Raw genomic sequence first — 57671 nt, 5'->3', positions numbered from 1 at the left:
AAGAAGAATGCCAGAATTATTATTTTTTGGTGATGATACTTTAGATTATATCGAAGAAATTGATAAGTCTTTAAAAGGAGAAGATGAAAATCCTATTCAAAATCCAGACGTTTTACCAAGACGTCAAAAAAAATAATACAAGCTACACTATTTGAGCTTTCCTTATTACATAGCTAAAAGATATTTATTTTCTAAAACAAGCAATAATGCAATTAATATAATTACCATTATTGCTTCTTTTGGTGTTATAGTAGGTGCGTTGGCTTTGTTTATAATCTTATCTGGTTTTTCTGGACTTAAAACTTTTAGTTATAGTTTACTCGATGTATCAGACCCGGATATTAAAATAACTTCGGTTAAAGGAAAATCATTTCTTATTGATGATACGATTCAAAACAAAATAAATTCTAATCTAGAAATCTCTGAATATACCAAGGTAATCGAAGAAAGAGTTTTTTTAGAGTATAATGAAAAAACAGAAATAGCTTATATAAAAGGTGTTGAAGAAAACTACACAAATATTTCTAACATAGATTCTTCTTTAAGTGTTGGTAGTTGGTTGTATAAAGAATTTGAAAATACAGCCGTTATTGGTAGAGGAATCTCAAATAAACTTTCTTTAGGAATATTAAATTACGGCGCTCCTTTAAAAATAATGGTGCCCAAGCCAGGTAAAGGATTTATAAACCCTAGAAATCCATTCTATAAGATTGAAACACAAATTGTAGGTGTTTACATGGGTACAGAAGACTTCGAAAATAAATTTGTTTTTACTTCTATAGACCAAGCGAGAGCTTTATTAAAATTTAAAGAAAATCAAATATCTGCAATAGAAATAAAATTAAACGATTCTAATACAGCAGCTAATGTTGCTGAAAGTTTAAGTGATGCTCTTGGTGATGCTTTTAAGGTGCAAACTAAAGCACAGCTAAACGAAGTTTTTTACAAAGTAATTAATACAGAAAATTTTGTTTCTTACTTAATATTTACGCTAATCGTTATTATTGCTTTATTTAACGTAATCGGAGCAATAATTATGATGATTATTGATAAAAAGCAAAATTTAAAAACACTCTTTAGTTTAGGAGCAACTATTAAAGAAATAAAAAAAATATTTATTCTTCAAGGATTTTTGCTAACGTTCTTCGGAATGTGTATTGGCTTATTTTTAGGGATAATTTTAGTGTTTGTTCAAAAGAAATTTGAACTATTTATGATTGTGCCCAATTTAGCCTATCCTGTAGAATTTAGGTTTCTAAATTTACTAATCGTTTTTTGCACTATTACCGTTTTAGGATATATAGCAGCTAAAATTGCAAGTAGTAGAATCTCAAAAGAGTTTATAGAAAAGTGATGTTATTATGAAAAAACTAATAATAATTTTATTAATTTTTATAGGATGTAAATCTAAAGAAAATTTTAATAAAGAAACTTATTATAAGGAAGTTAGTGAGAAAGAAGTGCAAAAGCATTATAAATCTTATACTATAACAATTCCGGATAATTGGTTTTCTTACAAAACAGATCCTGGTCTAATGGCGCATTCGCCAAATGAGTTCAAAAGCATTATAAAACCTAATAAAAATCAAACTCGGTTTATAATTAGAAATAGTTTTCAAAGCTCAAAAAAGATTCAAAAAAATTTAAATCAATTTATTTCAAACAAAAAAAAACATTACACGAATTTTGAATACAAGTTGCATGAGAGGAATCATAAGACTTATGGTAAATTCTATGTAGTACAATATGCCTCAAATGAAAATAACGAAAGAGTTATAAATATTGTTTGTATATTAAAGGCAAAAAATAAAATTTACAATATTTATTTCTCTGGGACACCAAAAAAATATGATAGATATCTTGATGATGCTATAGAAATGATAAATTCATTTAAATTGGCAAGTTAAAGAGTTTTAATTGTCTGTTTACAAATAAAGATTATTCTATTTATGTTTATTTAGTGGTGTTAATTTTAAATATTTAAAATTATGAATATAAAAGAATTCTCTAGCGATGGTTCAATTTTAAAAAATATTAACAAAAATGCTTGAATTAAAGTAACTTCTATTTAATTTCAGGAATAATTGCATTCCCAAATTTAGCTTCAACTTCATCAAAAGCAGCAAATACATCTTTTGCATCATCCGAAGTTACCATTTTCATTCTGTATTCTTTAAAATGTGGAATTCCTTTAAAGTAATTTGTGTAATGTCTTCTAGTTTCAAAAACACCAAGAACAGGCCCTTTCCAATCAATAGACATTTGTAAATGTCTTCTTGCCATTTCTACACGTTGGGCAATTGTTGGTTTTTCTAAGTAAGTACCAGTTTTAAAATAATGTTTTACTTCATTAAAAAACCAAGGATATCCGATAGCAGCTCTACCAATCATACAACCATCTAAACCATAAGAATCTCTCATTTCCATCGCTTTTTCTGGCGAAGTTACATCTCCGTTTCCAAAAACAGGAATATGCATTCTTTGGTTGTTCTTTACTTCGGCAATTGGTTTCCAATCGGCTTCACCTTTATACATTTGTGCGCGGGTTCTACCATGAATCGCGATTGCGGCACAACCAACATCTTGCAAACGTTCTGCAACTTCTACAATTCTTATAGAGTCATGATCCCAACCTAAACGAGTTTTTACTGTAACTGGTAAATTTGTGTGTTTTACCATTGCTTCTGTTAAAGAAACCATTAAGTCGATATCTTTTAAAATACCAGCACCTGCACCTTTAGAAACTACTTTTTTAACAGGGCAACCAAAATTAATATCTATAATATCTGGATTCGATTTTTCTACAATTTCCACCGTTTTTAGCATAGAATCTAGATTTGCACCAAATATCTGAATACCAACAGGGCGTTCTTTCTCGTAAATATCTAATTTCATTACGCTTTTTGCTGCATCACGAATTAAACCTTCCGAAGAAATAAATTCTGTATATACAACATCTGCTCCGTTTTCTTTACAAAGTGCTCTAAACGGAGGATCTGAAACATCTTCCATTGGAGCTAATAAAAGTGGAAATTCTGGTAATTCTATGTTGCCTATTTTAACCAAAGTATATTATTTTTTTGCAAAATTAGTGTTTTTATTTGTCAGAACCCAAATTCCGTAAAAACCTAATAAAAGTTCTGCAATTGTACCAAATTGATAACCAAAAGTTGGTGCACCATCAAAAATAAAACTAAGCAATCTACCAAAGCCTAAACCTAGCATAAAGATAACATTAGTTATCAATGCAGTTTTTAAATACTTATTTTTAAAAACACCTAAAATCCATAGTAGAGAAAAACCCAAATACAAACCCATAACTGCTTTAAAAAAGTTGTGTTCGTCTATTGTTTGAAGTTGAATGTCGAATTGCAAACCAGGATTAAATCCGTAGATAAAAGAAACCGGTACAACAATTAATACAGATATTATTAAATGTATTTTTGTAAAATAATCTTGCTTTGTTTTAAACATTAAAACTGAATTTCTTTTTCGATTTTTTCTTGATTACGTTTAACAACTACAATACTTTTATCACCTTTTTTAAATACCGATAAAGCACGCATGTAACTCATCATATTAACAATAAGGCTATCTCCTAACTTTAAAACAATATCACCTTTTTGCAAACCAGCTTTTTGTGCAGGTTTTTCTTCGGATATTCCATCGATACGCATTCCTTTGCCATCAAACATATAATCTGGTATTACTCCCAAACCAACTTTAAATCTTGGTGTATTCTTACCTTCGTTTTTCGTTTTGGTAAAGACAAGTTTTTCGTTGTCATTTAAATCAGAAATAATATTAAAAATATAATTACTGATGGTTTCCATTCCGTCATAATTCAACTTTTCTGCATCATCGCCAGGTTTGTGATAATCTTCATGTTGCCCAGTAAAGAAATGTAAAACGGGTAGATCTGCTAAATAAAAACTTGTATGATCGCTTGGCCCAACACCAGATTCTTGCTCGATTAATTTAAAATTATTGTTGTTTGATTTTAAAGTTTGTTTAAAAATAGGCGAAGTTCCGGTACCATAAACAGCTAAAGCCGAATCTTGTTTTAGTCTACCAACCATATCCATATTAATCATGTAAGAAACTTTTTTAGTATTTATTGTTGGATTTTTCACAAAATAATTAGAACCTAAAAGGCCCATTTCTTCTCCGGAAAAAGCCATAAACAAGTAATTGTTATTTGTGTTTTTTTGTTTTAATCTGGCTGCTAAATGCAATAAAATTGCAATGCCAGATGCATTGTCATCTGCGCCATTATGTACTGCTTTAATAGAATCTCTGTATAAAGAACCCTCGCCGCCAAATCCTAAATGATCATAATGTGCACCAATAATTATTGTATTTTCTACGTTATTGTCTAAATAACCAATAACATTATTTCCGGTAATTGTTCCGTCTCCGTTTACATCAAATTTTACTTCTTCATGCGGATTCGTTTTTGGTTTAAAAGTAAAAGATTGTAAAAACCCGTTGGTACCTTTAGGTAATAATTTTAACTCTTTAAAGCGCTTTTCTATATATGCAGCAGCAGCTTTTTCTCCTTTGGTTCCTGTTTGTCTTCCCTCCAATTCATCCGAAGCTAAAAAAGAAACATCTTTTTTAAAATTATTTTGAATAATTGTATTCGGTTTACAGCAAATTATTAGGCATAAAGCTAAAAGTAAAAGAATGTTTTTCATAGTGTTAAGTTTGGTTATACAAACTTAGAGAATTAATATTGATTTTATAAAAAGGATGTGATTTGCTATACGACACTTAAATTTTAATTGTTAAAATCTATTTTTATTAGTATCTTATAAAATTATAAACCTAAAACTTAAAGCTATTGGGAACAAAAGAGAATATTTTAAGAAAAATTAGAATTTTAATAACAAATCAATTTGACTCACCAGAAGAAGCATTTGCGTTTTTTGATGCAGATGGTGATAAAGAGTTAAGAAAATCTGAAATAAAAAAGCTATTAAAAGCTGCGGAAGTTAGTGGTTTTTTAAGAGGAGTTGTAGCAAACGAATTGCTAAAAGGCTACGATAAATCTAGTGATGATACTATAAGTTGGGACGAGTTTAAAGTAGCAATTGCAGAATTAGAAACCGATTTATAATTCTCATCAAAAAAAATAAAAAAGTACAATCAATTTCATTGTACTTTTTTTATTTGACAAGCTTTTTAAATAGCATATATTTGTAGGTTGAAAGCAGTTAGAAAACGAAGTATGAAGAATATTAGAAACTTTTGCATTATCGCACATATAGATCATGGTAAAAGTACATTAGCAGATAGGTTATTAGATTATACTGGCTCTGTAACTGAGCGTGAAAAGCAAAATCAGTTATTAGATAATATGGATTTAGAGAGAGAACGTGGTATTACCATTAAATCTCATGCAATTCAAATGGATTATATTCATAAAGGAGAACAGTTTGTTTTAAATCTTATTGATACACCAGGTCACGTAGATTTTTCTTACGAAGTTTCTAGATCTATTGCTGCTTGTGAAGGTGCTTTGTTGATTGTAGATGCTGCTCAAAGTATTCAAGCGCAAACAATTTCTAATTTATATTTAGCTTTAGAGAACGATTTAGAGATTATTCCGGTTTTAAATAAGGTAGATTTGCCTTCTGCAAATCCAGAAGAAGTTACAGATGATATTGTTGATTTATTAGGTTGCGATCCAGAAGAAGTAATACATGCAAGTGGTAAAACAGGTTTTGGAGTAGATAATATTTTAGAAGCTATTATTGATAGAATTCCTGCGCCAAAAGGAGACCCAGAAGCGCCGTTACAAGCACTTATTTTCGATTCTGTTTACAATTCTTACAGAGGTATAGAAACTTACTTTCGTGTTTTGAACGGAGAAATTAAAAAAGGCCAAGAAATAAAATTCATGGCAACAGGTAAAAATTATTTTGCAGATGAAGTTGGTACTTTAAAATTAGAGCAAGTAGTAAAAAAATCTGTAAAAACAGGTGATGTAGGTTATTTAATTACAGGAATTAAAACTGCTAAAGAAGTAAAAGTAGGAGATACAATTACAGATGCTCACAAGCCAACAACAGAAACTATTGATGGTTTTGAAGATGTAAAACCAATGGTTTTTGCAGGTATTTATCCTGTAGATACAGAAGATTACGAAGAGTTGCGTTACTCTATGGAGAAATTGCAATTAAACGATGCGTCTTTGGTTTTTCAACCAGAAAGTTCTGCAGCTTTAGGTTTTGGTTTTCGATGTGGATTCTTAGGAATGCTGCACATGGAAATTATTCAAGAACGTTTAGAGCGTGAGTTTAACATGACTGTTATTACAACGGTACCAAACGTTTCTTACCACGCATACACAAAGAAAAATCCTGATGAGATTATTGTCTTAAATAACCCAACAGATTTACCAGATCCGTCTCGATTAGATAGAGTAGAAGAACCATTTATTAAAGCTTCTATTATTACAAAGTCTGATTTTGTTGGTCAAGTAATGAGTTTGTGTATCGAGAAAAGAGGACAAATTATAAATCAAACATATTTAACTACACAACGTGTAGAGTTAATTTTTGAAATGCCTTTGGCAGAAATTGTATTCGATTTTTATGATCGATTAAAAACAGTTTCTAAAGGTTATGCTTCTTTTGATTATCATCCTATAGGTATGAAAGAATCGAAATTAGTAAGAGTAGATATATTATTAAATGCACAACCTGTAGATGCGCTTTCTGCATTATTACATGCAGACAACGCTTATACAATTGGTAAGAAAATTGTAGAAAAATTAAAGACTTTAATTCCTAGACAGCAGTTTGATATTCCTATTCAAGCAGCAATTGGAGCAAAAATTATTGCTCGTGAAACTACAAAAGCATTGCGTAAAGATGTTACCGCAAAATGTTATGGTGGTGATATTTCTAGAAAGCGTAAACTTTTAGAAAAGCAGAAAAAAGGTAAAAAGAGAATGCGTCAAGTTGGTAATGTAGAAATTCCGCAAGAAGCATTTATGGCAGTTTTAAAGTTGAATGATTAATTCATTTTAAAATAAAAATATTAAGAATAAAAAAAACCTTTTAGAGAAATCTAGAAGGTTTTTTTATGTGTTGCTTTTTCTTGCTAATTTAACTTTGGAATATGTTTTTTTATCAAAAACAAACCATAAATTAAACATGGTAATGTTAATAAACTAGATATAATTGCACTTTCTAAATCCATAGGGTTATATACCGTAGACTTTATTGGCAACCCTATTGAATCTAATTTTGCTACAAAATCAACAATAGCATGTATTATAATTAAAGGATAAACTCTTTTAGTAACAACGAGTAAAGCACCAAACATAACCCCTATAAAAGTGGCGAAAAATAGTTGAGAAACTTCTCCGTAAATTCCTTTATCAAACTTAATAAGATGTAATAATCCAAAGATTAAAGATGAAATTAAGATTGCTTTAATTTTTGCTTTTCTTGAGTTGTTAAAAAAACGAGATAATAGAGGTAATAAGACACATCTAAGGCTTAATTCTTCGGAAAAACCAATACTTATACAGTAAATTGTAAGTAGAAAAAGATTTGTTAATGAAAAGCTAGGAATGTTATCTAAAAAAATACCATTTAATAATGTTAAAAATATTATTGGAAAAATTAGTAAAGTTAGTTTTTGTGGTTTTACATTTGATAATCCTCCTAAATTAATTAGATTTAATTTTTTAGCTACTACAAAAGAAACAGAGGCTAAAATGATATTTAAAAATATCTTTAAAACTAAATGATAATTGTAACTATTAATATCATTATTTAATAAATAATTACTAAATAGGTTTCTTGATAAAAGAAAAAATAAAAGGAAAAAAGTAAATAAAAGAATATGTTTTAATGTAGTTTTCATTTTGCTAATTTATTAGTTATCATCTCTAATTCTGTTCTCTTCATCATTGTTAGTTTTTCTTCCAGATTTTTTCTTACCGAATTTAGAGCCAAAACTATAGACCAACCTTAATTGTACATTTTGTCTAGAACCATTACTTTCTACATCAGCAATACCATTACCATAATCGATGTTACCTACAAAACCTCGATTTAGCATTTTATTAAAACCAAGATTTACTTTTAGTTTATTGTCTAGAAACTTTTTTCCGAAAGAGAAATCTAACTCTGCTAACCAATCTACTTCTATTTGACCTTCTAACGCGCCGGTTCCGTAGTTTCCACTTAATTCAAAATTCACATCCCATGGTAATTGATAACTTGCTTGCACAAACCAAATTAAATTCCATTTATTTAAATCAACTCCATAAGTAGATGATTTAAAATCTGTATTTGTTACAATTATACCCGTGTAACCTTCTAGACCTTTTGTTAAGTTTAATGGCGCAAATAATCTAAAATTCCAATTAGCATTATTTTCTACATTAACATCTTGTTGTCTTATTTGTGCAGTTGCATTGTCTTGGCTAATTAATTGAAAGATTACATCATCTGTTTTGCTATAACCAACAGTAAAAAATGGTTGCCCATCAAAGGTTAAATTAAATTGATAATTGTTTGTATAAGCAGGTGTTAAATTAGGGTTTCCTTCTCCTGCAGAATAAGGATCTAAAAAAGTAGCAAAAGAATTTAAGCTACCATAAGAAGGTCTTTGAATTCTGTAGCTGTAAGATACGCTTGCACCAAGAACATCAGTAATTTTTCTACTAATAGAAGCGCTAGGAAAAAGTTTTTTTATTGGTCTTTTTTGTACTTCGGATGTTAAGTTACCTTCTTTTAAGAAAGTTGAAGTTCCGTCTGTATTACTATCTTCGTATCTTAATCCTCCAGAAAAAGACCATTTACCTAAAGTAGCATTTACTTTAGAATACAAGGCAAAAATAGTTTCATCTATCACAAATCTGCTACTTGCTTCTTCATTTTTTTCGAAATTGCCATTTTTTTCTTCAAAAGTTTGCAAGTCATTGTCTGTTTTAACATCAGCAAATCTAGAACCCGCACTAATTTTAAGGTTGTCAGAAATTGTTTTAGAATAGTCTAATCTGTATGTTTTTATATTATATGTACCATCTTGAATGTATTTTCTATCATCAAAAGTAATAGTGCTACCCGCAATATCATACAGTGTATTTGTGTTATCGTTTGTAAAATCTACGTAATTAAAATCTATTACTAATTTGTCTGTATCTGTTTTGTATTCGTAATAAGGATTAATGTTATAATTGGTTCGTTGTCTGTCGAAGTAATTTTCAGAAAATAAGGTGTTTCTATTATTTTCATCAGAAATTATAGTTTTACTACTTGCGGTTCTTGTTGAGTTTCTGTTATTAAACCTTCCGCCAAGACCTATTGAATGGTGCTCGCTTAAATAATAGTCTAAGCTACCGCTAATTGCAAAATTATCTGGATCGTAAGGTTCTTTGGTTATTTGATCATACGTTTCAGAATTTACGGTTCTCACTAAAAATAAGTCGTCTCGCCAAGTCGGTTGAGAATAATTTACACTAGTTTGCCAATTTAATTTGTTCTTATAACTCGCCACAGAAAAACCAGTTCCCCATTCGATACCTTCATCTTCGCCAATCCAAGAATTTACACTACCATGAGTTCCTAATTTTACATTTTTTTTAAGAATGATGTTTACAATTGCACCAGAACCAGAGGCTTCATATTCTGCACCAGGCTGTTCTATAACTTCTACTTTGGCAATATTATCTGCAGGAAAATCACGTAAAAGAGTTTCAACATCCATATATTCTGTTGTTTTACCGTTGATTAAAATTCTAACACCACCATTACCAGCAATTGAAATTCCGTTATTGGTAACTAAAACTCCCGGAATTTTACGCATAACGTCTTGTAAATTGGTATTTGTCATTTCAGATTTTTCTAAATCGACTATTAGTTTCTCTGCAGTTTGTTTAATTACTGGGCGTTTACTTTTTATAACAACTTCATTTAAACTTGTACTTTTTTCTTTTAGAGAGGCATTAAAAACTTTATTTCCTTTTAATTCGAAAGCTTTTATTTTTTTTGTCTCAAAGCCTAAAGTTGATATTTCAATTCTATAATTACCAGATTTTAATTTTGTAAAGTTGTAATTTCCATCAGAATCAGAAACTGTTCCTTTTGGCATTTCTTTAGTTTCTAAATTGTACAGTATTATATTCGTAAAGGGCAATGGTTGGTTTTGGCTGTCAGTAATTTTTCCAGAAATTCTATGTTGAGAAAAAGTTGAGAAAATTCCGAAGAAAAAAATAAAAAAGTAAGTTGTTGGTTTCATGGGTTTTTTTTAAGATAGACTCTCTAAAGGTTTATTTGTTACATTAACAAGACGTTATCTTTTGTAAAAAGGTTTCCTCAAACAAAAAAAAACCTTGATTTCTCAAGGTTTTTATATGGATAATTATTTTAAAAAAATTAATCTCTACTTCCTAAAATTCTCATTCCCCAATAAAGTAACATTGCTAAAGAACCTAAAGCAGCAACTAAATAAGTTCTTGCAGCCCATTTAAGTGCGTCTTCAGAACCTGCATATTCTTCTTGCGAAACCATATTTTTATTTTTTAACCAAGCTAAAGCTCTATTACTTGCATCGTACTCTACAGGTAAAGTAACAAAACTAAATATTGTTGCCAAAGCCATAAAAATTAAACCTGCAATTGCGATGTATAAACCAATACCTGGCGCACCAGAAGCGGCTCCCATAACTAATCCTCCAATTACTAACCATTGCGAGAATTTTGATGTTACACTAACAATTGGTACTAATTGAGATCTCATTTTTAAATAGCTGTAAGCAGTTGCGTGTTGTACTGCGTGTCCGCATTCGTGTGCAGCAACGGCAGCAGCAGCAGCATTTCTTTGGTTATAAACACCTTCACTTAAATTTACAGTTTTGTTTTGCGGGTTGTAATGATCTGTTAACATACCAGGTGTAGAAATTACTTTTACATCAAAAATACCGTTATCTGCTAACATTTTTTCGGCAATTTCTGCTCCACTTAAACCATTTCTAAGTTGAACTTTAGAGTATTTTTTGAATTTACTTTTTAAGGTATTACTAACTAGCCAACTCACTAAAGAGATTACACCAATTAAAATATAAAATCCCATCATAATTTATAAAGTTTTAAAATTGTATATCATTTTTGTTTGATAAATTTACAACATAAAGTATTCCAATTTATATTTTGGAACTTAAAAATGACAAAATGGCAAATAAACCTAAGATTCTAATTGTTTATACAGGTGGTACTATTGGTATGATAAAAGATTATAAAACAAATGCTTTAAAGGCTTTTGATTTTAGTCAAATAATAAATAAGATACCAGAACTACAACAATTGAATTGTGAAATAGAAAGTATTTCGTTTAAAGAACCAATAGATTCTTCTAATATGAATACGCACTATTATGTAGATATTTTAAATATTATAGAATCTAATTACAATTTATACGATGGTTTTGTTGTTTTAACAGGTTCGGATACCATGTCTTATACATCATCTGCAATTAGTTTTATGATAGAGAATTTACAAAAACCAGTAATATTTACGGGTTCGCAATTACCTATCGGAGATTTAAGAACAGATGCGAAAGAAAATTTAATAACTACCATAGAAATTGCTGCTGCAAGAAAAGATGATAAACCTGTTATAAGTGAAGTTTGTTTGTATTTTGAATATAAACTATATAGAGCAAATAGAACAACAAAAATTAGTGCAGAACAATTTGAGGCTTTTGCTTCTATGAATTATCCGGCTTTAGCAGAAAGTGGAGTTCATTTAAATTTTAATGAGCATTTATTACCCGAAGTTTCTAATACGGATTCCAATTTAGTTATTCGAAAAAAATTAGTCACAGATGTAGTTATATTAAAACTTTTTCCTGGAATAACAGAGAGTGTAGTAAAGTCTATATTAACTATTAAAAACTTAAAAGGAGTTGTTTTAGAGTCTTATGGTGCTGGAAATGCGCCTAATAAACCATGGTTTTTAAATTTAATTGCTTCAGCAATAGAAAGTGGTATAAAAATTGTGAATGTAACACAGTGCTCTGGAGGTAGCGTTATTTTAGGACATTATGATACAAGTATTGGTTTAAAAGAATTAGGTGTAATTGGTGGATTAGACATCACAACTGAATCTGCAATTGCAAAGTTAATGTACTTATTAAGTGAAGATTTAACAGAAATCGAATTTAAAAAGTATTTTCAAAAATCTTTAAGAGGAGAAATTAGTTCGAAGTAATTTTAATGTTAAAAAAACCAATCTCTCGAAAAAAAGATTATTTTTACATAAAATAGATTGATTTTTTTTTGAGGGACAACAATTTTTTTGTTACTTGCCACTCAATTAAAAAATAAATTAGTTGTTAAATTCTTTCTCAAAAAAATTAAAAGGAAATAACAATTGTTTATTTGAAGTGAAAATTTATATATTTAACCCGTTAACTATTAAAAATTAATTATAACAGAGATGAAAAAAGTAGTAAATGTCCTATCTGTAACAGGATTCATGTTTTTTGGAGCTATTCAATCAACTTTTGCACAGGAAGCAGCAACAGAGTCAAAAACTTTTCACCAAATTCTAAAGGAAAACTTTATTGATGGTGGTCCAGGATTTATGGGAATTGTATTAGTTGCCTTAATCTTAGGTTTAGCTATCGCAATTGAAAGAATTATTTATTTAAACTTAGCAACTACAAATACTAAAAAATTAGTAGCAAATGTAGATGATGCTTTAAGTTCTGGTGGTGTAGAAGCTGCAAAAGAGGTTTGTAGAAATACAAAAGGACCTGTTGCATCTATCTTTTACCAAGGTTTAGATAGAGTAGATGAAGGTGTAGATGCAGCTGAAAAAGCAGTTGTTTCTTACGGTGGAGTTCAAATGGGACTTTTAGAGAAAAACGTTTCTTGGATTTCTTTATTTATCGCATTAGCACCAATGTTAGGTTTCATGGGTACTGTAATTGGTATGATTGGAGCATTTAACGATATTGCTGTAGCAAATGATATTTCTCCAGCGGTAGTAGCAGGTGGTATTAAAGTAGCATTATTAACTACAGTATTTGGTTTAATTGTTGCTATTATATTACAAATCTTTTATAATTACATCGTATCTAAAATTGATGGAATTGTAAACAACATGGAAGATGCATCTATTCAATTAGTAGATTTATTAGTAAAATATAAAAAATAAAAACTAGTACAATGAAAAGCAATAAAATATTAAATATTATTATAGCTGTAGTTGCATTAGTAGGTGCTTTCCTTTTCATAAAAATATTTATGGAAGATAGTGAGGCAATTGAAACTGATGTTGATTTACAAAATAGTGTGGTAAGTCCTATTATTTATTATTCGACTTTCTTACTTATTGCAGCAGTAGTAATCGCAGTAGCACTTTCTCTATGGAGTTTAATTAGAAACCCAGAGAATTTAAAGAAAACATTAATGGGACTTGCAGTTCTAGGTGTTTTATTAGTAATTTCTTATTTCTTATCTGATTCTGAAGCAGTAATAAACGCAGCAGGAGGAATTAGTGAAGGAGGAGAAGCAGGTTCTGCAACCAATAAATGGGTAGGAGCTGGTATATGGTACAGTATAATATTAGGAGGTATAGCTTCTTTATTTTTCGTGTACGATTTAGTTAAAGGATTAATAAAATCATAAAATTATGGCAAGAAGAGAGAATCCAGAAATTAATGCAGGTTCTATGGCAGATATTGCCTTCTTGTTATTAATCTTCTTTTTAGTAACAACAACCATGAATGTAGATTCTGGTGTTTCTAAAAAGTTATCTGAAAAACCACCAGAGGATTACGTTCCGCCAGTTATTAAAGAAAAGAATATTTTCGAGGTTAACATTAATAGAGATAATGATCTTCTTGTAGAAGGAGACAGAATGGAAATTAAAGACCTTAAAGAAGCTGCAATGGCTTTTATTGATAACGGTGGTGGTGAAGGAAAAATCGACGAAGGAGTTAAAACAGGGCCTTGTACTTATTGTCAAGGAGAAAAAAGTGAATCTTCTTCAGATCATCCAAACAAAGCAATTATCTCGGTTCAGAGTGACAGAGGTACAGAATACGGTACTTATTTAAGAGTTCAAAACGAATTAATTAAGGCGTATTCAGAGTTGCGTAACAGATTATCAAAAGAACGTTACGGGATACCTTTTCCAGAGTTAGAAGAGGCTTACAAAGATGACAGAAGTAATACAGAGTTGAAGAAAAAAGTTGAGGATATCAAAAAGAGTTATCCTGAAATTATTTCTGATGCTGAACCTACTTCAAATTAATTTTTAAAATACAACAATATGTCTAAATTCGGAAAAAAGAAAAAAGGAATGCCAGCAGTAAACACTGCAGCTTTACCAGACATCGTTTTTATGTTGTTGTTTTTCTTCATGGTAACTACTACAATGAGAGAAACTGATTTAAAAATAGAGAACCCAAGATTACCTAATGCGACAGAAGTAAAAAAACTAGAGCATAAGAGTCTTGTAAGTACAATTTATGTTGGTAAATCTAAGGATGCAGCTAGACATGGTACTGGTTTTAATAGAATTCAATTAAATGATAAAATTGCAACTGCAGATGATGTACCTGCTTTTATCATTAACGAGAGATCTAAAGTTTCTGAAGCAGAAGTGCCATTTATGACTACTTCTATTAAAGCAGATAAAGAATCTAGCGTAGGTACTATTATTGATATTAGATTAAAATTAAGAGATGTAAATGCTCTTAAAATTAGTTATTCAGCATCTCCAGGTGATGGGAACTAAATTTAATATATAAATTTTAAAAAAGGGTAATTCTTAGAATTACCCTTTTTTTGTTTTATATTTAATTAAATGTTTCAAAATAATATTAATTTGCACACGTTAATTATTTTATGAAATTTCGTTTTTTACACATTATAATATTTCTAATTTCTTTGTCTATTTATAGTCAAAAGGATTCTTTAAATATTGGTGATTATTATGCTGATGACCAATTGTACTTATCTGTTCATTACAGCCAATTAAGTGAGCAACCATCTGCTGTATCTAAAAGTAATTTTTCTTATTCTTTATCTACTGGTTTTATTAAAGATATTATATTAAATAAAGAAGGTACTTTTTCTTTTGCGGCTGGTATTGGTTATGGATATGACTATTTTAGTCATGAATTAAAAGTAGATGAATTTAATATTGAAACTAGCTTTTCTACTGCATCAGACATAACTAATAATAAATTTAAAGTACATAATTTAGAGTTTCCATTAGAGGTAAGATGGAGAACGTCTACAGCTAAAAAATATAGTTTTTGGCGTATTTATACTGGCGTAAAATTTTTATACAATCTATCTAATAAGTTTGATTATACCGCTTCTAATGCAAGTGAAATATCATACAAGAATGTAAGTAGTTTTAATAATCTACAATATGGCTTGACTTTTTCAGCAGGTTATGATGAATTCAATATAAACGTATTTTATGGCTTAACTCCGATTTTTAAAAATGCATCAATTAGTGGAGAAGCTATAAACACCAAAGTACTTAAATTTGGTTTGATTTTTTACTTATTATAATATATTATAAGTTATAAAAGTAGATATAAAGCCCATAAAGAACCCAATATAAACTTCTGAGGGTTTGTGTGCTTTTAAATATAATCTTGCATTAGCAACAATGCCAGCAATTATTATGTTAAGAATTATTACCAATGGAAAATTACTTGAATTATTAATATCTATAATTAAAAAAAATGCAGTAGATATTCCTAAAGAAAGTAAATGGATACTTGTTTTAATTTTAAATATAAAAAAGACATACAACAGCATTAATGCACCACTTGTTGCATAAAATAATAAACTAATATCTCTCATCGCTCCAATATTTGCAATGGTATTTCCAAGTAAATAGAATAATACAATCATCATTGCTACTGGTAATTTTCTCTCTTTAATAGTGTGCGCATTGAAGGATTCTATCAGTTTTAATTTTTTAAATAAGATTAAAATTAATAGAGGCACTAAATAAGTCATTACAAAAATTAAACTTAGAAGTGTTAGCTTTAAATTACTTGGGTAACTACTTGGTATAAGTATAAAATATAATAGAACACCAGTGGTTGGTACCACGATAGGATGAAATATTACAGATATTATTTTGTAAAATTTTTCCACTAAATTTCTTTTCTCAATCGTGCTACAGGTAAATCTAATTGTTCTCTGTATTTTGCAACTGTTCTTCTTGCAATTGGATATCCTTTTTCTTTAAGAATTCCGGCAAGTTTTTCATCAGTCAGTGGTTTCTTTTTGTTTTCTTCAGCAATAACAGTTTCAAGAATTTTTTTAATTTCTTTTGTAGAAACGTCTTCACCTTGATCGTTTTTCATTGATTCAGAAAAGAATTCTTTGATTAATTTTGTTCCGTAAGGTGTAGAAACATATTTACTATTTGCTACTCTAGAAACCGTAGAAACATCCATATCAATCTTATCAGCAATATCTTTTAAAATCATTGGTTTTAATTTACGCTCATCTCCTGTTAAGAAATATTCGTATTGATAATGCATAATTGTATTCATGGTTACCAACAACGTTTGTTGTCTTTGTCTAATAGCGTCTATAAACCATTTTGCAGCATCTAATTTTTGTTTAATAAAGTAGACAGCATCTTTTTGTGATTTAGATTTTACGGTAGATTCTTGATAACCTTTTAACATGTTGTTATACTCTCTAGAAACATGCAGTTCTGGTGCGTTTCTTGAGTTTAAAGTCAAATCCAACTCTCCGTCTATTAGCTTAATAGAAAAATCTGGTACTATTTGTTCTGCTATTTTATTATTACCAGCATAAGAACTACCAGGTTTAGGGTTTAATTTAGAAATCTCTTTATTAACTTCTTTTAATTCTTCTTCTGAAATATTAAATTTTTCTTGAAGTTTCTTGTAATGTTTTTTTACAAAATGATCAAAAGCATTTTCTAGTATTTCAATAGATAGACTTCTGTATTTTGTTTTATCTTTTGCTTTAAGTTGTATAATAAGACATTCTTTTAGGTCTCTTGCACCAACACCTAATGGATCTAATTTATGAACTACTTTTTTTAAAACTTTAATTACTTTTTCTTCTGTAGTAAAAACGTTTGCGGTAAAAGCTAAATCATCTACAAGATCTATGATTTCTCTTCTGATATAACCGCTATCATCTATACTGCCAACTAAAAACTCTGCTATAGCGCGTTCTTCATCATCAAGACTAAAAGTATTCAGTTGATTTTTTAAAGATTGATGAAAGCTTGTACCAGCAGCATAAGGTACATTCTTATCTTCATCATCTGCAGAATAATTATTAGCTTGTGTTTTATAGTTTGGTATTTCGTCGTCGCTTAAATATTCGTCTATATTAATATCTTCTGCTTCAATTTTTTCTGTACCAGCATCATCATATTCATTAGATAAATCATCATCTAAACTATCTGAATTCTCTTTACCTGTATCTAATGCAGGATTCTCTTCAATTTCTTGTTTTAAGCGTTCTTCAAATGCTTGCGTAGGCAATTGAATTAACTTCATCAACTGAATTTGCTGAGGAGATAATTTTTGTAATAATTTATAATTTAGACTTTGTTTTAGCATTATTCTTCTTTTAATTTACCTGAAGAGTAGAAATAATTTTTGTTATTATGTTTTATTTTGTTGGTAGCAGAATTTATAGTAATTCTATCTTTAGAATCTTTTATTAGAGTTTTACCAGTTTTATGATCTAGTAAACTATAACTAGAATTTTTAACTAAGATAATCAATTTTACATTTCTATAATAGGTAACGATATCGTATTTAACATCAGCAATTAAATTTCCATCATAAATTAACCCTGCTTTTCCTTTTTTAGTGATTTTGTAAAGTTTTGTAGTAAGGTTTTTACTGTTATTAAAATCTTTTACAGTTATTTTACCATTACTACTGAAGGCTGTATACTTTTTATTCTGCTCGTTATAACCAGAGATAAAATTGTTGTAAACACGAACTCTATCATATTTTGTTGGTACAATTAATTTACCTGTATTAATATTGATTAGACCATATTTATTGTCTTGTTTTGTCTTTAAATAAGTAGCATTACTTAAATAATAATCATTAAAATTGTATTTACTAACATCTGTATTTGTCTTAAACTTTATATTTCTGATGATTTTCTTATCCGAAGATGTTAAAAGATATTGTATTTTAGATAATTGATGAATTTCTTTGTAAACAGGTTTAATAAGATATTTATCAAAATAAGAATCATAAACACCCCATAAATTATTTTCTTTAACTGTAAATAAGTGGTAATTACTTTTGGTACTTACTTCATCAAATTTTATGGGTATAATAGCTTGTTCATCAAGGTTTATAACTCCTTTTTTGTTGTTTTTAACTACTAAATATTCGTAATTTCTGTAACTACCAAACTTCTTTACTTCTTCATAATTATTTCTAAATAAATTTTTACCATCATTTTTTAGAATTGAAGGAACTCCGTTTTTTGTAACACTAAAATGTTTATTGCTAGAGCTGTAGTCTATTTTGTCGTATACAATTGGTAATAATATCTCTCCATTATCTTTATAAATTCCGTAGGCATCGTTTCTTTTAACCTTAATATTATCATCATAAACAGTTATCCTTTCAAAGTTTCCGTATAAAACAGGTTTACCATTGTAGTCTACAATTTCATAGTTACTATAGCTTCTACCTAGTATAAAAAACTGTTTGTCTTTCTGAGAAGTTATGCTAGAAAATTCAAAAGGAATAATAATTTCTCCTTTTCTATCGATAACTCCATTTTTAGAATAATCTAAACTAGCAACTATTCTGTTTTTAGAAGAACTATATTTATTAATGCTTTTAAACATTGGTCTTACTAAAAGATTACCTTCATAATCTTGTAAACCATACAATTTGGTGCTATTGTTTTTTATAATATAGATTTCATTATCTATGTTACCTGTTAAAAAATGCTCTCCTTTTTTGTAAATATTTTTTACATTTCGTCTACTTCTACTATAATTATTATCAGCTTCTGTAGACTCTATTACTGTTTCTTCAACTTCTACGACTTCTTGCGAAAAAGAGATGTTAGAAAAAAGTATACAAGTAATAAAGCTTAAAATAGATAAGTTCTTCATATTTAATCTTTAAAATTCAGCGTTTTGTGGTGTTCTAGGAAACGGAATAACGTCTCTAATATTTCCCATTCCGGTTGTAAATTGAACCAGTCTCTCGAAACCTAATCCAAAACCAGAGTGAACAGCTGTACCAAACTTTCTTAAATCTAAATACCACCAAAGTTCTTTTTCATCAATGTTCATGGCTTTCATTTTTTCTACTAAAACATCATAACGTTCTTCACGCTGTGCACCACCAACCATTTCACCAATTCCAGGGAAAAGTACATCCATAGCTCTAACTGTTTTTCCGTCTTCATTTAAACGCATATAAAATGCTTTAATATTTGCAGGATAATCAAACAAAATCACAGGACATTTAAAGTGTTTTTCAACTAGATAACGTTCGTGTTCAGATTGTAAATCTGCGCCCCATTCATTAATTGGAAACTGAAATTTTTTCTTTTTATTAGGCTTAGAGTTTCTTAAAATATCAATTGCCTCTGTGTAAGATACACGTTTAAAATTGTTATCGGCAACAAATTTTAATTTTTCTAACAAACTCATATCGCTTCTTTGCAATTGAGGTTTTGTTTTTTCTTCTTGTGTAAAACGTTGATCTAAAAAGGCTAAATCTTCTTTACAGTGCTCTAAAACATACGATAAAACAGATTTAATAAAATCTTCTGCAAGATCCATATTGCCATCTAAATCCATAAAAGCAACTTCTGGTTCTATCATCCAAAATTCTGCCAAATGTCTTGTTGTGTTAGAGTTTTCTGCTCTAAAAGTTGGGCCAAACGTATATACCTTTCCTAAGGCCATTGCGTAGGATTCTGCTTCTAATTGACCAGAAACTGTTAGGTTGGTTTCTTTACCAAAAAAGTCTTTAGAATAATCGATCTTACCATCTTCTGTAACGGGTGCTTTGTTATCTTCAAAAGAAGTAACTCTAAACATTTCACCAGCACCTTCTGCATCAGAACCTGTAACAATTGGTGTGTTTACGTAATTAAAACCGTTGTCTTGAAAATATTTATGAACAGCAAAAGACAGTTTAGATCGAACTCTCATTACTGCACTAAACGTATTTGTTCTAACACGTAAATGTGCATTTTCTCTTAAAAATTCGAAACTATGTTTTTTAGGCTGAATAGGATATTCATCTGGATTTGAGTCTCCAAGTATTTTAATTTCAGAAACCTGAATCTCTACTGATTGCCCTTTACCTTGGCTTTCTGCAATTACTCCTTTTATAGATACTGCTGCACCAGTTGTAATTCTTTTTAGTGTTTCTTCGGATGTGTTTTCAAAATCTATTACACACTGAATATTATTAATTGTTGAACCGTCATTTAAAGCAATAAAACGATTACTTCTAAAAGTTCTTACCCAACCTTTTATTGTTACCTCTTGTAAAACTTTACCAGATTCTAATAATTCTGCTACGTTATTATTCGTCATCATCTTAATATATATTGTATTCGAAAATTGTCTTTTACTAATAAAGCAAATATACTTTTTTTTGAAGGATTAAGTACAATTATTAGTGTTGAGTTAATCTGATGATTGATTAAAAACTAAAGTTTTTTTCGACGAAAAACAAAAAACCAGACATTTAGAAATGTCTGGTTTTTATTATTTGATAAATAAATTTTTTATTCTTCGACCTTATCTTCCTTCGGAGGGAAAATTCTCATTTTAGGTTCTTTAAATACCTTCTTGTTTGCAATTTTCTTTTCAAAAGTAAGTAACAAAGATGGTAGTAAAAGTAGGTTAGAAACCATGGCTAAAAGTAAGGTTACAGAAACCAAACCACCCAAAGCAATTGTACCACCAAAACTAGAAAGTGTAAATACTAAAAAGCCAAAAAATAAAACTATAGAAGTGTAAAACATACTTACACCAGTTTCTTTTAATGCTGAATATACGGAAGGTTTAATTTTCCATCTATTAGCGATTAATTCTTGTCTATATTTTGCTAAAAAATGAATGGTGTCATCAACAGAAATACCAAAAGCAATACTAAATACTAAAATTGTAGATGGTTTTATAGGGATGTCTAAGAAACCCATTAAACCTGCAGTAATTAATAAAGGAAGCATGTTTGGTATCAAAGAAATTAAGATCATTTGTGGTGATCTAAACATCCAAGCCATAAATATTGCAATTAATAAAATAGCTAATGACAAAGAGATTACTAAATTGTTAATTAAGTAATTAGTCCCTTTTATAAAAACCAAAGCCTTACCAGTTAAAGAAACTGTATACTTATCTTCTGGAAATTCTTTTGCGATTACTGCTTTTAGTCGTTCTTGAATGATATCCATTTTATCGGTACCAATATCTTTCATAAAAGTTGTAATTCTCGCATATCTACCTGTAGAATCTACAAAGGTTTTAAGCATGCCAGCATCACTGTTAGAGTTTTTTGTGTAAGAAAAAATATAACTTTGTTCTTGATTTGTTGGTAACTGATAATATCTTGGATTTCCCTTATAATAAGCCTGTTTAGAATATTTAACTAGGTTTACGACAGAAATTGGTTTCGATAATTCTGGAAAAGTTTCAATAGTTTCATTTAATTCTTCCATCTTTTTTAAAGTTGAAAGTTTCATGACCCCTTTATCTTTTTTTGTATCAATCAAAATCTCTAAAGGCATGATGCCACCAAACTCTTTTTCAAAAAAACGAATGTCTTTATAGAAATCCATTTTCTTAGGCATGTCTTCTATTAAGCTACCAGAAACTCGAATTTTATAAACTCCAATTATACCTAAAACGATAACGATAACGGTTGCAAAATAAATTGTAATTCTTTGATTTTTCACCATTTTCTCCATCCAATTCACAACATTCTCAATCCATTTTCTTTCTAAATGGTTCAAGTGTTTTTTCTTAGGAAGTGGCATAAAACTATAGATAATAGGTATTATCAACAGAGCCAAAATAAAGATACTAATTATGTTTACAGAGGCTAGAATACCAAACTCTCTAAGTAAGTTACTTTTTACAAAGACAAATGTTGCAAAACCAGAAGCAGTGGTAATGTTTGTCATTAAAGTAGCGTTACCAATTTTAGAAATTACACGCTGTAAAGCTTTTGCTTGCTGGCCGTGTTTTTTTATTTCTTGTTGATATTTGTTGATAAGAAAAACCGCATTTGGTACACCAATAACGATAATTAATGGCGGAATTAAAGCTGATAAAACAGTAATTTCATATCGAAACAATCCTATAAAACCAAAAGCCCAAATAACACCAATTAGAACTACAAGAAGTGTTATAAATGTTGCTCTAAAAGATCTAAAGAAAAAGAAAAATATTAATGCAGTAATACCTAATGCACCTACTACAAAAAGTAAAATTTCATCTTGAATATTTTGGGCATTTAAGGTTCTAATATATGGCATCCCAGAAACCCTAACATCTAGATTGTTTTCTTTTTCAAATTTTTCTATGGCAGGAATTAAAACATCAAAAATAAAATCTCTTCTTTGAGGTGTGTTTATAATTTCCTTTTTAATATAAATTGCGGTTTGTAAAGTACCTGTTTCTTTGTTGTAAAGTAGGTTGTCGTAAAAAGGAAGCTTTTCAAAAAGTTGTGTTTTTATTGCGTTAACCTCTTCTTTAGTAGTTGGATTTTTTTCGTATAGCGGTTCTAAGATAAACTTTCTCTTTTTTCTATCTGCTTTTAATTTTTGTACATCGGCAATAGATACTGTAAAATCTATTTCTTCTCTAGCATCAAATTGCTCTACTAATTTATTCCAAGCATTAAATTTTTCTGGTGTAAAAACGGTTGAATCTTTAACGCCTAAGATTACTAAATTACCTTCTTCACCAAAAATTTCTAAGAATTTATTGTACTCTAGATTTGCAGCATGATCTTCTGGTAAAAGATTTGCTTCTGTATATGAGAATTTCATATACTTCATTTGAGATGCTAAAAAAGCTGTTATTAGTGCAATTATTAATAAAACCAAGTATCGGTTTCTTAATATTAAACCAGCTGCTTTTGTCCAGAAATTCATTTAAAAAATTTTCTGCAAAGGTAACTAATTTGAAGTTGGGTTTTAACCAAAAAAAAGGTGTTTTTATTAAAAACACCTTTTGAATTAACAGTTCTTAAACTGTCATAATTTCTTTTTCTTTGATTGCTAATTTTTCTTCTGTTATTTTAACATAAGAATCTGTTAGCTTTTGTATATCTGCTTCAGATGCCTTTTTTAAATCATCTGAAATATCTGTTTTTTTGATATCGTTGTTTGCATCTTTTCTTGCATTTCTAATACCAATCTTAGCATTTTCTGCTTCTGCTTTTGCTTGTTTTGCTAAGTTTATTCTTCTTTCTTCTGTTAATGGTGGTACGTTAATCATTATTATGTCACCATTATTCATCGGGTTAAAACCTAAATTAGCAATCATAATTGCTTTTTCTATAGGTTGTAACATGTTTTTTTCCCAAGGTTGTATTGCAATAGTTCTAGGGTCTGGTGTACTTACGTTTGCAACTTGCCCTAACGGAGTTTGAGAACCATAATAATCTACCATTACATTACCTAACATTGCAGGTGTAGCTTTACCTGCTCTAATAGTTCTTAATTCTTTTTCTAAATGAGCAATTGCATTATTCATTGCTTCTTTAGTTGTGTCTAATATAAATTCAATTTCTTCGTTCATCTTTCTAAATTTAAAGATTTTTCTTATTGATTATCAACAATAGTACCAATTTTTTCACCTGAAACTAGTTTTAATAAGTTTCCGTTGGTATTCATGTCAAATACAATTATTGGTAATTTATTTTCTTCACTTAACGTAAATGCTGTCATATCCATAACTTTTAAACCTTTCTCAATAACTTCTTTAAAAGTTATGGTGTCAAATTTAATAGCGTCTTTATTCTTTTCTGGATCTTCATTATAAACACCGTCTACACGAGTTCCTTTTAAAATTGCATCTGCATCAATTTCGATTGCTCTTAAAACAGCTGCTGTATCTGTAGTAAAATATGGGTTACCTGTTCCTGCTCCAAAAATTACAACTCTACCTTTTTCTAAATGTCTAATTGCTCTTCTTTTAATATAAGGTTCTGCAATTTCTTTAATTTCTAGAGCTGTTTGTAGTCTTGTATAAACGCCTTCGTCTTCTAAAGCACTTTGTAAAGCTAAACCATTAATACAAGTTGCTAACATACCCATATGGTCTCCTTGAACACGATCCATGCCATTTGCAGCACCAGCAACACCTCTAAAAATATTACCACCTCCAATAACAATTGCTACTTCGATACCTTTTGCTATAACTTCTTTAATTTCTTTAGCATATTCAGAAAGACGTTTTGGATCGATACCATATTGTCTTTCTCCCATTAATGCTTCGCCACTTAATTTTAAGAGTATTCTTTTATATTGCATAGTTTATTTTAAGAGTTGCGCAAAATTACGTTTTTTTTTTGATTTTCTTTTTTTGAAAATAAAAAAACCTCGTTATCAAATATTTGATAACGAGGTTAGAAAAAATATGTTTTTTAGAATAGTAATTATCCTAAAGTAACTCTTTTAAAAGTAGATACTTCTACATCACCAAACGTTTTAACGTATTGTGCAACAGTCTTCTTTTCATCTTTAATAAAAGATTGGTCTAAAAGACATTGTTCTGTATCTAAAGTAGTGTTGTCAGAAATAAATCTTTCCATTTTACCTGGTAAAATTCTATCCCAGATTTGTTCTGGTTTTCCTTCTGCTTTTAATTCTGCTTTTGCATCTTCTTCAGCTTTAGCTAAAACTTCATCAGATAATTGAGACATAGAAATAAATTGAGGAACATTTTTTAAAGTTTTTCCTAATCTACCTAACTCGATATTATCTTTTTCGATTACAGCAATTCTAGCTTCAGTTTCTGCAGCTACATAAGCAGGGTCTAAATCTTTGTAAGATAAAGTTGTTGCTCCCATAGATGCAATTTGCATTGCAAGATCTTTAGATAAAGTTTCTGCGTTATCTACAACAGCAGATAAACCAACTAAAGCAGCAATTTTACCAATGTGAGTATAAGCACCAACATAAGCTGCTTCTACTTTTTCGAAAGCAGTTATTTCTAACTTCTCTCCAATAACACCAGTTTGCTCAACTAATTTATCAGCAACAGTCATTCCACCAAAATCAGCAGCTAAGAAAGATTCTTTGTCTGCGTAATTTAAAGCGATGTCTGCAAATTGACCACCTAAAGCTACAAAAGATTCGTTTTTACCAACAAAATCAGTTTCACAAGCTAATACGATTGCTACACCTTCTGTTTTAGAGTCATTAATTCTAGTTACTGCAACTCCTTCTGTAGATTCTCTATCAGCTCTTTTTGCAGCAATTTTTTGACCTTTTTTACGTAAAATGTTTATTGCTTCGTCAAAGTTTCCTTCTGCTTCTACTAATGCCTTTTTACAGTCCATCATACCAGCTCCAGTTGCTTCTCTTAATTTTTTAACGTCAGCAGCACTTACTTTTACCATGTCACTTTTTTTTTATTTAGAAACTTAAGGTTTCTAATTAGTTATTAAATTATTTTTTTTCTTCTGTAGCAGCTTCTGCTTTTTTAGGAGCTTCTGCTTTTGCTTCTTTTACTTTTTCTTTATCTGCTTTTCTATCAGATAAACCTTCTGCAACTGCATCAGTAACAAAAGATAATACTTTGTCTATAGACTTAGAAGCATCATCGTTTGCAGGAATTACGTAGTCTACTTGTCTTGGATCAGAGTTTGTATCTACCATTGCAAAAATTGGAATGTTTAATTTTTGAGCTTCTGCTACAGCAATGTGCTCTTTTTTGATGTCTACTACAAATAATGCACCAGGTAAACGAGTCATATCAGAGATAGAACCTAAATTCTTTTCTAATTTTTCTCTTTGACGATTAATTTGTAATTTTTCTCTTTTAGATAATGCATCAAAAGAACCATCTGTCTTCATTCTATCAATCTGAGCCATTTTCTTAACTGCTTTTCTAATAGTAACAAAGTTAGTTAACATTCCCCCAGGCCATCTTTCTGTAATATATGGCATGCTTACAGATTTTGCTTTTTCAGCAACAATATCTTTAGCTTGCTTTTTTGTAGCAACAAATAAAATTTTACGTCCAGAGTTAGCGATCTTTTTTAAAGCTTCTGAAGTTTCTTCTATTTTAGCTGCTGTTTTATACAAATCGATGATGTGAACACCATTTCTTTCTGTATAAATATAAGGAGCCATGTTTGGGTTCCATTTTCTAGTAAGGTGTCCGAAGTGTACACCACTATCTAATAATTCTTGAATGTTTACGTTTGCCATTTTATAAATGTGTTTACTTTCTGTTTTGAAATCAATATATAAGTAGTCTTACGAGTCTTATATATTTAGATACTAAACTGTTTAATATTAATTGTTTGTAATAATAACAGTTCTCGATAAAATATAGTGCAAAATAAATTTTGCAAATATATTAACGTTTCGAGAATTGGAATTTTTTACGTGCTTTCTTCTGACCAAATTTCTTACGTTCAACCATTCTTGGGTCACGCGTTAATAATCCTTCTGGTTTTAAGACAGCTCTATGGTCTGCATCAATAGAAACTAAAGCTCTAGTGATTGCTAAACGAATAGCTTCTGCTTGTCCTGTAATACCACCACCATATACGTTAACCTTAATATCGTAAGATTCTAAGTTTTCTGTTAACATTAAAGGTTGTTGTACTTTGTACTGTAAAGTACCAGTAGTAAAATAACTTTTATAGTCTTTCTTGTTTACAGTAATGTTACCTTTACCTTCTGTAAGATAAATACGAGCAACAGCTGTTTTTCTTCTACCTATTTTGTGAACTGTATCCATTATTTAAGATCGTTTAGGTTAATAGCTTTAGGTTCTTGACCTGCTTGTTTGTGCTCTGTACCTGCATATACATACAAGTTTCTGTATAAAGCGCTTCCCAAAGTATTTTTTGGTAACATCCCTTTAACTGCTTTTTCGATTAATCTTGTAGGATCTTTCTCAAACATTTCTGTTGCAGTTAACGATCTTTGTCCTCCTGGGTAACCTGTGTGACGAATGTAAGATTTGTCTCTCCACTTGTTTCCAGTAAGGTTAATTTTTTCTGCGTTGATAATAACCACGTTGTCTCCACAATCTACGTGAGGAGTAAAGTTTGGCTTGTATTTACCTCTAATTAGCTTAGCTACTTTAGAAGCTAGACGACCCAACGTTTGCCCGTCCGCATCAACTAAAACCCACTCCTTGTTTACGGTAGCGCTGTTTGCTGATACTGTTTTGTAACTTAATGTGTTCATAATTACACTATTAGTTTTTGTCAATTATTAATAATATTCATTTTCCTTAAAAAAGGAGTGCAAATGTAATGCTATTTATTTAATTGACAAATAGAGTTTTAGATTATTTTTTTTGAGACTAATTTACTGTTTTAAAGTTTTTAAAATTAACAGAACCTTAAGAAAACTTTACCATATTAGTAAGGTACTTTTGCAAAATCAAAAAAACAGTCTTTTTTGATAAAAAATCAACCCAAAATTACATGAAGTTTTTAATTACATTATTAACTGTTTTTTCTGCATTTTGCCTTTATGCACAAGAAGCTTCTCAAACTAAATTACCTAAGAGAATTTATACTACAAAAAAACTAAAAAAAGTACCTATTATTGATGGTGATGTTTCTGATGATGCATGGAATGTAGTAGAATGGTCTTCTGATTTTGTAGAAAAATCTCCAGATGAAGGTACACCGCCTGCGCACCAAACAATGTTTAAAGTTATGTACGATGCAAAGTATTTGTACATCGCATTAAGAGCTTTAGATGCAAATCCAGAATTAATTCAACAAAGATTAAGTAGAAGAGATGGTTTTGCAGGAGACAGAATAAATGTAATTATAGATAGTTATCACGATAAAAGAACCGCTTTTGTTTTTACTACAACTGCTGCAGGAGTAAAAGGTGAAGAGATTGCTACAGGTAACGGTGATGATTTTGATGAAAGTTGGAATCCTATTTGGTATACAGATGCACAAGTAGATGATAAAGGATGGACCGCAGAAATGAAGATTCCATTTAGTCAATTACGTTTTGGTAATGCTAAAGAACAAATTTGGGGTTTTAATGTTAATAGAACCATTTTTAGGTTACAAGAAAGATCTTTATGGCAAAGAATACCTAACGATCAAGCTGGTTTTATTAGTGAGGCCGGAGAGTTACATGGTTTAATCGATTTGGTGTCTCAAAAACAACTAGAGGTGCAGCCGTTTACTGTTTTGCAATACGATAATTATCCTGCAGAACCAAATAACCCTTACAGAGATGGAAGTGATTTTAAATTAAATGCAGGTTTAGATGCTAAAATCGGAATTACAAACGATTTAACTTTAGATCTTACTATTAATCCTGATTTTGGACAAGTAGAAGCAGATCCCGGAGCTATTGCATTAGACGGATTTCAAATATTTTTTAGAGAACAAAGACCCTTTTTTGTAGAGAATAAAAATATTTTTGATTTTAGGTTCGCAAATGGTAGAGACAATCTTTTTTACAGCAGAAGAATTGGTAGAAATCCACACAGAGGTGCTAGTTTACAGGCGGGAGAATTTGCAGATGTTCCGCAAAATTCAACAATTTTAGGAGCAGCTAAGTTTTCTGGTAAAACACAAAATGGATGGTCTATTGGTGTTTTAGAGAGTGTTACTGCTAATGAATTTGCAGAAATAAGACAAGTAGATGGTAGTACTAGAGAAGAAATAGTAGAGCCTTTAACAAATTACTTCGTTACAAGAGTTCAGAAAGATTTTAATGAAAGAAATTCTTACATCGGTGGTATTGCAACGGCTACAAATAGAAATTTAGATGGTAATTTTAATGAGTTGCATAAATCTGCCTATACGGCAGGTGTAGATTTTAGACACACTTGGCAAGATCGAGAGTTCTATGTAGAAGGAAATAGTATTTTAAGTCGTGTTAACGGTAGTAAAGAAGCAATTTCTAATACACAACAATCGATTGCTAGATTATTTCAAAGAGTAGATGCAGATTATGTTAATTTAGATGAAAATAGAACTTCTTTAACAGGTACAGGTGGTAGAGTAGAGGCAGGTAAGCAAGGTGGTGGTAATTGGCGTTATAATGCTGGTTTTGTATGGCGTTCTCCGGAATTAGAATTAAATGATGTTGGCTTTTTAAGACAAACCGATGAGATGATTCAATTTACAGAAGCAAGATATTTGTGGCAAGTTCCGACAGATATTTATAGAAATATGAATTTACGTTTAGAGCAATCTACAAGTTACGATTTTGGAGGTAATTTAAATCGATTTAGATATGAGTTACAAGGAGACATCAGTTGGATAAACAATTGGTCTACAAGCGGTGGATTTGGTTCTAGTAGTAACATCCATAGAAATGCTTTTTTAAGAGGTGGTCCGCGTTGGCGTGCTGCAGATGATATTTTTTATTATGCTTCAATAAATTCTGATAGAAGTAAGAAATTTAGTTTTAGAGTTAGTTACCTTAAAGTTAAAAGTGAAGAAGATGTTTTTAATAGAAATAGGTATACATTTAGAATTAATTATCAACCTTTTGATTCTTTTAGCATGTCTTTAGATAATTCTTTAAGTAAAACACAAGATAGAACACAATATGTTACTACTGCCGATTTTGGTAATTTAAAACGATACATTTTAGGTATCATTAAAAATGATACTTGGTCTTCTACTTTGCGATTAAATTATAGTTTAAATCCTAATTTTTCTGTTCAATTTTATGGGCAACCTTATATTTCTAGAGGTAGATATTCTAACTTTAATTATGTAAATAATTCTGTAGCAAATTCTATTAACGATCGTGTTAATTTTTATACTGAGAATCAAATATCTAAAACCACAACAAATTCTGGTAGCAGCATTTATACTATTGATGAAAACTTAGATAATGACACGTATTCGTTTTCGAATCCAGATTTTTCGTTTGTACAATTACAAACAAACTTAGTGGTAAGATGGGAGTATATACCTGGTTCGGAACTATTTTTAGTTTGGGCTAGAGGTTCTACTGGTTCTCAAAATATAAACGACTCTTTAACTGATAGTGTAAGCAATCAAATTTTTGATGTTCCTGCAAATGATACTTTTCTATTAAAAGCAACGTATAGGTTCGTAAGATAAATTATTCAAATGTAGCGCGTTGTAATCTATCATTTATAGATTTTCCTAAGCCATTATTAGGAAAACGCTCTGCAATTATAATATCTAAATTTTGGCTATCTAAAGTGTGCATGGCGTTGTATAGGTTAGTAGCAGCTTCTTGCATAGAGTTGTTTTTAGAAAGAATAATTTCTGTTACCTCATTATTATTTACAGAGGAATTAAATACTAAAACTCCGATTTTTTTATCGTTATGTTTTTGTATTTCAGAAGCAACATCATCAACTAAATATGTTGTAGTTTTTGGTGCGTAATGTCTTGCCAACATTCCAGGAGCATCAGGTTTAACTTCTTTCTTATTTAAAATTGTAATTTTACCAACAACAGCTTCTATTTCTTCTAAAGCCAAAGCGCCTAATCGATAAATAATTGGCTCGTTGTTGTTAAAACCAATAATAGTAGATTCTATTCCGTTAGCACAAGATCCGCCATCTAAAACCTGAGAAATTTCATTGTTAAAATAACTTTCTACATGTTCTGGTTTAGTAGGGCTAATACTACCAAAAGGATTTGCACTTGGCGCTGCCAAAGGAAAATCGATACTATTTAAAAGTTCTAATGTTACCGGATGATTTGGTATACGAACAGCAACAGTGTCTTTACCGGCTGTAATTAAATCAGGAATATTTTTATTCTTTTTTAAAACTAAAGTCATAGAACCTGGCCAAAAAGCATCTGCTAATAATTTTGCTTTCTCTGGAATATCAACAACAATATCTTTTAGCGCTTCCTTAGAAGGGATGTGTACAATCAACGGATTAAAAAAAGGTCTTTTTTTAGTAGAAAAGATACTTTTAATAGCTTTCTCACTAAAAATATTTCCTGCCAATCCATAAACTGTTTCTGTTGGTATTGCTACTAACTTCTCATCAGTTAATAATTGCGCTGCTTTTTGTATGTCTTTAGATATTATGCTCATAATTGGTTGCAAAATTACATATAAAATTCATTTATTGAAATAAGGGAAATTAACTTTTAATTGATTGGTGTAAAACGGAATAGTTATTGATGACTTAAATCTCAAAAAAAATAGCCAAATGAAAAGAACACTACTTACAGTTTTAGCACTTACAGTATTTCAAATAACCTTCTCTCAAGAAAAATTAGGACGACCTTTTTTTACTTCAGATTTAAACTTTACACTAGGCATAAATGAAGACTATGAAATAGGGAATGATGATGATAACGGACCACTTATTGTGCCTTCTGCTTTCTTTTTTAGAGTTGGTTTTGGTTACGAGTTTAAAAAAAGACTAGCTGTCGCTTTAAATGGTGGTTACGATTTTCATTTTAATTATGCTGTAGATGCTTTTCCAGCGTATGGTAGTTTACGGTATAATATTACAGAAAAAGAAAATAACAATCATTTTGTAGAAGTTAGATATGGTAAAATGTGGACACCTTCCTCTAAGTATTCAGATGGTAATTATTATGGTTTAGGTGTCGGAGTTCAAGTTGCCGGAGAAAAAAGATGGAACACTGTTTTTAGAATAGATTTTCATAGAAAAGGTATTTACGGGTTTAAAAATAACCGATTGGATAGTGTTTCTTTTGGTTTCGGATTTTCGTTTTTTTAGAAAACATATCAAGCTAAATATGAGTCTTCTAAATGTTAGTTATTTCGTTTTTTATTAGTTGTTACTTTTGTTAAAAACCTATCAAATTTTTAAGTAGCAGAAGGACAAAAAAGCAAATCTGTTGGTGTGTCTACATCATATAAATATTGATGAGCTCTTGTATCTTTTTTGCAAAAAGGTTCTATTAAAGATATCATTTTAATAAAACTTTCTAAAGTTAAAATACAGAAAAAAGTTTCATTGTCTTTCGTTAAAATTCCTTCATCAGATTTAAACAAACCAAAAATTAAATTGCAATTTCTTGGTTCAATAAAATCTATTTCAGCTAAATTTAATTTCTGTTTTTTATTGATGACAATTTCCTCCAATAAATTCTTAAATTTAAGAGCTTCTGTTTTGTCAAAATTATATAATCGCACTAAATTTTCATCAAGTCCGTTGTAGTTTTCTATGTAGTCTAATTTCATTTTTAATGTGCTTCTAACCAATTTTCACCTAAATCTATTTCTACATCTAACGGTACGCTCATTTTAAATGCGTTTTCCATTTCATGCTTAATAATTGGTCTAATAATTTCTAACTCTTCTTTGTGTGCATCAAAAACCAATTCATCATGCACTTGTAAAAGCATTTTAGATTTAAAACCTTCTGCTTCGAATCGGTTATGAATATTTATCATTGCAAGTTTAATAATATCGGCTGCAGAACCTTGTATTGGTGCGTTTACTGCGTTTCTTTCTGCGCCGCTTCTTACCATTGCATTTCTAGAATTGATGTCTTTTAAATATCTACGTCTATTTAAAACGGTTTCTACATATCCTTTTTCTCTTGCAAATTCTACTTGAGAAGTCATGTAAGCTTTTAATTTAGGATACGTTTCGTAATACGTATCTATTAATTCTTTGGCTTCACTTCTAGATAAATTAGTTTGGTTACTTAAGCCAAAAGCAGAAACACCGTAAACAATACCAAAGTTTACGGTTTTTGCATTGCTACGTTGCTCTCTTGTAACATCTTCTAAAGCAACATTAAAAACCTTTGCAGCAGTAGAAGCATGAATATCTTCGCCGTTTTTAAAAGCATTTATCATGTTTTCTTCTTCACTTAATGCAGCAATAATTCTTAGTTCTATTTGCGAATAATCTGCCGCTAGTAAAACATAATTATCATCTTTAGGAACAAAAGCTTTTCTAACCTCTCTACCGCGTTCCGTTCTAATTGGTATGTTTTGTAAATTAGGATTGTTAGAACTTAAACGACCTGTTGCAGCAACCGCTTGCATATATTCTGTATGAATTCTACCAGTTTTCGAATTAATTTCGTTTGGTAAAGCATCTACATATGTACTTTGTAGTTTTTTGTATTGTCTATATTCTTGTATGTCTCTAATTATTTTATGGTCTTTAGCTAAAAAGGATAAAATATCTTCGCCGGTTTTATATTGACCTGTTTTGGTCTTTTTAGGTTTTTTAACCAATTCCATTTTCTCGAAAAGCACAATTCCTAATTGTTTAGGTGATGCGATATTAAACTCTTCGCCAGCTTGTTCGTAAATTTCTTTTTCTAAACGATTAATATCATCAGACAAAGCAATCGAAAGTTCTTTTAGAAAATCTGTATTTACATTAATACCTTCAATTTCCATTGCTGTTAAAACCGATACCAATGGTAATTCTATATCATTAAAAAGCTTAGTAACATTACCACTTTCTAATTCTGATGTAAATAATTGCTTTAATTGAAAAGTAATATCTGCATCTTCTACGGCATATTCTGTTTGGTCTTTAATCGGTACAACGCGCATAGAAAGTTGGTTTTTACCTTTTTTACCAATTAATTCTGTAATAGAAACTGGTTGATAATTTAAATAGGTTTCTGCCAACATATCCATATTATGACGCATATCTGGATTGATTAAATAATGCGCAATCATAGTATCAAACAATTTACCTTTTACAGGCATGTTGTAATTTGATAAAACTTTAATGTCGTATTTTAAATTATGACCAATTTTTTCAATTTCTGATTCAAAAAATGGTCTAAATTCTTCTAATATTAATCTTGTTTCTTCTTGATCTTCCGGAAAAGAAACATAATAACCTTTTCCTTTTTCAAAAGAAAATGCAATTCCTATCAACTCTACTTCTAAAGCTTTTAAACCAGTTGTTTCTGTATCGAAACAAACAGATTTTTGAGCCATTAATTTTCGAAGTAATAATTTTCTAGATAAAACAGAATCTATATGCTGATAAAAATGATCGGTGTTATTAATTGTTTTAAATCCAGATGCAATGTCGGCATCAGAAACACTACCAGAACCTGGTGCAGCAAATAAATCGAATTGACCTTCTGGTGCAGTAACGGCTTTTTTTGGTGTAGTATTTACTTTTTCTTCGGATGAGTTTTCTGCAGAATTTACTTTTTCTGCGTTTTCAACAGCAAAAGTTCGTGTAAAGTTTACTAGTAAGTTTCTAAATTCTAATTCATTAAAAAGAGCGGTAACTTTTTCGATATCTGGTTGATCTAATTCAAAATCTTTTGCATGAAAGGTGACAGGAACATCTAGCATAATTGTAGCTAGTTTTTTAGAAAGTAGGCCTAACTCTCCGTTGGCTTCTAGTTTCTCTTTCATTTTTCCTTTTAACTCGTGTGTATTTGCTAAAAGGTTTTCCATAGAACCATAAGCAGCTAAAAACTTTTTGGCAGTTTTTTCTCCCACACCTGGTAATCCCGGAATGTTATCTGCAGAATCTCCCATCATCCCTAAGAAATCAATTACTTGCTCTGGTGTTTCTACGCCAAATTTTTCTTGTACTTCTGGTATTCCCCAAATATCATAACCACCACCAAAACGAGGTTTGTACATAAAAATGTTTTCAGAAACCAATTGAGCAAAATCTTTATCTGGTGTTACCATAAAAGTTTTATAACCTTCTTTTTCTGCTTGTTTAGAAAGTGTACCAATTACATCATCTGCCTCAAAACCTTCTTTAACCATAATAGGAATATGCATGGCTTTTAAAATTTCTTGAATATAAGGTACAGCCACTTTAATTGCTTCGGGTGTTTCATCTCTGTTGGCTTTATAGGCTTCGAACATTTCTACTCGATCTACACTACCTCCTTTATCAAAACAAACCGCTAAATGATCTGGTCTTTCTCTTTTAATTACGTCTAAAAGAGAGTTCATAAAACCCATTATTGCAGAGGTGTCTAAACCTTTAGAATTAATTCTCGGATTTTTAATAAAAGCATAATATCCTCTAAAAATCAATGCAAAGGCATCTACTAAAAAAACTCTTTTTTGATCTGACATATCTAAAATTTAATGGTAATTTTTTCTAAAATAGTTGTGGTTTTTTACGACCACAGATGTTGCAGTAAAGCTACAAAACTTTAACATGCTATTAAAATTCAAACGAAATTATAACGCTTATCTTTACCGAATATTTTTTAAATAAAGATTCTTCATGAAAATGATAATTAGACTTGTTATTTTATTTGCCGTTATTATATTATTAGAGTTTTATGCTTTTCAGGCAATTAAAACAATTTCTAAAAATAAAATTATTCGTTTTGCATGGTTGTTTATAAGTGTAGCTGTGTATGCAAACTTTTTATATGTTGCATTAACTTATGATAGAGGTCAAGGGCAAACACCACAATTTCAAATGGCAATGGGTTTATTGCTTACCGTTTTAATTCCTAAAATAATTGTGTTACTGTTTATGTTTGGCGAAGATATTTATAGGTGGTTTTTAAAGTTAATTTCTGCTATTTCATCAGAAAACACAAAGCCTTTAACTGGTAGAAGAAAATTTATATCGCAAATAGCTTTAGGTTTAGCGGCAATACCTTTTGCATCTTTTATTTATGGTATTATACAAGGTAAATACAATTATAAAGTTTTAAAGTATCAATTATCTTTTAAAGATTTACCAGATGCTTTTGATGGTTTTACAATTACGCAAATTTCAGATATTCATTCTGGTAGTTTTACAAATAAAGAAAAAATTAAATACGGCGTAGATTTAATCAATCAGCAAAAATCTGATATTATGTTATTTACAGGAGATATTGTAAATAACAAAGCAGATGAAATGGATGATTGGATTGATGTTTTTGATAAACTAGAAGCCAAAGAAGGTAAATATTCTATTTTAGGAAATCATGATTATGGTGATTATATGGATTGGAAGAATCCGCAAGACAAAATAGATAACTTTCAAAAAGTAAAAGATATTCATAAAAAGATAGGTTTCGATTTGTTGTTAGACGAACATCGATATCTAGAAAAAGACGGACAGAAAATTGCACTTTTAGGTGTAGAAAATTGGGGAAAAGGTTTCAATCAAGCCGGAGATTTAAAAAAGGCTTCTAAAAATATCAAAAAAGAAGATTTTAAAATTTTAATGTCTCACGATCCTAGTCATTGGGAAGAAATCGTTAAAAAAGACAATCTTAATTATCATTTAACATTAAGCGGTCATACACATGGTTTGCAAATGGGAATCGAAATTCCTGGTTGGTTAAAATGGAGTCCTTCTCAATTTGTATACAAACAATGGGCTGGTTTATATGAAGAAGCAGGTAGATTTATAAATGTAAACAGAGGTTTTGGTTATCATGCATTTCCTGGGCGTGTTGGTATTTGGCCAGAAATTACGGTGATTGAGCTTAAAAAAGCTTGATAATCAGCTTATTCAAATAGATTTCTTATATTTGTGAATTAACAATTGACTAATTTATACGTTTTTACCTCTTAAAAAACTTATATCATGACAAAATTTGGAGAATTAATCAGTGTTCATAAACCAGTTCTTATAGATTTCTATGCAGAACTTTCGGATGCAGAAACTACCGTAGAAACCCTAAGAAGTGTAGCAGCAGCATTAGGTGATAGAGCAAAAGTTATTAAAATAGACATTAATAAAAACGAAGTTCTTGCAGATGCTTTGCGTGTAAAAGGAAACCCAACGTTTATGATCTATAAAAATGGCGAAATGAAATGGCGTCAAACAGGTTATCAAGACGCAAACACATTAATTGGCTTGGTGCAGCAGTATTTTTAGAAGCTATTTCCTGCTTTCGCTACTCGCTTTTTCTTCGTTCCTAGAAAAGAGCTCAAACATGCCGCTCAATCAGGGCTAAACTATTTGCTAACTTTTATCTTTTAGCAATTATTCTATGGCCTTAAAAATAAAACCTTGCTTAGAAAGTTTTTCTAAAACCTTTGGCAGTACATAAGTAACTTTTTCGGCAGCTTTTACACTATCATGAAAAACAATAATACTACCGTTGTTTACGTTTTTTAAAACATTTTGTAGGCAATTCTCTTTAGATAACTTAGTGTCAAAATCACCAGACAAAACCGTCCACATAATTATTTTAAAGCCTTTTTCTATTAAAATTCTAGCTTGCGATTTTTTAATTTTTCCGTAAGGCGGTCTAAATAATTTAGAGTCAGAATTTTGGTTAGAATGTTTTAGTATGCTTTTTTCACAAGTTAAAACGTTATCAATATATACAGATGTATCGTTTTTCCAGCCATTAAAATGATTTTGAGTGTGATTACCTATTGTATGTCCATCAGAAATTATATCGTTAAAAATTTCAGGTTCATTCTCAATGTTTTTTCCAATGCAAAAAAAAGTTGCTTTTGCATCGTATTTTTTCAATTCATTTAGAACAAATCGTGTAATTTCTGGAGTTGGGCCATCATCAAAAGTTAAAAAAACTTCTTTTTTTTCTAAAGAAAAACGCCAGATGTATTTAGAGAATAATCTCATTATAAAATCTGGCGTTCCGGGGAAATATGCTTTCATTTTTGTGTTACTCTTCGTCTGGCATTAAATGCCCAAAAAGTTTTACAGTGTCCATAAAATCTGTCTGAATTTTAGAAACGTAATCTTTATCATTGCTACCTCTTTCTACTTGATCTATTAGGTTCTTAAACATGTATAAAGATTGGTCTATTTCATCAAAAATTAAATCACTATCATTTTTGTCAAACGTACTTAACCAAGTTAGTTTTTCGATTATTAATCTACTTAGTGTTTCTGCTGTTGCTTTTGCTTTATTGTTTTCTCCTAAATTATAATACATTTCTGGATACCCCAAAGATAAACTGTAGTGATCAAAATCTTCAATAGGCATTTTGCTTAAAGATAAGTCTAATACTTCTACAGCTTTAATTGTGTCACCTTGTTTTGCAAAAGCATCAGATAAGCGCATTAGGCTGTTTCTAAGTGAAATTGCATTTCTTTTTGTTTGTTCGTCTAAATAGATTTCGCCACTATTTATATTTTTCCAATCTAGTTTATTAATGTTGGCGTACATTTTATCAGCATCTATTCTACCAATATCAAACAAACTTACTTCTCTTGGTCTGCCAGCTTCGTCTATATATTTTGCTGGCGTTTTAATTGGTACTAATTTAAAAGCCAAACCATCTAACTGTAAATAGTCTTTTAACCAAATATATTCTTCATCGGCATTTGCACCACCAGTAAAGTAAATTGGGCGTTTCCAGTCGTTATTTGCTAAGATATCTAACATTAAAAGGCGGTTTTTTGTAATGCCTCTATCATCAATAGTAATATCTATAAAGTCTACAATTTTGTCTGCATCTTTTTGTGCAACAATTCCGCTTTTTAAAACGTTTTCTTTGTTTACAGGAATTCTAATTCTGTTTGTAGGATAATATTTTTCTTTGATATTTTCTTCTTCAACAATATAATAAGTTGCATCACTATCAGAAGAAATCCAACGCATAAAATCTTTAATTTCTATAATAGAGTCTTTAAATCTTGGGTGTTCTATATGATATGCAATATCTAAACTACCATATTTATATTGATCGTGGTTTAATTGAGACGGAATCGGAGGAGCATCATAAGTTGCTCTTTTCATTTGGTCGATATACCAATCTGTAGCAAATAAACTTGTGTTTACTAGCTTTAAATCGATTCTAATACCTTCTACTTCTTGCATGTACCAAAGCGGGAAAGTATCATTATCTCCAATGGTAAACATAATTGCGTTTTCATCGCAACTTTCTAAATAAGCTTGTGCGTTTAAACGTGTTGTATATCTATTAGATCTATCGTGATCGTCCCAGTTTTCTGATGCCATTAATGTTGGAACTGCTAAAAGTGTTATTACAGAAACTACAATTGCAATCGTTTTTTTATTGGCAACACTCTTTAAGTATTCATAAAGTGCTAGAACTCCAAAGCCAATCCATATTGCAAAAATGTAAAAACTACCTACAACCGCATAATCTCTTTCTCTAGGTTCAAAAGGTTTTGGGTTTGTGTAAAATATAATTGCAAAACCAGTAAAAGCGAAAAATAAGAAAAGTGTAAAGAAGTTTTCCTTATCCCATTTTACTTGAAAAAATAAACCGATTAATCCTAAAATTAATGGTAAAAAATAATATTTATTTCTTCCTTTATTTTCTAAAACTTGAGACGGTAATTGTTGCTGAGAGCCTAATCGAACTTCGTCGATAGCATCGATACCGCTAATCCAGTTTCCGTTAAATAAATCTAATCGACCTTGAATATCGTTTTGTCTTCCAACAAAATTCCACATAAAATAACGACCATACATATAACCAAATTGATAGCTAAACATAAACCTTAGGTTTTCGCCAAAAGTGGGTCTTCTTTTACTGTTTAAAGGAATACCTGCAATTTTTTTATACATTTCTTCGGATGCAGGATCTACCATTCTTGGAATAAAACCTTTATGCTTATCAGAATAATTTGGTACAACATTCTTGTATTTATTTACAATAACATATTTCCCATTTTTCTTTTCGTATTTAGGCTTGTCATCCTTTAAAGGATTGTTTGCATCTTGTTCTCTGCTGTATTTATTAGAGTAATAAGTGTCGTAAAACACATTTGCGTCACCATATTGCTCACGTTCGTAATAGGCTAATAATTCTCTAGCACTAGAAGGGTTGTTTTCGTTAATTGTAGTGTTTGCGTTTGCTCTAATTGGTAACATCATCCAAGACGAGAAACCAATCATAATAAATAAAATAGCAAGTATTAGTGTATTTGTGTGTACTTTTTTCTTTTTTCGAGTGTATTTTAATCCGAAGAAGAAAAGAGCCATTAGAATAATTGCTGCAATAATACTACCAGAATTGTATGGTAAGCCAATTGTATTAATAAAAAATAATTCTGAAGCACTAAAAAACTTAAGTGTAAAAGGAAATAAAAACTTAAAAACAAAAGCTAAAACAAAAACAGATAAAACTGTTGCAATAGCTGTAGATTTTAGATTGATGTTTTTATAAGTCTTAAAGAAATATAACATTACAATTGCAGGAATTACAAGTAATGATAAAATATGAACACCAAAAGATAAACCAACAACAAAACTTATTAGAATTAGCCATTTGTTACCACGTGCAGTGTGTAATTCACTTTCCCATTTAAGACCTAGCCAAAATAAAATAGCCATTAAAAAAGAAGACATCGCATACACTTCTCCTTCTACGGCACTAAACCAAAAACTATCAGAAAAAGTATAGGCTAAAGAACCTACAATACTACTTCCTAAAATTGCTATATAGCTACCATCTGTTAATTTTCCTGATTTTAAAGCTAATTTTTCACCTAAATTGGTAATAGTCCAGAACATAAACAAAATAGTAAATGCACTAGCTAAAGCAGACATAAAGTTTACCATTTTGGCAATTTCAGAACTTTCTGATGTAAACATTGCAAAAAATGCGCCTAACATTTGAAATAAAGGTGCACCTGGCGGATGCCCAACTTCTAGTTTTACAGAAGTTGCTATATATTCTCCAACATCCCAAGCACTAACTGTTGGTTCTATTGTTAAAGAGTAGGTTATTAGCGCAATTACAAATGTGAACCATCCTAAAATGATATTCCATTTTTTAAAGTTTGCTGATGTCATAAGAAATACTTAATTATGTGTGGGCGAATTTAACAATAAATAAATATATAAACATTTAAAAGTGGGTATTTAGACTTAAAAAAGCTCATAAATCTTTGTTAAAGAAAAAAAATATTTAAAAATGTTTGTGAGTTTAAAAGAAAGTTTTAAATTTGCACCCGCATTAAAGCATTGGCCTATGGTGTAATTGGTAACACACCGGTTTTTGGTACCGACATTCAAGGTTCGAGTCCTTGTAGGCCAACAAAAAAGTCCTAACAAATTAAATTTGTTAGGACTTTTTATTTGTTTCTTATATTTTTATACAAAAATAAGAACATGAAAGAATGGATTTTTACCAATTATAATACACTGCAATTTATATTTATATCTTGTTTGGGTATCTATATTATCATAATATTACTCACTAAAATTTTCGGCAAACGTAGCTTTTCTAAAATGTCTAGTTTCGATTTTGCTTGCACAATTGCAATAGGTTCTATTATTGCATCAACATTACTGTCTAAATCGGTTTCTTTATTTGAAGGTGTATTTGGTTTGACTACAATTTATGTATTACAAGGCGTAACCGCATATTTAAGAAGGTTTCAGTTTTTTAGAAATATTGTAGATAACGAGCCTTTATTTTTAATGAAGAATGATCAAATTTTGTGGGAAAACCTTAAAAAGGCACAGGTTACCGAAGGAGATTTAAGAGCGAAGTTAAGAGAAGCAAATGTTTTAAAATTATCTGAAGTAAAAGCTGTAATTTTTGAGACTACAGGTGATATTTCTGTTTTACATTCATCAGAAGAATTATCTGTAGATGATTGGTTGATTAAAGATGTCTTAGATCGCTAATTTATCTAAAAATAGAGATAGCGTTAATATAAAAATCATTTAAGCTAAAGCATAAAGTAGTAGTATTCTATTTTTGAATCATAGAATATTAATCTTTAAAATTTAGAAAAATGAAAGTACAATCTTATTTAGCGTTCGATGGAAATTGTCAAGAGGCATTAAATTTTTATGGAGAATTATTTGATGCAAAAGTAGAGAATAGAATAACATACGAAGACAAGAAAATTGATGTGCCATCATCATATAGAAAAAAACTACAACACGCAGAATTAAAAGGTAAAGGTGTTAATTTTATGGCTTATGATGCTGCGCCAGATACTCCAATAAATTCTGGAAATCAAGTGCATATGAGTGTAGATTTTAATCAAAAAGAAGAAGCAAAATCTGTTTTTGAAAATTTATCTAAAAACGGAGTTGTGCATCACGAGTTTAGAGAAAGAGAATGGGGTTTTTTTGGAAGATGTACAGATGAGTTTGGTGTAAATTGGATGGTAAATGCTAAAAACTAAATTTCTATTATAACATAAAAAAAAGGATTACAGCTCTGTTGTAATCCTTTTTTTTTATGCTTTAAAAAGTTATTATTTTAACAGAAAATCTTTTAAGTCTTGATAATTAGAAACTTTTAAAGAAACTTTTTTATTATTAATTACCTTTTTTATTTGTTTAGGAATTTCAACTTTAACAGGCAATGTTTCTTCTACAACATCTAAAAACTTAACAGGATGCGCAGTTTCTAAAAACACACCAAAATCACTATCTTTTAATTTATATTCTTGTAAACCTAGATAACCAACAGCGCCATGAGGGTCTGCAACATAACCAGAGTTTTTATAAATTTCTTTCATTGTCGCTTTTGTTTCATCATCAGAAAAACTGTAAGAAGAAAATGCATTTTTTAAAGCTTCTAAATCATTGTTAAATAATTCTTGAATTCTTATAAAGTTACTTGGATTCCCAACATCCATAGCATTAGAAATAGTTGCTTTTGATGGTTTTGGCTTGTAAACGCCATCTTTTAAGTAGTTTGGAACCGTGTCATTAACGTTTGTTGATGCAACAAAATGCTTTACAGGTAAGCCAATTTTCTGAGCCATAATTCCGGCACAAATATTACCAAAGTTTCCGCTAGGAACAGAAAAAACAATATCTTTATGTTGCTTATGTAGTTCTTTGTAAGCAAAGAAAAAATAGAACATCTGCGGTAACCATCTAGCTACATTAATAGAATTTGCAGAGGTTAAAGTTTTGGTTATTTCTTCATCTAAAAAAGCAGTTTTTACCATTTCTTGGCAATCGTCAAAAACACCATCTACTTCTAAAGCTATTATATTTTGTCCTAAAGTTGTTAATTGTTTTTCTTGAATGTCGCTTACTTTGCCTGAAGGGTATAAAATAACAACATTTACACCTTTTGCACCTAAAAATCCATTCGCTACCGCGCCACCTGTGTCTCCGGAAGTTGCAACCAAAACAGTTACTTCTTCTGAATTGTCTTTATTAAAATATTCTAGGCATTGTGCCATAAATTTTGCACCAACATCTTTAAAAGCCATTGTTGGTCCGTGAAAAAGCTCTAAAGACGCAATATTTTTATCAACCTTCACCAAAGGAAAATCGAATGAAACTGTATTTGCAATTATTTCTTTTAATTTTTCTGTTGGAATTTCATCACCTACAAATTGCTTAATTACTTCATAAGCAATTTCATGATTAGAGTAATCTGATATATTTTCGATGAAATCGCTAGAAAGTGGCGTGATATTATCTGGAAAATAAATTCCTCTATCTTTTGCTAAACCTTGTACAACGGCGTTTTTAAATGTTGATTTTGGTGATTTATGATGTAAACTGTAATAGTTCATTTTTTTTTGATTATTAGTCATTGCGAGAGAAAAAAAGCAACCGACTTGTTAAAAAGAGATTACTTTAGTCTTTTTCTTCCTGCGTAATGACGATTAATTACTATTTAATATTTTCATACCATTAGGATTTACTTTCGAAATGTACATTTCAAAATCGATACCTGTTTGTTTGTAAGTTTCTTTGATGCTTTGATGTACTTTATTCGCAATTTCATCACCTTTACAAAGTGCAAAAATTGTTGGACCAGAACCACTAATTCCGGCACCTAAAGCACCTGCTTTTAAAGCACTGTTTTTTACGTTGTCAAAAAATGGAATTAATTTTTTTCGATGCGGTTCTACTATAATATCAACCAAAGAATTACTAATTAATTGATAATTGTTTGTGTATAAACCGCTAATTAACCCACCAACATTTGCCCATTGTGTAACCGCATCGTTTAAGGCTATTTTAGAAGGTAATACTTCTCTAGCATCTTTTGTTTTTACTTCTATCTGCGGATGAATAGCAATAGCTCTTAACTCATTTGGTACAGGTAATTTTATGATTTCTAAAGGCTCGTAGCTTCTAACCAATACAAAACCACCATAAATTGCAGCTGCAACATTATCTGCAATTGCAGAACCGCAAGCAACTTTTTCGCCAAACATAGCAAATTTTGTAAGTTCTAAATTAGAAAACACGTTGTTAAGTAATTTATTTGTACCAAAAGCAGCACCCGCAGCACTTGCAGCAGAACTACCTAAGCCGCTACCCGGAGAAAAACCTTTGTGAATTGTTAAAGCTACGCCAAAATCTGCATTTGAATCTTCTAGCATTTTTTTTACTACTGCACTTGCTGCATTTTTATCAACATTATATGTTAAATTTGCGCCTGTAATATTTGTTATTTTAACTCCTTTTTCTTGCGTTTTTGTAAAAGTCATTTCATCGCCAATAGCATCAACAGCAAAGCCAAGAGAATCAAATCCGCAAGAAACATTGGCAACTGTTGCTGGAGAAAATATTTTTAGATAATTCATCATTTTATTGATTTGCAATTCTAATAACATCAGCAAAAATACCAGAAGCAGTAACATCTGCACCAGCACCAGCACCTTTTATAATTAATGGATTTTCTGGATATCTTTCTGTAAAGAAAAGTACAATATTATCGCTACCTTCTAAATTATAAAAAGGATGATCTGCAGAAATATGTTGTAAACCAACATTTGCTTTACCGTTTTCGAATTCGGCAACATACTTTAATCTACACTCTTTATCGTTTGCTTCTTGAAAAATATGCTGAAAATGTGTTTCATTTTTAATTAACGAATCATAAAAATCTTTGTTATTTGAAGTTGCAAGACTTTCTTCTAGCAAAAAAGAATTGTTTGTAATGTCTTCTAATTCTAAATTATAGCCACTTTCTCTAGCTAAAATTAAAATTTTTCTAGCAACATCTACACCGCTTAAATCTATTTTTGGATCTGGTTCTGTATAACCTTCTTTTTGAGCTTCTGCCACAACATCATGAAAAGTTGCATCTTCATCAAAATTATTAAAAACAAAGTTTAAGCTACCAGATAAAACTGCTTGAATTTTATGAATTCTATCGCCAGAATTTATCAAGTTTTTTAGCGTGTCTATAATTGGTAAACCGGCACCAACGTTTGTTTCGAATAAAAATGAAGCATTATATTTTCTAGAAACTTCTTTTAAGGTTTTGTAATTACTAAAGCTAGATGCGCAAGCAATTTTATTACAAGTAACTACAGAAATACTTTCACGTAAATATTTTTCGTAAATTTCTGAGACTTCTTTATTTGCTGTATTATCTACAAACACACTGTTTACTAGGTTGCAAGCTTTAACTTTATTGTAAAAACTATCAAGACTAGTTGGTTCGCCGTTATTTAAAGCCTCTTTCCAGTTTTTTAGGTTGATACCGCTTTCATCAAAAAACATTTTTTTAGAATTTGCAATACCAATCACTTTAATTTTTAATTTTAAGTTTTCTTTTAAAAACTTTTTTTGCTGATTAATTTGAGCTAAAAATCGTTCGCCAACATTACCAACACCTGTAACAAAAAGGTTTAATTGTTTTATTTTTTCTTCAAAAAATTGCTCGTGTAAAGTTGTAAGAGCCTTTTTAGCATCATATTTATTAATTACTGCAGAAATGTTTTTTTCTGATGAACCTTGTGCAATTGCTCTAACATTTACGTTGTTTCTACCCAATGCGCTAAACATTTGACCGCTTAAACCTTGATGATTTTTCATGCTTTCGCCAACAACAGCAATTATTGCCAAATTACTTTCTACAATAATTGGTTTTATTTTTTTTCTAGCAATTTCTATGCTAAAAGTTTCTTCTAATAATTCTTTTGATTTTAAAGCATCATTTTCATAAACACCAACACAAATAGAATGTTCTGAAGAAGCCTGAGTTATAAAAACTACATTTATTTTTTCTTGAGAAAGTGTTTCGAATAAACGTTTCGAAAAACCTGGAATTCCAATCATTCCGCCACCTTCTAAAGTAATTAAGCTGATGTCTTCAATATGAGAAATTCCTTTAACTCCGTTATTGTTTTTTGGGTTTTTAGAAATTAAAGTTCCGCTATTTTCTGGATCGAAAGTGTTTTTAATTCTAATAGGGATTTCTTTTCTTAAAGATGGCTGAATTGTTGGTGGATACAATACTTTTGCTCCGAAATGAGATAATTCCATTGCTTCTTCATAAGAAATTTCTGAAATAGGAAAAGCTTGTTTTACAATTCTAGGATTTGCTGTGTACATTCCGCTAACATCTGTCCAGATTTGAAGCTCATTAGCATCTAATGCAGCTGCATAAATAGAAGCTGTAAAATCTGAACCACCTCTACCTAAAGTGGTAGTTTCTTTAGCGGAATTAGATGCAATAAATCCGCCTAAAATAACAACTTGATTATTATTGTTGTTAAAGTAAGTGGTAATGTTTTCGTTAGAAATTTTAAAATTAACCTGTGCGTTTAAGTGATTGTTGTTCGTAATTATTAAATCTCTACTTTCTTTATGGCTAGCATTTAAAGTTTCTTTAGCAGCATTGGCAATAATAAAAGAAGATAATCTTTCGCCAAAACTAGCAACTTTTGCTAATGTTTTATCAGATAATTCTTGTAGTAAAAAGATACCTTCGTAAATAGAATTTAATCTTTTAAATAAGTTAAAAACTTCTTTTGAAACTACATCCATATCTTTAGTGATAAGGTTTTCTATAATTTCAAAATGTAAATTTTTTATAGTTTCTAAAGTGTTTTTAGCAATATTGATATCAACAATAGCCTCGTTTGCAGCGGCCAAAAGTTTGTCTGTGGTTTTACCAAAAGCAGAAACAACAATTGCTACTTTTTCATTTTTAGATTCTTTAGCAATTATGGCTAAAACTTTTTCTATGTTTTCTGAGCTTGCGACAGATGATCCGCCAAATTTTAATACTTTCATTGGTAATGAATAGTTTGTGTAATTTATTTTTTATTGATGTAACTTCGAGAAATCGAAATTATGTATAACCTAAGGTGATATGAATATATAAAAACCCCTAAAGGGTAATTGTTGTAGAAGATGTGCGTGTAATAGTAGCCATAGAAATACCAACTATAGAAATAGTTTTTAAAGTTTTTGTATGTAAATTAGAATTACTCACGCAACAAATGTATTATTTATATTTAATAGCGACTTAAATAATGAGAATTATTTTAACTTTTAGGTTAATTTATGTGTAATATGTAAAATTTAAGTATTAAAAATATAAATATGAAATTATTTTGAAATCAATTTTGATTTTTCTTTAATTATTGTAGCTATAGTTTTGTTTTCGATCTTACTTTCTAACCAAGATAAAATATCTAAGTATAAAAAAGCTCTTTTTTCATACGGATGATTTTCGAAGACTTTAAGTTTTGCATGAATTTTTTTGAATTCGTTTTTAATTTCATGCGGAAAAACATCGCTTAAATCTCTAATAGAAGTTAAAAATACTTTTTGCACTTCTTGTAAGTTTTCCATTTTTAATAGAAACTTATAAGTGTCTACAAATTGTCTTTCTAAATCGTAATCTAAACCACATTCGTAATGTGCTATTAGGTTTAATATACGGGCAAAACACTGTAAATCTTCTGCGGAACTTAAGTTTTTAGACTTAATAATCTTTTGTAAATAAGCAATACATAACCTGTTTTCTCCCATTCCGAAGTACAAACATGCAATTTTATAATACAGCAGTACCACATAATGATTGTCTAATCTATTTTTGTACTTTTCTATTTTGTCATTTATAATTTCTACTAAATATTCACCTTGCTCGAAAGTTCCTTCTAAAAAGTGAAGGTGCAGTTTATTAGAGTAGAAATACAAAAAGATTAATAGTTCTGTATTTGTGTTTAACGGAATTTCTTTATTTTCTATTTCGGTTTCAAATGCAGCTAATTCTTCTTTAAATGTTGATGTTTTTTTTACTAAAAAAGAAGCTTCTAAAAGGTAGTTTTTAGATTTTAAATAAAAAACAGGATGTAAGTTGATTAATTTAGAATTGTCAAATAAATCGACACATTTTTTAGCGTATTTGTAACTAAGTAAAAAATCTTGAATCAGAAAACTATGCCACAAATGGGCTTTATATAACCAAAGCTTTTCTCTAAAACCTAAGTTTTGATATTTGTATTTAGGCATTTTGCTGTTAAAATACTTCTCTACAAACAATAATTCTTCTTCATTTTTTACATAGCCATTTTGTAATAAGTGACTATATAATTGCAGTGACAAATTCGAGAGTTTACTAGCGATAACATTCTGCTGACTTAGCTCTTTTGCTTGCACAGATAATTGATCTGCTCTTGTGCTAATACTTCTTGTTATATATTGTGTTTCTATTACCTTTTCTAATTCTACAATTTCGTAAGCAATATTTTTCTCTTCATTATCTAAAGCCATGTTTTTGGCTTTTTCTAGTAATTTTAAACTTTGTTTGTACAATCCTTTCTGGTAAAGTACGGTTGCAAAATCTAATTGTTCTCTTATTTGAATCCTTACATTTTTATGAGCAGGGTTTAAACGTAGACTAATTAATATTTGTTTATATAAATGCGCTTTTAAATTAGAAAGTTGTTGTTTAGATACGATTCCGCTTCCAATAATTACTTTTTCATCATAGACTTTTAGCTTTTCTAAAAACTTAAATAAAGAAAAAAACTTTGCATCAATATTACCACCCAATCGACCTACATATAGGTTAAATTGTCTCTTTTCAGACTTTGTTAAAGACTTAATAAGAACAAATAAAGCATCATTTTGTTGATTGACGGATGTAATGATTTTACTCATAATATATTGGTAGTCAGTTTTTTAAATATTTTTGATTTGTTTTAGAAATCGTGTATTGCCTAAAGTTAATAAATAGATTGGAAAGGCAAGATATATATTTGATTTATAATAAGGACAATCTTTATACAAATTATGCAAGACAATCAAGTACAAATTTTCGATACAACCCTTAGAGATGGAGAGCAAGTTCCTGGGTGTAAATTAGACACTAATCAAAAACTAGTAATTGCAGAGAGATTAGATTTATTGGGCGTAAATGTTATAGAAGCTGGTTTTCCTGTTTCTAGTCCTGGAGATTTTAATTCGGTTTCTGAAATTGCAAAAATTGTAAAAAACGCAACAGTTTGCGGTTTAACAAGAGCTGTAGAAAATGATATTAAAGTTGCAGCAGAGGCGTTAAAAAATGCAAAATTCCCAAGAATTCATACAGGTATTGGTACAAGTGATTCTCATATAAAATTTAAGTTTAATTCTACAAGAGAACAAGTTATAGAAAGAGCTGTAAAAGCCGTTTCTTATTCTAAGTCTTTTGTAAATGATGTAGAGTTTTATGCAGAAGATGCAGGTAGAACAGATAATGAGTATTTGGCAAGGGTTTGTGAAGCAGTAATTAAAGCAGGAGCAACAGTGTTAAATATTCCAGATACTACAGGATATTGTTTACCAGAAGAATATGGTGCAAAAATTAAGTATTTAAGAGAAAATGTAAAAGGTATAGAAAATGTAATTCTATCTTGTCATTGTCATAACGATTTAGGTATGGCTACTGCAAACTCTATTGCTGGTGTTATAAACGGAGCAAGACAAATAGAATGTACAATTAATGGTATTGGAGAAAGAGCAGGAAATACAGCTTTAGAAGAAGTTGTTATGGTTTTAAAACAACATCCTTACCTTAATTTAGAAACAACAGTTAACTCTAAATTATTATACGATACATCTATAATGGTAAGAGAAAGTATGGGTATGCCTGTGCAGCCAAACAAGGCAATAGTTGGTGCAAATGCATTTGCACATAGTTCTGGTATACATCAAGATGGTGTAATTAAAAACAGAGAAACCTATGAAATTATGGATCCTGAAGATGTAGGTGTAACAGAAAGTGCAATTGTTTTAACAGCAAGAAGCGGTAGAGCAGCATTGGCTTACAGAGCAAAAAAGATTGGTTACGAACTAACAAAAGTTCAACTAGATGAAGCGTATAGCTCTTTTTTAGAAACAGCAGACAAGCAAAAAGAAGTAAAAGATCAAGACATTCATAATATAATGAAAGAAGTAAATAAGACTTCTAAAATAGCAATGGCATAACAATTTAATAATAAAAGTATGAAATATACAATAGCAGTAATTCCGGGAGATGGTATTGGTCCAGAGGTTACCAATCAAGCAAAAAAAGCATTAGATGCTATTGCAGAAGTGTATGATCATATATTTTTGTACGAAGAAGCGCAAATGGGCGCATGTGCTATTGATGCAACAGGCAATCCTTTGCCAGATGAAACTATAAAAACTTGTAAAAATGCAGATGCAATTTTGTTTGGCGCTATTGGCGATCCAAAGTATGATAACGATCCATCTGCAAAAGTAAGACCAGAACAAGGTTTATTAAAATTAAGACAAACATTAGGTTTGTTTTGTAACGTTAGACCTGTAAAGGCTTATGATAGTTTAATTAAAAACTCTCCTTTAAAAAGAGAAATTATAAAAGGTACAGATATTGCAATTTTTAGAGAATTAACGGGCGGAATTTACTTCGGAAAAAAAGAAGTAAGCGAAGATGGTAAATCTGCTTTCGATGGTTGTTCTTATGATGTTGAAGAAATATCTAGAATTTCTCATTTAGCTTTTAAAGCTGCGCAAACTAGAAGAAAAAAAGTGACTTTGGTAGATAAAGCAAACGTTTTAGAAACTTCTCGTTTATGGAGAAAAACAGTTGCCGAAATTGCAAAACAGTATAAAGACGTTAAGTTAGAGTTTTTGTTTGTAGATAACGCTGCAATGCAGTTAATTTTAAACCCTAAACAATTTGATGTAATTCTTACAGAAAATTTATTTGGCGATATTATTTCTGATGAAGCAAGTGTAATTGGTGGTTCTATCGGTTTATTAGCGTCATCATCCTTAGGAAAAAGAAACGCTTTGTTCGAGCCAATTCATGGCTCTTTTCCACAAGCAAAAGGAAAAGATATAGCAAATCCCTTAGCGTCAATTTTATCTGCAGCTATGATGTTAGAACATTTAGGCTTGCATGAAGAAGCAGATGCAATCGAAAGAGCTGTAGAAAAATCTTTATTATTAGGTATTACTACAGAAGATATTAAAGGTAAAAATAAATATCCAGCATCAACATCTAAAGTAGGAGATTTTATAGCAGATTACATTTCTAATCAAGAAGATAGTAACCTTAATTTTAAGAATATTCACATGGGGCAAAGTACTATTATTTAATCCCTAGAATTCTGATAAAAAATATATGATGAAATCATTTTTAAATATTATTTCAATTACAAGCGTCATCGTAATTATTGCGGTTTGATGAGGAAGTTGTATTTATATTTTTATAAAACCTTCCACTTCAAATGGAAGGTTTTTTTATGATTTTTTCAAAAGTTGAATGTCATAATAATAAACAGTTAAAACACTTGTTTTCAATATTTTAAATATTAATTATAATCCCTGAATGTAAACGGTATCATTGCATTTTATGTAATGTAAATAGAGAAACATAGTAATTTAGTCAATAAATTGAACAAAACAATAAATGGAATTAAATAAACATAGCAAAAGGTTAACGCAAGACGAATCTCAACCAGCATCTCAAGCAATGTTATATGCAGTAGGCTTAACAGATGAAGATATGAGCAAAGCCCAAGTAGGTGTTGCAAGTACTGGTTATGATGGTAATCCTTGTAATATGCATTTAAATCGTTTAAAAGACGAGGTTAAAGTTGAATGTAATATTGCAGATATGGTAGGGTTAGGTTTTAATACCATTGGTGTTTCTGATGGGATTTCTATGGGAACTTCTGGTATGAACTATTCTTTAGTGTCTAGAGATATTATTGCAGATTCTATAGAAACTGTAATGAATGCTCAAAGTTACGATGCTGTTGTTGCAATTGTTGGTTGCGATAAAAATATGCCAGGTTCTATAATTGCTATGTTGCGTTTAAATAGACCAGCAATAATGATGTATGGTGGTTCTATTGCGTCTGGAAATTATAAAGGAAGAAAATTAAATATTGTTTCTGCATTTGAGGCTTTAGGACAAAAAGTTGCTGGAGAAATAGAGGAAGAGGAATATAAAGAAATTATAAAAAGAGCTATACCTGGTGCTGGCGCTTGTGGAGGTATGTATACAGCAAACACAATGGCGTCTGCTATAGAATGTATGGGTTTTGCTTTGCCTTATAATTCTTCAATTCCTGCAGAAAATCCAAATAAATTATCAGAAGCAGAAAGAACAGCAAGAGCAATTAAAAATCTATTAGAGTTAGATTTAAAACCTCTAGATATTATAACTAAAAAATCATTAGAAAACGCAGTGGCTTTAGTAAATGCTTTAGGTGGTTCTACAAATGCAGTATTGCACTTTTTAGCCATTGCGCATGCGGCAGAAATAGATTTTACTTTAGAAGATTTTCAAAGAGTTAGTGATAGAACTCCTTTAATTGCTGATTTAAAACCATCTGGTAAATATTTAATGGAAGATGTTCATGGAGTTGGAGGTACGCCTGCAATTATGAAATATTTATTGCAAGAAGGTTTTTTACATGGAGATTGTTTAACAGTAACTGGTAAAACTTTGGCTGAAAATTTAGAAGATGTAGAGGCAATGGAGTTTGAAGAGCAAGATGTAATTTTTCCGAGAGACAAGGCTTTAAAGTCTTCAGGAAATATTCAAATTATATACGGAAACTTAGCAACAGAAGGTGCTGTAGCAAAAATTTCTGGTAACGAAGGCTTGCTGTTTGAAGGAAAAGCAGTGGTTTATGATGGTGAGCAAGCTGCAAACGCAGGAATTTCTAACGGAGAGGTTGAAAAAGGAGATGTAGTCGTCATTAGGTATGTGGGGCCAAAAGGAGGACCAGGAATGCCAGAAATGTTAAAACCAACTTCTTTAATTATGGGTGCTGGTCTTGGTAAATCTGTAGCTTTAATTACAGATGGTCGTTTTTCTGGAGGAACTCATGGTTTTGTTGTTGGGCACATAACTCCGGAAGCACAAAATGGAGGAACAATTGGAGTGTTAAAAACAGGCGATAAAATTAGAATTAGTGCAGAAGACAATTCGATAAATGTTTTAATCTCTGATGAAGAATTAGCAGCTAGAAAAGCAAATTGGGTTGCGCCAGCATTAAAACATAAAAAAGGAATTTTATATAAATATGCAAAAACGGTGGCATCTGCTTCTAAAGGATGTGTTACTGATTTGTAGATTTTAAAAGATATAAAGAATATGAGGTGAGAGAAAGATTGAAGGTGTCTTTAATCTATTTTTCTTTAATCTAAAAATAAAAAATATGGAAACAAAAACCATAAAAAATAAAAATAATACGGCTAAAACTACGGAAAGAATTTCTGGTAGCGAGGCAATTGTTAGGTCTCTAATAGAGGAAGGGGCAGACATTATTTATGGATATCCTGGTGGTGCAATAATGCCGGTTTATGATGAGTTGTATAAATATCAAGATAAAATTCATCATGTATTAACACGTCACGAACAAGGTGCAACGCATTCGGCGCAAGGATATGCTAGAATTTCAGGAAAAGTTGGTGTTGCAATAGCTACTTCTGGGCCAGGAGCAACAAATTTAATTACTGGTATTGCAGATGCGCAAATAGATTCTACACCAATGGTGTGTATAACTGGGCAAGTTTTTTCTCATTTATTAGGTTCAGACGCTTTTCAAGAGACAGATATTGTCGGTATTTCTACTCCGGTAACAAAGTGGAATTGTCAAGTAACAAAAGCTTCAGATATTCCTGCGGCAATAGCAAAAGCTTTCTATATAGCAAAAAGCGGAAGACCAGGACCTGTTTTAATTGATATTACTAAGGATGCTCAAATGGATGAGCTTGATTTTTTCTATGAAAAATGTACGAAAGTAAGAAGTTATAATCCGATTCCTAAAACAGATGCGTCTTCTTTAAAAGCGGCAGCAGAAATTATTAATAATGCCAAAAAACCATTAATTGTTTGGGGGCAAGGTGTTGTTTTAAGTGAAGCTGAATCGCAATTAAAGGCAGTTATGGAAAAAGCAGACATACCTGCTGCTTGGACAATTCTAGGGGCTTCTGCAATTCCAACTTCACATCCATTAAATGTAGGTATGGTTGGTATGCATGGTAATTATGCGCCAAATAAATTAACTAACGAATGCGATGTGTTAATAGCTATAGGTATGCGTTTTGATGATCGTGTAACTGGTAGCTTGTCTACATACGCCAAACAAGCCAAAATAATTCATTTTGAAATTGATCCTGCCGAGGTAGATAAAAATGTTAAAACAGATGTCGCAGTTTTAGGTGATGCAAAGGCTAGTTTAGACTTGTTATTGCCATTGTTAAAAGAAGCAAAACATACAGGTTGGCTTCAAGAGTTTAAAGATTTGTACGAAGTTGAGTATGAAAAAGTAATAAAAAATGACCTATATCCTACGAAAGAAGGTATTACAATGGGTGAGGTTTTAAAAGAAATCAATATTCAGAGTAAAGGTGAAGCAGCTATAGTTTCTGATGTTGGACAACATCAAATGATTGCTTGTAGATATGCAGATTTTAATGTTACCAAAAGTAATATTACTTCTGGCGGATTAGGAACAATGGGGTTTGGTTTGCCAGCAGCAATAGGTGCAAAAATGGCTGCACCAGAGAGAGAGGTTGTTTCTATTTCTGGTGATGGTGGTTACCAAATGACAATTCAAGAATTAGGTACAATTTTTCAGCAAAAAGCAGCAGTAAAAGTAGTTGTTTTAAACAACGATTTTTTAGGAATGGTTCGTCAATGGCAACAACTGTTTTTTGATAAACGTTATGCTTCTACAGAAATGGTGAATCCAAATTTTGTAGCGATTGCAGAAGGGTACTACATTAAAGCTAAAAAAGTAACAAAAAGAGAAGAATTAGCAGATGCTGTTGCAGAAATGATGGCGAGTAAAGAGGCTTATTTTTTAGAGGTGTGTGTAGAGAAAGAAGATAATGTGTTTCCAATGATACCAACAGGAGCTAGTGTTTCGGATATAAGATTAGAATAAGATGAGTACAGAAAAACAATTATATACAGTATCTATTTACACCGAAAACAATATTGGTTTGTTAAATAGGATATCAGCAATTTTTCAAAGAAGACATATTAATATAGAGAGTTTAAATACTTCTCCTTCAGAAATAGAAGGTGTATCTAAATTTACAATTGTTGTAAATATGGATGAAATTAATATTAAGAAAATACTAGGTCAAATAGAAAAACAAGTAGAAGTAATTAAGGCATACTATCACAGTTTAGACGATATTATTTATCAAATATCTGGGTTGTTCAAGATTAAGTCTGAGCTTCTTTTTGAAGAGCGTCAAATTCAAAATATTATAAAAGAAAGTAATGCAAGAATTGTAACGGTAAACAAAGATTTTTTTATTCTAGAAAAATCAGGTAAAAAAGAAGAAATAGTAGCATTATATAATCAGTTAAGTGAGTTCGGCATTATGCAATATACTAGATCGGGCTTGATAGCAGTAACCAAAGAAGAAATGAAAATTTCTGAATTATTAGAAACATACAACAACTAAATAAATAAAAATGTCAAATTATTTTAACACATTAACATTAAGAGAAAAATTAGAGCAATTAGGAAAATGCCGTTTTATGGAAGCTTCTGAATTTGAAGACGGAGTAGAAGTATTAAAAGGGAAGAAAATTGTTATTGTAGGTTGTGGAGCACAAGGTTTAAATCAAGGTTTAAATATGAGAGAATCTGGCTTAGATATTTCTTATACTTTAAGACAGGCTGCAATAGATCAAAAAAGACAGTCTTATATCAATGCATCTTCAAATAATTTTGAAGTTGGTAGTTATGAAGAAATGTTGCCAACAGCAGATGTGGTAATTAATTTAACACCAGATAAGCAACATACAAATGTTGTAAATGCAGTAATGCCTTTAATGAAAAAAGGTGCTACTTTATCGTATTCTCACGGTTTTAATATTGTTGAAGAAGGAATGCAAGTTCGTGAAGATTTAACAGTAATTATGGTGGCGCCAAAGTCTCCAGGATCTGAAGTTAGAGAAGAGTATAAAAGAGGATTTGGAGTGCCAACCTTAATAGCAGTGCATCCAGAGAATGATCCAGAGGGAAAAGGTTGGGCACAAGCAAAGGCTTATGCAGTTGCAACAGGTGGTCATAAAGCAGGTGTTTTAGAGTCTTCTTTTGTTGCAGAAGTAAAATCTGATTTAATGGGAGAACAAACTATTTTATGTGGTTTGTTACAGACAGGAGCAATTTTATCTTTTGATAAAATGGTGGCAGAAGGAATTGAACCTGGTTATGCGGGTAAATTAATTCAGTATGGTTGGGAAACTGTAACAGAAGCTTTAAAACATGGAGGAATCACTAACATGATGGACAGATTGTCTAATCCTGCAAAAGTAGAAGCTTTTAGACTTTCTGAAGAATTAAAAGACATTATGCGTCCATTATTCCAAAAACATATGGATGATATTATGACAGGTCATTTTTCTAAAACTATGATGGAAGATTGGGCAAATGATGACAAGAATCTTTTAACTTGGAGAGCTGCAACAGGAGAAACTGCTTTTGAAAAACAAGTAATTACTTCTGATGAAATTTCAGAACAAGAGTATTTTGATCACGGAACGTTATTAGTTGCTTTTGTAAGATCTGGTGTAGAATTAGCTTTTGAAGCAATGACAGAGTCAGGAATTATTGATGCTTCTGCATATTATGAGTCTTTACATGAAACGCCATTAATTGCAAATACAATAGCAAGAATGAAATTGGCAGAAATGAATCGTGTAATTTCTGATACTGCAGAATATGGATGTTATTTGTTTGATCATGCGTGTAAACCTTTATTAACAGATTTCATGAAAAAGGTTTCAACAAACGTTATTGGTAAATCGTTTAGTTCAGAAAATGGTGTAGATAATATAGAGCTTATTAAAATAAATAAGATTATTAGAAATCATCCTGTAGAAATTGTAGGAGAGCAACTAAGAGCTTCTATGACAGCAATGAAAGTAGTAAAAACTGCGTAAAACGTATGTTTTAAATTTTTATAAAACCTGTCAGGATTTAATACCTGGCAGGTTTTTAATTTTATATAAAAATGATGCAACATAAAGATATTTATTATCCGAGTTTAGTGAATATAGAAAAAGCAGCAAGTAATTTACAAGGTGTTGCTTTTGAAACTCCTTTAAGTAAAAATCACAATCTCTCTAAAGAGTTAAATGCTAATATATTATTTAAAAGAGAAGATTTACAGGTAGTGCGTTCTTATAAAATTAGAGGTGCTTATAACAAAATGTCTTCTTTAAGTGATTTAGAAAAGCAAAACGGAATTGTATGTGCAAGCGCTGGTAATCATGCGCAAGGTGTAGCCTTATCTTGTAAATTATTACAGGTAAAAGGTACTATTTTTATGCCATCGCCAACACCAAAACAAAAAATTAATCAAGTTAAAATGTTTGGTGAAGATTATATTGATATTGTTATTGAAGGTGATACTTTTG

At 30.4% G+C, this 57671-nt stretch carries 50 protein-coding genes and 1 tRNA gene (2 of these 51 running past the window's edge); 25 read left to right on the top strand and 26 right to left on the bottom strand.

Annotated elements, in window-relative coordinates:
- The 3 genes in view from rbfA to B5464_RS05025 are tightly spaced (at most 15 nt apart) and all read left to right on the top strand, a layout consistent with a single transcriptional unit that may run on beyond the window.
- Positions 1 to 136, top strand: partial view of a 30S ribosome-binding factor RbfA gene (gene rbfA, locus B5464_RS05035; RefSeq protein WP_079737458.1) — the end only. It extends 260 nt beyond the left edge of the window; 136 of the gene's 396 nt are visible here — the last part of the coding sequence; its start codon lies beyond the left edge, outside the window; it ends in the stop codon at positions 134 to 136.
- A gap of 15 nt (positions 137 to 151) precedes the next feature.
- Positions 152 to 1354 carry an FtsX-like permease family protein gene (locus B5464_RS05030; protein ID WP_079737457.1) on the top strand — a complete coding sequence of 401 codons (1203 nt, stop codon included), beginning with the start codon at positions 152 to 154 and terminating at the stop codon, positions 1352 to 1354.
- A gap of 7 nt (positions 1355 to 1361) precedes the next feature.
- A complete protein-coding gene (locus B5464_RS05025) occupies positions 1362 to 1907 on the top strand; it encodes a hypothetical protein (RefSeq protein ID WP_079737456.1) in 546 nt (181 codons plus the stop codon).
- A gap of 157 nt (positions 1908 to 2064) precedes the next feature.
- Here the strand turns inward: B5464_RS05025 and dusB are convergent, their stop codons facing one another.
- Genes dusB through B5464_RS05010 form a run of 3 tightly spaced genes read right to left on the bottom strand, consistent with a single transcriptional unit; the run spans position 2065 to position 4697 of the window.
- Positions 2065 to 3066 (bottom strand): tRNA dihydrouridine synthase DusB, encoded by a 1002-nt coding sequence (gene dusB, locus B5464_RS05020; RefSeq protein ID WP_079737455.1) that lies wholly within the window; start codon positions 3064 to 3066, stop codon positions 2065 to 2067.
- A 6-nt stretch (positions 3067 to 3072) separates the two neighbouring features.
- On the bottom strand, positions 3073 to 3474 hold the full coding sequence (locus tag B5464_RS05015) for a DUF4345 domain-containing protein (protein WP_079737454.1): 402 nt from the start codon (positions 3472 to 3474) through the stop codon (positions 3073 to 3075).
- The gene (locus tag B5464_RS05010) at positions 3474 to 4697 is read right to left on the bottom strand and encodes a M28 family peptidase (protein WP_079737453.1); all 1224 of its coding nucleotides are present in this window, start codon (positions 4695 to 4697) and stop codon (positions 3474 to 3476) included. Before B5464_RS05010 ends, B5464_RS05015 begins: the two co-directional genes overlap by 1 nt.
- A gap of 146 nt (positions 4698 to 4843) precedes the next feature.
- Between B5464_RS05010 and B5464_RS05005 the strand changes: the two genes are divergently transcribed.
- Together B5464_RS05005 and lepA are read left to right on the top strand one after the other, a co-directional pair.
- The gene (locus tag B5464_RS05005) at positions 4844 to 5119 is read left to right on the top strand and encodes an EF-hand domain-containing protein (RefSeq protein WP_077810305.1); all 276 of its coding nucleotides are present in this window, start codon (positions 4844 to 4846) and stop codon (positions 5117 to 5119) included.
- A 111-nt stretch (positions 5120 to 5230) separates the two neighbouring features.
- Positions 5231 to 7027, top strand: coding sequence for a translation elongation factor 4 (lepA, locus tag B5464_RS05000; RefSeq protein WP_079737452.1), 1797 nt, complete (start codon positions 5231 to 5233; stop codon positions 7025 to 7027).
- An 83-nt stretch (positions 7028 to 7110) separates the two neighbouring features.
- Here the strand turns inward: lepA and B5464_RS04995 are convergent, their stop codons facing one another.
- From B5464_RS04995 to B5464_RS04985, 3 genes are all read right to left on the bottom strand, one after another.
- The gene (locus B5464_RS04995) at positions 7111 to 7881 is read right to left on the bottom strand and encodes a CPBP family intramembrane glutamic endopeptidase (RefSeq protein ID WP_079737451.1); all 771 of its coding nucleotides are present in this window, start codon (positions 7879 to 7881) and stop codon (positions 7111 to 7113) included.
- A gap of 12 nt (positions 7882 to 7893) precedes the next feature.
- Positions 7894 to 10263 (bottom strand): outer membrane beta-barrel protein, encoded by a 2370-nt coding sequence (locus B5464_RS04990; protein ID WP_079737450.1) that lies wholly within the window; start codon positions 10261 to 10263, stop codon positions 7894 to 7896.
- 137 nt (positions 10264 to 10400) lie between these two features.
- Positions 10401 to 11099, bottom strand: coding sequence for a zinc metallopeptidase (locus B5464_RS04985; RefSeq protein ID WP_077810302.1), 699 nt, complete (start codon positions 11097 to 11099; stop codon positions 10401 to 10403).
- A 95-nt stretch (positions 11100 to 11194) separates the two neighbouring features.
- Here B5464_RS04985 and B5464_RS04980 point away from each other — a divergent pair, with 95 nt between their 5' ends.
- The 6 genes from B5464_RS04980 to B5464_RS04955 all read left to right on the top strand — a co-directional run bounded on the left by B5464_RS04980 (position 11195) and on the right by B5464_RS04955 (position 15558).
- A complete protein-coding gene (locus B5464_RS04980; protein ID WP_079737449.1) occupies positions 11195 to 12232 on the top strand; it encodes an asparaginase in 1038 nt (345 codons plus the stop codon).
- 228 nt (positions 12233 to 12460) lie between these two features.
- Positions 12461 to 13183: a MotA/TolQ/ExbB proton channel family protein gene (locus B5464_RS04975; RefSeq protein WP_077810301.1), complete on the top strand. Its 723-nt coding sequence runs from the start codon at positions 12461 to 12463 to the stop codon at positions 13181 to 13183.
- An 11-nt stretch (positions 13184 to 13194) separates the two neighbouring features.
- Complete coding sequence (locus tag B5464_RS04970) at positions 13195 to 13656, top strand: hypothetical protein (protein ID WP_077810300.1); 462 nt, start codon at positions 13195 to 13197, stop codon at positions 13654 to 13656.
- Positions 13657 to 13660: 4 nt separating this feature from the next.
- Entirely contained in the window at positions 13661 to 14284 is a 624-nt protein-coding gene (locus B5464_RS04965) for a biopolymer transporter ExbD (RefSeq protein ID WP_079737448.1), read from the top strand.
- 18 nt (positions 14285 to 14302) lie between these two features.
- On the top strand, positions 14303 to 14770 hold the full coding sequence (locus B5464_RS04960; RefSeq protein WP_077810298.1) for a biopolymer transporter ExbD: 468 nt from the start codon (positions 14303 to 14305) through the stop codon (positions 14768 to 14770).
- A 110-nt stretch (positions 14771 to 14880) separates the two neighbouring features.
- Complete coding sequence (locus B5464_RS04955) at positions 14881 to 15558, top strand: porin family protein (RefSeq protein ID WP_079737447.1); 678 nt, start codon at positions 14881 to 14883, stop codon at positions 15556 to 15558.
- Here B5464_RS04955 and B5464_RS04950 read toward each other — a convergent pair.
- The 11 genes from B5464_RS04950 to rplM all read right to left on the bottom strand — a co-directional run bounded on the left by B5464_RS04950 (position 15553) and on the right by rplM (position 27441).
- Entirely contained in the window at positions 15553 to 16155 is a 603-nt protein-coding gene (locus tag B5464_RS04950; RefSeq protein ID WP_231963652.1) for a hypothetical protein, read from the bottom strand. The two genes, B5464_RS04955 and B5464_RS04950, sit on opposite strands and share 6 nt — an antisense overlap.
- Positions 16155 to 17612, bottom strand: a complete 1458-nt coding sequence (rpoN, locus tag B5464_RS04945) for an RNA polymerase factor sigma-54 (protein ID WP_077810296.1) — start codon at positions 17610 to 17612, stop codon at positions 16155 to 16157. Before rpoN ends, B5464_RS04950 begins: the two co-directional genes overlap by 1 nt.
- Positions 17612 to 19147: a WG repeat-containing protein gene (locus tag B5464_RS04940; RefSeq protein ID WP_079737445.1), complete on the bottom strand. Its 1536-nt coding sequence runs from the start codon at positions 19145 to 19147 to the stop codon at positions 17612 to 17614. Before B5464_RS04940 ends, rpoN begins: the two co-directional genes overlap by 1 nt.
- A gap of 9 nt (positions 19148 to 19156) precedes the next feature.
- Positions 19157 to 20590: an asparagine--tRNA ligase gene (gene asnS, locus B5464_RS04935; protein ID WP_079737444.1), complete on the bottom strand. Its 1434-nt coding sequence runs from the start codon at positions 20588 to 20590 to the stop codon at positions 19157 to 19159.
- Positions 20591 to 20784: 194 nt separating this feature from the next.
- Positions 20785 to 23160 (bottom strand): RND family transporter, encoded by a 2376-nt coding sequence (locus B5464_RS04930; RefSeq protein ID WP_079737443.1) that lies wholly within the window; start codon positions 23158 to 23160, stop codon positions 20785 to 20787.
- Between the two features lie 94 nt (positions 23161 to 23254).
- Complete coding sequence (gene frr / locus B5464_RS04925) at positions 23255 to 23809, bottom strand: ribosome recycling factor (RefSeq protein ID WP_077810291.1); 555 nt, start codon at positions 23807 to 23809, stop codon at positions 23255 to 23257.
- Positions 23810 to 23832: 23 nt separating this feature from the next.
- Positions 23833 to 24543: a UMP kinase gene (gene pyrH, locus B5464_RS04920; RefSeq protein WP_077810290.1), complete on the bottom strand. Its 711-nt coding sequence runs from the start codon at positions 24541 to 24543 to the stop codon at positions 23833 to 23835.
- A gap of 125 nt (positions 24544 to 24668) precedes the next feature.
- Complete coding sequence (gene tsf / locus B5464_RS04915; RefSeq protein WP_077810289.1) at positions 24669 to 25634, bottom strand: translation elongation factor Ts; 966 nt, start codon at positions 25632 to 25634, stop codon at positions 24669 to 24671.
- A 49-nt stretch (positions 25635 to 25683) separates the two neighbouring features.
- Positions 25684 to 26448 carry a 30S ribosomal protein S2 gene (gene rpsB, locus B5464_RS04910; RefSeq protein ID WP_077810288.1) on the bottom strand — a complete coding sequence of 255 codons (765 nt, stop codon included), beginning with the start codon at positions 26446 to 26448 and terminating at the stop codon, positions 25684 to 25686.
- A gap of 151 nt (positions 26449 to 26599) precedes the next feature.
- The gene (rpsI, locus tag B5464_RS04905) at positions 26600 to 26986 is read right to left on the bottom strand and encodes a 30S ribosomal protein S9 (protein WP_077810287.1); all 387 of its coding nucleotides are present in this window, start codon (positions 26984 to 26986) and stop codon (positions 26600 to 26602) included.
- The gene (gene rplM / locus B5464_RS04900) at positions 26986 to 27441 is read right to left on the bottom strand and encodes a 50S ribosomal protein L13 (protein WP_077811389.1); all 456 of its coding nucleotides are present in this window, start codon (positions 27439 to 27441) and stop codon (positions 26986 to 26988) included. The genes rpsI and rplM overlap by 1 nt, the downstream gene beginning before the upstream one ends.
- A gap of 242 nt (positions 27442 to 27683) precedes the next feature.
- Here rplM and B5464_RS04895 point away from each other — a divergent pair, with 242 nt between their 5' ends.
- Positions 27684 to 30314 (top strand): DUF5916 domain-containing protein, encoded by a 2631-nt coding sequence (locus B5464_RS04895; protein ID WP_079737442.1) that lies wholly within the window; start codon positions 27684 to 27686, stop codon positions 30312 to 30314.
- 1 nt (position 30315) lies between these two features.
- Here B5464_RS04895 and B5464_RS04890 read toward each other — a convergent pair whose 3' ends face one another.
- The gene (locus tag B5464_RS04890) at positions 30316 to 31272 is read right to left on the bottom strand and encodes an L-threonylcarbamoyladenylate synthase (protein WP_079737441.1); all 957 of its coding nucleotides are present in this window, start codon (positions 31270 to 31272) and stop codon (positions 30316 to 30318) included.
- A gap of 118 nt (positions 31273 to 31390) precedes the next feature.
- Between B5464_RS04890 and B5464_RS04885 the strand changes: the two genes are divergently transcribed.
- Positions 31391 to 31930, top strand: coding sequence for a hypothetical protein (locus B5464_RS04885; protein WP_079737440.1), 540 nt, complete (start codon positions 31391 to 31393; stop codon positions 31928 to 31930).
- A gap of 89 nt (positions 31931 to 32019) precedes the next feature.
- Here the strand turns inward: B5464_RS04885 and B5464_RS04880 are convergent, their stop codons facing one another.
- Together B5464_RS04880 and polA are read right to left on the bottom strand one after the other, a co-directional pair.
- On the bottom strand, positions 32020 to 32397 hold the full coding sequence (locus B5464_RS04880) for a hypothetical protein (protein ID WP_079737439.1): 378 nt from the start codon (positions 32395 to 32397) through the stop codon (positions 32020 to 32022).
- Between the two features lie 2 nt (positions 32398 to 32399).
- Positions 32400 to 35246: a DNA polymerase I gene (gene polA, locus B5464_RS04875; RefSeq protein WP_079737438.1), complete on the bottom strand. Its 2847-nt coding sequence runs from the start codon at positions 35244 to 35246 to the stop codon at positions 32400 to 32402.
- Positions 35247 to 35400: 154 nt separating this feature from the next.
- On the opposite strand from polA, the gene B5464_RS04870 reads away from it, so the two are divergent.
- Both B5464_RS04870 and B5464_RS04865 read left to right on the top strand, forming a co-directional pair.
- Positions 35401 to 36621, top strand: coding sequence for a metallophosphoesterase (locus tag B5464_RS04870; RefSeq protein WP_079737437.1), 1221 nt, complete (start codon positions 35401 to 35403; stop codon positions 36619 to 36621).
- A gap of 87 nt (positions 36622 to 36708) precedes the next feature.
- Entirely contained in the window at positions 36709 to 37002 is a 294-nt protein-coding gene (locus B5464_RS04865; RefSeq protein WP_077810280.1) for a co-chaperone YbbN, read from the top strand.
- 108 nt (positions 37003 to 37110) lie between these two features.
- Here B5464_RS04865 and B5464_RS04860 read toward each other — a convergent pair whose 3' ends face one another.
- Both B5464_RS04860 and B5464_RS04855 read right to left on the bottom strand, forming a co-directional pair.
- Positions 37111 to 37755: a polysaccharide deacetylase family protein gene (locus tag B5464_RS04860; RefSeq protein WP_231963651.1), complete on the bottom strand. Its 645-nt coding sequence runs from the start codon at positions 37753 to 37755 to the stop codon at positions 37111 to 37113.
- A 7-nt stretch (positions 37756 to 37762) separates the two neighbouring features.
- On the bottom strand, positions 37763 to 40870 hold the full coding sequence (locus B5464_RS04855) for a DUF2723 domain-containing protein (protein WP_079737436.1): 3108 nt from the start codon (positions 40868 to 40870) through the stop codon (positions 37763 to 37765).
- A 172-nt stretch (positions 40871 to 41042) separates the two neighbouring features.
- Here B5464_RS04855 and B5464_RS04850 point away from each other — a divergent pair.
- From B5464_RS04850 to B5464_RS04840, 3 genes are all read left to right on the top strand, one after another.
- Positions 41043 to 41114, top strand: a tRNA-Gln gene (locus B5464_RS04850).
- A 74-nt stretch (positions 41115 to 41188) separates the two neighbouring features.
- Positions 41189 to 41710: a DUF421 domain-containing protein gene (locus B5464_RS04845; RefSeq protein WP_079737435.1), complete on the top strand. Its 522-nt coding sequence runs from the start codon at positions 41189 to 41191 to the stop codon at positions 41708 to 41710.
- Between the two features lie 110 nt (positions 41711 to 41820).
- A complete protein-coding gene (locus tag B5464_RS04840) occupies positions 41821 to 42219 on the top strand; it encodes a VOC family protein (protein WP_079737434.1) in 399 nt (132 codons plus the stop codon).
- 72 nt (positions 42220 to 42291) lie between these two features.
- Here B5464_RS04840 and thrC read toward each other — a convergent pair whose 3' ends face one another.
- The 4 genes from thrC to B5464_RS04820 form a co-directional block, all read right to left on the bottom strand.
- Positions 42292 to 43575, bottom strand: a complete 1284-nt coding sequence (gene thrC / locus B5464_RS04835) for a threonine synthase (protein ID WP_079738971.1) — start codon at positions 43573 to 43575, stop codon at positions 42292 to 42294.
- Between the two features lie 93 nt (positions 43576 to 43668).
- Positions 43669 to 44598: a homoserine kinase gene (locus B5464_RS04830; RefSeq protein ID WP_079738970.1), complete on the bottom strand. Its 930-nt coding sequence runs from the start codon at positions 44596 to 44598 to the stop codon at positions 43669 to 43671.
- Positions 44599 to 44602: 4 nt separating this feature from the next.
- Positions 44603 to 47041: a bifunctional aspartate kinase/homoserine dehydrogenase I gene (thrA, locus tag B5464_RS04825; RefSeq protein ID WP_079737433.1), complete on the bottom strand. Its 2439-nt coding sequence runs from the start codon at positions 47039 to 47041 to the stop codon at positions 44603 to 44605.
- Between the two features lie 318 nt (positions 47042 to 47359).
- A complete protein-coding gene (locus B5464_RS04820) occupies positions 47360 to 48919 on the bottom strand; it encodes a hypothetical protein (RefSeq protein WP_079737432.1) in 1560 nt (519 codons plus the stop codon).
- 132 nt (positions 48920 to 49051) lie between these two features.
- On the opposite strand from B5464_RS04820, the gene B5464_RS04815 reads away from it, so the two are divergent.
- The 7 genes from B5464_RS04815 to ilvA form a co-directional block, all read left to right on the top strand.
- Complete coding sequence (locus B5464_RS04815; protein WP_079737431.1) at positions 49052 to 50227, top strand: 2-isopropylmalate synthase; 1176 nt, start codon at positions 49052 to 49054, stop codon at positions 50225 to 50227.
- An 18-nt stretch (positions 50228 to 50245) separates the two neighbouring features.
- Positions 50246 to 51367: a 3-isopropylmalate dehydrogenase gene (leuB, locus tag B5464_RS04810; RefSeq protein WP_079737430.1), complete on the top strand. Its 1122-nt coding sequence runs from the start codon at positions 50246 to 50248 to the stop codon at positions 51365 to 51367.
- Positions 51368 to 51680: 313 nt separating this feature from the next.
- Complete coding sequence (gene ilvD / locus B5464_RS04805; RefSeq protein ID WP_079737429.1) at positions 51681 to 53357, top strand: dihydroxy-acid dehydratase; 1677 nt, start codon at positions 51681 to 51683, stop codon at positions 53355 to 53357.
- A gap of 85 nt (positions 53358 to 53442) precedes the next feature.
- Complete coding sequence (ilvB, locus tag B5464_RS04800; RefSeq protein ID WP_079737428.1) at positions 53443 to 55176, top strand: biosynthetic-type acetolactate synthase large subunit; 1734 nt, start codon at positions 53443 to 53445, stop codon at positions 55174 to 55176.
- Between the two features lies 1 nt (position 55177).
- Positions 55178 to 55708: an acetolactate synthase small subunit gene (ilvN, locus tag B5464_RS04795; protein WP_077810270.1), complete on the top strand. Its 531-nt coding sequence runs from the start codon at positions 55178 to 55180 to the stop codon at positions 55706 to 55708.
- Between the two features lie 10 nt (positions 55709 to 55718).
- Complete coding sequence (gene ilvC, locus B5464_RS04790) at positions 55719 to 57194, top strand: ketol-acid reductoisomerase (protein WP_079737427.1); 1476 nt, start codon at positions 55719 to 55721, stop codon at positions 57192 to 57194.
- Between the two features lie 74 nt (positions 57195 to 57268).
- Positions 57269 to 57671 carry the 5' end (the start) of a threonine ammonia-lyase IlvA gene (gene ilvA / locus B5464_RS04785; RefSeq protein ID WP_079738969.1) on the top strand. 860 nt of this gene lie beyond the right edge of the window, so only the first 403 of its 1263 coding nucleotides appear in the window; the start codon lies at positions 57269 to 57271; the stop codon falls past the right edge of the window.

The sequence above is a fragment of the Polaribacter sp. KT 15 genome (assembly GCF_900143115.1).
In the GTDB taxonomy this organism is placed as follows: domain Bacteria; phylum Bacteroidota; class Bacteroidia; order Flavobacteriales; family Flavobacteriaceae; genus Polaribacter; species Polaribacter marinaquae.
This window is presented reverse-complemented; position numbering and strand designations above follow the sequence as displayed.

Coding starts and splice junctions, on each gene's coding strand:
- rpsI (WP_077810287.1), bottom strand. CDS start 26,986: ATGGATACAGTTCACAAAATAGGTAGAAGAAAAACAGCTGTTGCTCGT.
- ilvN (WP_077810270.1), top strand. CDS start 55,178: ATGAGTACAGAAAAACAATTATATACAGTATCTATTTACACCGAAAAC.
- B5464_RS04830 (WP_079738970.1), bottom strand. CDS start 44,598: ATGAATTATCTAAAAATATTTTCTCCAGCAACAGTTGCCAATGTTTCT.
- B5464_RS04995 (WP_079737451.1), bottom strand. CDS start 7,881: ATGAAAACTACATTAAAACATATTCTTTTATTTACTTTTTTCCTTTTA.
- B5464_RS04955 (WP_079737447.1), top strand. CDS start 14,881: ATGAAATTTCGTTTTTTACACATTATAATATTTCTAATTTCTTTGTCT.
- B5464_RS04870 (WP_079737437.1), top strand. CDS start 35,401: ATGAAAATGATAATTAGACTTGTTATTTTATTTGCCGTTATTATATTA.
- B5464_RS04965 (WP_079737448.1), top strand. CDS start 13,661: ATGGCAAGAAGAGAGAATCCAGAAATTAATGCAGGTTCTATGGCAGAT.
- B5464_RS04940 (WP_079737445.1), bottom strand. CDS start 19,147: ATGAAGAACTTATCTATTTTAAGCTTTATTACTTGTATACTTTTTTCT.
- B5464_RS04885 (WP_079737440.1), top strand. CDS start 31,391: ATGAAAAGAACACTACTTACAGTTTTAGCACTTACAGTATTTCAAATA.
- thrA (WP_079737433.1), bottom strand. CDS start 47,041: ATGAAAGTATTAAAATTTGGCGGATCATCTGTCGCAAGCTCAGAAAAC.
- B5464_RS04840 (WP_079737434.1), top strand. CDS start 41,821: ATGAAAGTACAATCTTATTTAGCGTTCGATGGAAATTGTCAAGAGGCA.
- B5464_RS04970 (WP_077810300.1), top strand. CDS start 13,195: ATGAAAAGCAATAAAATATTAAATATTATTATAGCTGTAGTTGCATTA.
- ilvC (WP_079737427.1), top strand. CDS start 55,719: ATGTCAAATTATTTTAACACATTAACATTAAGAGAAAAATTAGAGCAA.
- B5464_RS04990 (WP_079737450.1), bottom strand. CDS start 10,263: ATGAAACCAACAACTTACTTTTTTATTTTTTTCTTCGGAATTTTCTCA.
- B5464_RS04960 (WP_077810298.1), top strand. CDS start 14,303: ATGTCTAAATTCGGAAAAAAGAAAAAAGGAATGCCAGCAGTAAACACT.
- B5464_RS04980 (WP_079737449.1), top strand. CDS start 11,195: ATGGCAAATAAACCTAAGATTCTAATTGTTTATACAGGTGGTACTATT.
- B5464_RS04845 (WP_079737435.1), top strand. CDS start 41,189: ATGAAAGAATGGATTTTTACCAATTATAATACACTGCAATTTATATTT.
- B5464_RS04815 (WP_079737431.1), top strand. CDS start 49,052: ATGCAAGACAATCAAGTACAAATTTTCGATACAACCCTTAGAGATGGA.
- rpoN (WP_077810296.1), bottom strand. CDS start 17,612: ATGCTAAAACAAAGTCTAAATTATAAATTATTACAAAAATTATCTCCT.
- lepA (WP_079737452.1), top strand. CDS start 5,231: ATGAAGAATATTAGAAACTTTTGCATTATCGCACATATAGATCATGGT.
- tsf (WP_077810289.1), bottom strand. CDS start 25,634: ATGGTAAAAGTAAGTGCTGCTGACGTTAAAAAATTAAGAGAAGCAACT.
- pyrH (WP_077810290.1), bottom strand. CDS start 24,543: ATGCAATATAAAAGAATACTCTTAAAATTAAGTGGCGAAGCATTAATG.
- frr (WP_077810291.1), bottom strand. CDS start 23,809: ATGAACGAAGAAATTGAATTTATATTAGACACAACTAAAGAAGCAATG.
- rplM (WP_077811389.1), bottom strand. CDS start 27,441: ATGAACACATTAAGTTACAAAACAGTATCAGCAAACAGCGCTACCGTA.
- B5464_RS04985 (WP_077810302.1), bottom strand. CDS start 11,099: ATGATGGGATTTTATATTTTAATTGGTGTAATCTCTTTAGTGAGTTGG.
- B5464_RS04975 (WP_077810301.1), top strand. CDS start 12,461: ATGAAAAAAGTAGTAAATGTCCTATCTGTAACAGGATTCATGTTTTTT.
- B5464_RS04930 (WP_079737443.1), bottom strand. CDS start 23,160: ATGAATTTCTGGACAAAAGCAGCTGGTTTAATATTAAGAAACCGATAC.
- rpsB (WP_077810288.1), bottom strand. CDS start 26,448: ATGGCAAACGTAAACATTCAAGAATTATTAGATAGTGGTGTACACTTC.
- B5464_RS04895 (WP_079737442.1), top strand. CDS start 27,684: ATGAAGTTTTTAATTACATTATTAACTGTTTTTTCTGCATTTTGCCTT.
- ilvD (WP_079737429.1), top strand. CDS start 51,681: ATGGAATTAAATAAACATAGCAAAAGGTTAACGCAAGACGAATCTCAA.
- B5464_RS05010 (WP_079737453.1), bottom strand. CDS start 4,697: ATGAAAAACATTCTTTTACTTTTAGCTTTATGCCTAATAATTTGCTGT.
- B5464_RS04855 (WP_079737436.1), bottom strand. CDS start 40,870: ATGACATCAGCAAACTTTAAAAAATGGAATATCATTTTAGGATGGTTC.
- B5464_RS04820 (WP_079737432.1), bottom strand. CDS start 48,919: ATGAGTAAAATCATTACATCCGTCAATCAACAAAATGATGCTTTATTT.
- B5464_RS05015 (WP_079737454.1), bottom strand. CDS start 3,474: ATGTTTAAAACAAAGCAAGATTATTTTACAAAAATACATTTAATAATA.
- ilvB (WP_079737428.1), top strand. CDS start 53,443: ATGGAAACAAAAACCATAAAAAATAAAAATAATACGGCTAAAACTACG.
- thrC (WP_079738971.1), bottom strand. CDS start 43,575: ATGAACTATTACAGTTTACATCATAAATCACCAAAATCAACATTTAAA.
- B5464_RS04890 (WP_079737441.1), bottom strand. CDS start 31,272: ATGAGCATAATATCTAAAGACATACAAAAAGCAGCGCAATTATTAACT.
- B5464_RS04860 (WP_231963651.1), bottom strand. CDS start 37,755: ATGAAAGCATATTTCCCCGGAACGCCAGATTTTATAATGAGATTATTC.
- B5464_RS04880 (WP_079737439.1), bottom strand. CDS start 32,397: ATGAAATTAGACTACATAGAAAACTACAACGGACTTGATGAAAATTTA.
- polA (WP_079737438.1), bottom strand. CDS start 35,246: ATGTCAGATCAAAAAAGAGTTTTTTTAGTAGATGCCTTTGCATTGATT.
- B5464_RS04865 (WP_077810280.1), top strand. CDS start 36,709: ATGACAAAATTTGGAGAATTAATCAGTGTTCATAAACCAGTTCTTATA.
- B5464_RS05025 (WP_079737456.1), top strand. CDS start 1,362: ATGAAAAAACTAATAATAATTTTATTAATTTTTATAGGATGTAAATCT.
- asnS (WP_079737444.1), bottom strand. CDS start 20,590: ATGACGAATAATAACGTAGCAGAATTATTAGAATCTGGTAAAGTTTTA.
- leuB (WP_079737430.1), top strand. CDS start 50,246: ATGAAATATACAATAGCAGTAATTCCGGGAGATGGTATTGGTCCAGAG.